This is a genomic window from Aquipseudomonas alcaligenes NBRC 14159, assembly GCF_000467105.1.
In the GTDB taxonomy this organism is placed as follows: Bacteria; Pseudomonadota; Gammaproteobacteria; order Pseudomonadales; family Pseudomonadaceae; genus Aquipseudomonas; species Aquipseudomonas alcaligenes.
In genome coordinates this window covers 113,555-159,413 of the sequence record NZ_BATI01000017.1, presented here as the reverse complement: position 1 = coordinate 159,413, position 45,859 = coordinate 113,555, and the positions used below count along the sequence as shown (strand labels likewise).

The following is a 45,859-nucleotide window of genomic DNA, read 5'->3' as shown; positions in this document are numbered from 1 at the left end:
CCGCACTTCAGCGCCAGCGCCAGCAGCGCCAGGGACAGACCGAAGTAGATGGGCGCCAGCAACCAGCGCGAGGCGTACATAGCATTTTCGATAAAGCGTTCCATGTGATCTCGCCGAGTGGATAGAAAACTGGTCGCGAGTATACCCAGCCGCGCCCGGCGGGCAAGGCGACAAGCGCCGGTGGATTTTTATCCCCGCTTACTGTGGATAACCTTGTGGGCAGGCCCGGGAAGGATGGCTGTACGCCCCTGGCGGCGGGAAGGCCCCACAGGTTGGGCAAAAAGCGTTCAGCTCTCCGGCCGGGACTGGCAATCGCCACGCGGACGGCAGCGCACACCGTTGAGGCGGCGCAGTTCGGCCTGCAGGTGCAGGCGCCAGATTGGCGGCTCCGCACAGGGCGCGTAGCCCTGGTCGGCCAGGCAGCGGGCGATCGAGTCGAGAATCTCCTCGGCCACCAAAGGCCCGTGGAATGGGCCTTGCGCTTTGATCGCCGAGGGCTGGGCGGCGGACATGCCGGCGGCGCAGAGCAGCGTCCACAAGCCTTGCTGACCGGCCAGCGGACGGATCTCGCACTCGATGCGGGTAGTCAGGCCCAGGCACTGACGGGTAAGACAGAGGCTGCGCGGCATGACGGCGGTCCTCGCAAGGTCTGGCTTTCAGCCTACACCCGGGCACCGCACGGCGGAAGGTAAAAGTTATCCCCGCCAACTGTGGATAACTCTGTGGAAGGAACGGGGGAAACCACCCTGCGGCGACGCCCGCCGCGGGCGCCACCGGAATGCGCAGTGACTGACCAGTTGCCGCCGTCACTCCTTGGCGGCTTTCGGTGCCGGCTTGGCGCGCGGCTTGCTCTCCTTGGGCTTGTCCTTGGCGGCCTCCTTGTCCTTCTCCTCTTCCTCCATGCCCAGCTCGGCGATGCTGCGCAGGCGCTCGACCACCCGCGCGTTGACGCTGCCCTTGGGGAACTGGCCCTTGGCATCCGGCGCGCCGGCCGGCTCGCCGAGCAGCAGGCCGAGGGCCTCGTCGACATGGCGCACGGCGTACACGTGGAACTGCCCGGCACGCACCGCCTGCAGTACCCGCTCATCGAGCATCAGGTTGCTGACGTTGGAGTGCGGAATGATCACGCCCTGCTCGCCGGTCAGGCCGCGCGCCTGGCACAGGCGGAAGAAGCCCTCGATCTTCTCGTTGACGCCCCCCACCGCCTGCACCTCGCCGAACTGGTTGATCGAGCCGGTGATGGCGAAGCACTGCTTGAGCGGCGTGCGCGATAGCGCGGAAATCAGCGTGCAAACCTCGCCGAGCGAGGCGCTGTCGCCATCCACATAGCCGTAGGACTGCTCCAGGGCGATGCTGGCGGAGATTTCCAGGGGGAACTCCTGGGCGTAGCGGCTGCCGAGGAAGCCGGTGAGGATCATCACCCCCTTGGAGTGGATCGGCTGGCCCAGGCTGACCTCGCGCTCGATGTCGACGATGCCGCTGCCGCCCGGATAGACGGTGGCGGAGATGCGCGCCGGCACGCCAAAGGCCGAGTCGCCGACTTCCAGCACGGTCAGGCCGTTGCACTTGCCGATGGCCTCGCCAGCCGTGTCGATGAGGATGATGCCGGCCAGCATGTCGTCGATGATCCGCGCCGAGACCCGCCCGGTGCGGTCGGCCTTGGCCTTGAGCGCCCGCTCGATATGGCCGACGTCGGTGATCGCATCACCGGCCAGCTGGCGCACGAAGTCGGCCTCGCTGACCAGCTGGAACAGATCGCCGATGCGCGCCGACAGGCGCCCCTGGTGCTCGGCCAGGCGCGCGCTGTAGGTGGCCAGGCGTGCCACGGCGGCCGCCGTGAGCGGCGCCATGCCCTCCTCCGAGGTACGTGTCTTGAGCAGTTGAGCGAACTGTTCGAGGCTGTCGTCGCCGACGGCAATCTCCTCGTCGAAGTCCACCAGCACGCGGAACATCTCCTGGAAGTCGGAATCCAGGTCCTGCAGCGTGTAGTACAGCTGGCGCGAGCCGATGATGATGACCTTGAGCTGCAGCGGGATGACCTGCGGGTTGAGGGTCACGGTGGCGATGCGGCCGAGATCGCCGAGCGGCGATTCCATCTTCAACTGGCGCGAATGCAGGGCGCGCTTGAGCGCATCCCAGACGAAAGGCTCGCTGAGCAGCTTCTCCGCCTCGACGATCAGGTAGCCGCCGTTGGCCCGGTGCAGGGCGCCGGGGCGCAGCTGGCGATAACTGGTGTAGAGCGCGCCCTGATCGGTGCTGTACTCGATGCGGCCGAACAGGTTGTCGTAGGTCGGGTGCGGTTCGAACACCACCGGCGCACCGCCATCGCCGTGGTGGCCGACCACCAGACTGGGGCTGTACTGCTCCTCGAGCATCTCGCGGCGCTGCAGGTCCGGCTTGTCGTCGAGCAGCTGGTCGACCACGGTGCGCAGCAGGTTGACCTGCACCGCCTGCAGGTAGGCGCACACGCCGGCGTTCTCCGCGTATTTTTCCGACAGCGGCGACAGCAGCGGCTGCAGCGCCAGGCTGATGGTCTCCTCGTTGAGCTGGCGCAGCTGGTTGCTGCTCTCGCGCTTCCACTGCGGCAGGCTGGCCAGCTCCTCGTTGAGGCGCTCCTCCAGCGCCGCGATGTCGTCATGGAAACGCTCGCGCTCGGCCTCCGGCAGCTGGGCGAAGTCGGCTTCATCCAGCGCCTTGCCGTCCTTCATCGGGGTGAAGGCGATGTTGGCGCTGTCGCGGTACAGGGCCACGTCCTTCTCCAGCGCCAGCTTCTCGATCAGGTCCAGGGCCTTGTCGTAACGCTGGTTGAACACGCGGTCGATGGCGCCCTTCTTCTGCTGGTAGGTCGGCGTCTCGAACACCGCCGGGAAGGTCGCCAGCAGGTTGTCGATCAGGTGGCCGATATCGGCGATGAAGGCGGCCGCCGTACCAGGCGGCAGCTCCAGCGCACGCGGCTCGCGCGGCTCATCGAAATGATTGACGTAGACCCGGTCCACCGGGGTGGCCTGGCGCTTGGCCTCGGCCTTGAGGTAGCGCTGCACGAAGGAGAAGCGGCCGGTACCCGGCTCGCCCATCACATATACGTTGTAGCCGGGGCGCGGCATCGCCACGCCGAATTGCAGCGCCTCCACCGCGCGCTCCTGGCCGAGCACGCCGCGAAACGGCTCGAGGTCGTCAGTGGTGGCAAAGTTGAACTGGTCGGGAGCGCAGGGACGGGTCAGGGCATCGGGCGCCAGGCGCAGGCTGGCAGCGAAGGATTCGGGCATCGGAAGTCCTTGTCAGAGCGGGCAAGCCGCAAGATGGGACCATAATGGCGCCGCCCCGCCGCCGCTGGCAAGGCGCCAATCAGACGCCCGCGCGGTCGGCACAGCTCAGGCAGAACTCGGCCGCTGGCAGAGCCTGCAAGCGCGCCGGCTCGATCACCTCGCCGCAGCGCTGGCACACGCCATAGCAGCCATCGGCCAGGCGCAGGCGCGCCATGCCGACCTGTCGCATGCCCGCTTCCGCCTCGGCCAGCAGAGCTTCCAGCACCTCATCGTTCTGCCGCTCGACGGCCTGATCGGCGAAGTCGGCATTGCGCTGCAGACCGAGGTCGCGGCGGATGGCAGTGGCACGCCGGCTGTATTCGTCGTACAGCGCATCCAGGGCGGCGCGCGGATCGCGTGAAGTCATGGCAAGAGCTCCTTGGGTCTGATGGTTTCAGTGTGGACCTTTCCAGGCGCCCTGCACTGACCCGCATCAACACCCACGGCCGCTCGCCGCGCAGAGACTCTCGGGGCGTTGCGCCCCGACAGACCGCCAGGGGTCAGACCACGCCCTGGGCCAGCATGGCGTCGGCGACCTTGACGAAGCCGGCGATGTTGGCGCCCTTGACGTAGTTCACCCGGCCGTTCTCCTCACCATAGCTGACGCAGGCGTGGTGGATGTTCTGCATGATGCCGTGCAGGCGCTGGTCCACCTCGCCCGCGCTCCAGTGCAGGCGCATGGCGTTCTGGCTCATCTCCAGGCCGCTGGTGGCCACACCACCGGCGTTGGCCGCCTTGCCCGGCGCGAAGAGGATGCCGGCTTCGAGGAACAGGTCCACGGCCTCCAGGGTCGAGGGCATGTTGGCTCCCTCGGCCACGCAGATGCAGCCGTTGCCGAGCAGGGCCCGCGCATCCACCGCATCCAGCTCGTTCTGGGTGGCGCAGGGCAAGGCGATATCGCAGGCCAGCGACCAGGGACGCTGGCCCGGCAGGAAGCGCAGGCCGGGACCGCTCAGCTCGTCGAGACGTCCGCGGCGGACGTTCTTCAGCTCCATCATCGCCTGCCACTGCTCCTGGCTCAGGCCGGCCTCGGCGAACAGCGTGCCGCTGGAGTCGGACAGGGAAATCACTTTGCCACCCAGCTCCATCACCTTCTGTGCGGCGTACTGGGCGACGTTGCCGGAGCCGGAGATGGCCACCCGCTGACCATCAAAATCGCGCCCGATGCCCTTGAGCATTTCCTGGGCGAAGTAAACGCAGCCGTAGCCGGTGGCCTCGGGGCGGATCAGGCTGCCGCCATAGGCTAGCCCCTTGCCGGTGAACACCGAGGTGAACTCGTTGGACAGCCGCTTGTACTGGCCGAACAGGAAGCCGATCTCACGGGCGCCGACACCGATGTCACCGGCCGGTACGTCGAGGTCGGCACCGATGTGGCGGTACAGTTCGGCCATGAAGGACTGGCAGAAGCGCATCACCTCGGCATCGCTCTTGCCCTTCGGGTCGAAGTCGGAACCACCCTTGCCGCCGCCCATGGGCAGCGAGGTCAGCGAGTTCTTGAACACCTGCTCGAAGGCGAGGAACTTGAGCACCCCCAGGTTCACCGAGGGATGGAAACGCAGGCCGCCCTTGTAGGGGCCGATGGCGCTGCTCATCTGCACACGGAAGCCCCGGTTGACCTGCACCCGGCCGGCATCGTCGACCCAAGGCACGCGGAACAGGATGGCGCGCTCCGGCTCGACGATGCGCTCGATGATGCCGGCTTCCAGATAGCGCGGATTGGCTTCAAGGAAGGGCCACAGGCTGCGCAGCACCTCTTCCACGGCCTGGTGGAACTCGGGCTGATCGGGGTCGCGCTGCTTGAGGCGCTGCAGGAAAACGTCGACGGATGGCGTCATGGGGCTCACCAGAACTGCTTTTTATGAAGGTTTCGGGGCCGAGACTCTACCAAGGCAGATTGCACCGAGATAGGTCAAAATGACGCTTTTATGTATTTTTTTGGTGCATAAATTGTAAATGGCGGCCTGATTCGGCGGCAATCCCTGCCACAGAGCCACACCGATCACCGCATGGGCGCCCCGCGATGGCGCACACCAGGCTCCGTAATCGAACATGCACAAAACAAAACGGGGCCCGCAGGCCCCGTTCCGTGTTTCCACCCGCGCTTACTGCGCCAGCTTCTTGTAGCGCACGCGGTGCGGCTGGCTGGCCGCATCGCCGAGGCGCTTCTTGCGGTCGGCTTCGTACTCGGTGTAGTTGCCCTCGAAGAACACCACGCTGCCGTCGTCCTCGTAGGAGAGGATGTGGGTGGCCACGCGGTCGAGGAACCAGCGATCGTGGGAGATCACGATGGCGGCACCGGGGAAGTCCAGCATCGCCTCTTCGAGGGAGCGCAGGGTTTCCACGTCGAGATCGTTGGACGGTTCGTCGAGCAGCAGCACGTTGGCGCCCTGCTTCAGGGTCAGGGCCAGGTGCAGACGGCCACGCTCACCACCAGAGAGGTCCTTGACGAACTTCTGCTGGTCGCCGCCCTTGAAGTTGAAGCGACCAACGTAGCCGCGCGACGGCACCTCGTAGTTGCCGGTCTTGATCATGTCGAGGCCGTCGGACACCGCTTCCCACACGGTCTTGCTGCCGTCCAGGTCGTCGCGGCTCTGGTCCACGCAGGCCAGTTGCACGGTATCGCCGATCTCGATGCTGCCGGAGTCCGGAGTCTCCTTGCCCATGATCATGCGGAACAGGGTCGACTTACCGGCGCCGTTGCCGCCGATCACGCCGACGATGGCGCCCTTGGGCATGCTGAAGGACAGGTTGTCGATCAGCACGCGATCGCCATAGCCCTTGGTGACGCTCTTGAACTCGATGACCTTGTCGCCCAGGCGCGGACCGGCCGGGATGTAGATCTCGTTGGTCTCGGCGCGCTTCTGGAATTCCTGCGACTGCATCTCCTCGAAGCGCTGCAGGCGGGCCTTGGACTTGGCCTGGCGGGCCTTGGCGCCCTTGCGCACCCACTCCAGCTCTTCCTTCATGGCCTTCTCGTGGGCCGACTGCTGCTTGGATTCCTGCGCCAGGCGCTCGGACTTGGCTTCCAGCCAGCCGGAGTAGTTGCCCTCGTAGGGAATGCCGGCGCCGCGGTCGAGTTCGAGAATCCAGCCGGCGACGTTGTCGAGGAAGTAGCGGTCGTGGGTGATGGCCACCACGGTGCCGGGGAAGTCGTGGAGGAAACGCTCCAGCCAGGCCACCGAGTCGGCGTCCAGGTGGTTGGTCGGTTCGTCCAGCAGCAGCATGTCGGGGGCCGACAGCAGCAGGCGGCACAGTGCCACGCGGCGCTTTTCGCCACCGGACAGGTGCTCGACCTTGGCGTCCCACGGCGGCAGACGCAGGGCGTCGGCGGCGACTTCCAGCTGGCGCTCCAGGTTATGGCCGTCAGAGGCCTGCAGGATGGCCTCCAGCTTGGCCTGCTCGGCGGCCAGGGCATCGAAGTCGGCATCCGGCTCGGCATAGGCGGCGTAGACCTGGTCCAGGCGCGCCTGGGCATCCTTGATCTGGCTGACGGCCTCTTCCACTACTTCGCGCACGGTCTTGCTCGGGTCGAGCTGCGGCTCCTGCGGCAGGTAGCCGACATTGATGCCCGGCATCGGGCGGGCTTCGCCGTCGAACTCGGTGTCGACGCCGGCCATGATGCGCAGCAGGGTCGACTTACCGGCGCCGTTGAGGCCGAGCACGCCGATCTTGGCGCCCGGGAAGAACGACAGGGAGATGTTCTTGAGGATTTCCCGCTTCGGCGGCACGACCTTGCTGAGCCGATGCATGGTATAGACGTATTGAGCCATGAAATGACCTTGGTTCCGCTTGGAGATGTAGATTTGCAGAGAGGCGGCGCACGACAGGGTGGATCGCCGGTCGAATGGGCATGATAGCCCTTGCGCCCGCGCGCGTGCGGCAAAGCTACCGGAATGGTGGGCCAGGGGCAAACCAGGCGATGAGCAGTAATTGCACTTGGCCGCATTTCCGGGCATTCTAGTCGGCTTTGCAGCCCGCTCATTGCCATCCTGTCTCGGCAGCCTTATCAGCAGGGTATATCCGCTTGGCACTCTCCCGACCTCCCGCCTCCAGCTCCGCCCGCGACCCGTTGGCCCGCCCCGCGCGCGGCTCGCTGAAGGGCGCACTGGCACTGCTGGTGGCGCTGATGCTCGGCTTGCTGCTGTGGCAGCTGCATCAGGAGACGCGCCAGCTGGAGGATGCGCAGCGCATGCGCAGCCAGGAGCACGCCAGCCAGCTGGCCAACTACCTGAGCCTGGTGCTGCGCCTCAAGGCCGAGGCCGGGCGCGCCTTTCTCGCCACCCACGCCGAATCGCCGCCGACCGAGGCACAGCTGCCCGACCTGTCGCGCCGCCTGCACGGCATCTATCCGGCCCTGCACAGCCTGGCCTGGTATGACGCACAGGGCCGCCAACTGCTCGACACCGCTCCGGGCGCCCCCCAGGCCAGGCAGCTGCCGGCCGGTGAAAGCTTCCACTTCAGCTATGTAAGCGTCGATGGCGGGCTGATCCTGCTGCTTATCGAACATCCGCAGACGCGTGGCCGTTGGCTGGTGCGCCTGCGTCCCGCGGCGCTGAACAACTGGCTGCCCCAGCAGGGCTCCAACCTGCCCTGGCTGCTGCAGGACAGCGGCGGCCACACCATGCTGCGCCCGCCACTGGCGGCGACGCCGGCAGGCCAGGCCAGCCAGCTGCAGAGCATTGCTACGCTGCCGCTGAACTACAGCGACTGGCAGATCCAGGCCCTGTTCGACGCCGCGCGCCTGCGCAGCGAGATGCTGCCGCTGCAGGCCGGCAAGCTGTTGCTGTTCATTCTCTGCGCGGCCCTGGCCCTGCTCGCCCTGTTCGGCCTGCTGCGCGAACAGCGCAGCCTGCGTGCCTACCACGCACTGTCGCGGCAGGCGATGGAGGACGCCCTCGGCGCCCTCGGCGCGATCGACGAGTGCGTGCTGGTGACCCAGCCGGACGGCCGCATCAGCTACCTCAACCCGCGCGCCGAGCGCATGTTCGGCCTCGACCTGGCCGGCGCCAGCCAGATGCATGTGCTGGAGCTGTTGCCCGCACTGCGCCCCTGGCTGGACAACAGCCTGCACGAACAGAATGAGCCGATCGAGCTGCTGCAGGACGGCCGGCCAAGGCTGTTCGACACCGCCTGTCATGCCCTCTATACCGACAGCGACGAGCCGAGCCGAGCCTGGGTACTGCGCGACGTCACCGAACACCGCCAGAACCTGCGCGTGCTGCAGGACACCCGCCGGCGCTACCAGGACATCTTCGAAGGCAGCGGCGTGGCGCTCTGCGTGCTCGACCTGTTCGAACTGCGCCAGTATCTGGATGCCCGCGGCCTGCGCCACAGCTCGCAACTGGGCCCCTGGCTGGCGCAGGACAGCAGCCGACATGCCGAACTGCTGCGGCAGATTCGCGTCAGCGAAGTCAACCGGGTCGCCCTGCAGCTGCTCGGCCTGGACACCCCGCAGGAGGTCTGGCAACACCTGATCGGCGGCTCGCCGCTGCGCTCCGGCGGCGCCCGCCTGACCCTGATCACTGCCCTGCTCGATGGCGAGCGCGACATGATGGTCGAGAGCCGCATGAAGACGCCGCAGGGCCACGAGCGTTACCTCTGGCTGACCCTGCAGCTGCCGCGCCGCGCCGAGGAACTGCGCGCGGTGACCCTCAGCGTGCACGACATCACCAGCCGCAAACGCGTCGAGCTATCGCTGGTCGAGCGCGAGCGCTTCTGGTCCGACGTGCTGCGCTCGGTGCCGGATACCCTGTACGTGCACGACATGAGCAGCATGCGGGTGATGTTCAGCAACAACCGCCTGGGCCCCGACCTCGGCTACAGCAAGGACGAGCTGCGCCAATTCGGCGAGCGCCTGTGGGAGAAGATCCTCCACCCCGACGACGTCGAGCTGTACCAACGCGTGCGCAACCTGCAGAAGGTGGTGGGCGACGGCCAGCTGCTGCATTGCCAGCTGCGCTGGCGCCATCGCAATGGCAGCTGGCACTGGTTCGACATCCGCGAGCACGCCCTGAGCCGCGACCGTCATGGCCGGGTCAGCCGCCTGATCGGCGTGGCCAAGGACATCACCGGCGAGATCGCCGCCCAGGCCAGCCTGCGCGACAGCGAGCGGCGCTATCGCCTGCTGGCCGAGAGCATCAGCGACGTCATCCTCTCCAGCAACAGCGACCTGCAGCTGAACTATGTCAGCCCCTCGGTCACGGCCTTCTTCGGCTATAGCCCGGACTGGCTGCTGGAGCACGGCCTGCTCGGCACCGTGACCAATCCGCGCCAGCTGGCCAGCCTGCTTCAGCTGATCGAGCGGGTCCGCGACGCACGCAACCAGGTCGAGAAACTGTCGCTGCTGCAGGACGCACTGACCAGCCGCACCTTCGTCTTCGACTGCCTGCGTGCCGACGGCCGCAAGATCACCGTAGAAATGCGCCTGACCCTGATGTGGGACGAGCAGGGACATTTCGAGGGCGTGCTCGGCATTGGCCGCGACATCACCCAGCAGCGCCGCGCCGAGCGCGACCTGCGCATGGCCGCCACGGTGTTCGAGCACTCCACGGCGGCGATCCTGGTCACCGACCCGGCCGGCTATATCGTGCGCATCAACGAAACCTTCCAGCATCACCGGTTATGCCGGCAAAGAAGTGCTGGACCAGCTGCCCGGCATGCTCACCGCCGACCGCCAGCAGGCCGCCCAGCTCAGCTACATCCTCAACCAGCTCAACCAGCAGGGCAGTTGGGAGGGCGAGCTGTGGCTCAAGCGCCGCGACGGCGAGCAGTTCCCGGCCTGGGTCGGCATCACCGCGGTGCACGACGACGACGGCGACCTGGCCAGCTACGTGTGCTTCTTCAATGACATCAGCGAGCGCAAGGCCAGCGAACAGCGCATCCACCGCCTGGCCTACTACGATGCCCTGACCCTGCTGCCCAACCGCACGCTGTTCCAGGACCGCCTGCACACCGCCCTGCAGCACGCCGAGCGGCACGAGGAATGGGTGGTGCTGATGTTCCTCGACCTCGACCGTTTCAAGCCGATCAACGACTCCCTCGGCCACGCCGCCGGCGACCGCATGCTCAAGGACGTGGCCGTACGTCTGGCCGCCTGCGTCGGCGAGGACGACACGGTGGCGCGCATGGGCGGCGACGAGTTCACCCTGTTGCTGCAGGCGCGCAACACCCGCGCCGGCGCGCTCAACCGCGCCATTCACGTGGCCGAGCAGATCCTCGCCAGCCTGGCGCAGCCGTTCATCCTGCAGGGGCGCGAGTTCTTCGTCACCGCCTCCATCGGCATCGCCCTGGCGCCGCAGGATGGCGAGGAGCTGAGCCAGCTGATGAAGAACGCCGACACCGCCATGTACCACGCCAAGGAGCGCGGCAAGAACAACTTCCAGTTCTACCAGGCGGAGATGAACGCCACCGCGCTGCAGCGCCTGGAGCTGGAAAGCGACCTGCGCCACGCCCTGGAGCAGGGCCAGTTCCTGCTGTATTACCAGCCGCAGTTCAGCGGTGACGGCAAGCGCCTGACCGGCGCCGAGGCGCTGCTGCGCTGGAAGCATCCGCGCCGCGGCCTGGTGGCACCAAACGAGTTCATTCCGGTACTGGAGGAACTGGGCCTGATCGTCCAGGTCGGCGACTGGGTGATCGCCGAGGCCTGCCGCCAGCTCAGGGCCTGGCACGAGGCCGATGTGCGCGTGCCCAAGGTCTCGGTCAACCTGTCCGCCCGCCAGTTCGGTGACGGCCAGCTGGGCATGCGCATCTCGCGCATCCTCAACGACAGCGGCGTGCCGCCGGCCAGCCTGGAGCTGGAGCTGACCGAATCGATCCTGATGCGCGATGTCGGCGAGACCCTGCAGATGCTCAATAGCCTGAAGAAGCTCGGCCTGTGCATCGCGGTAGACGACTTCGGCACCGGCTATTCCTCGCTCAACTACCTCAAGCAGTTCCCCATCGACGTGCTGAAGATCGACCGCAGCTTCGTCGACGGCGTGCCCGGCGGCGAGCAGGATGCGCAGATCGCCCGCGCCATCATCGCCATGGCCCACAGCCTGAGCCTGGCGGTGATCGCAGAGGGCGTGGAGACCCAGGCGCAGCTCGACTTCCTGCGCGAGCACGACTGCGACCAGGTGCAGGGCTACCTGTTCGGCAAGCCGATGGCGGCCAGCCAGTTCGCCACCCAGTTCGGCGGCAACAGCCTGTTCGTGCTCACCTGACAGGACACCCGGGCCGCTTGAGGCCAGCTTGTCCGGCACTTGACCGCCTTTCATGTGCCAGGGCGCGGGACATCGGTTAGAATGCGCGCCTTCCTTAGAACCTGTTGACGATCTGCCGCGCGTCGGTCCTGTGTCGTTAGACAGACTCTTACTACCGCCCGCTGATAGATCAGGTGACCACCATGTTCAGCCGTGAATTGACCATTGCCCGCTACGACGCCGAACTCTTTGCCGCCATGGAGCAGGAAGCTCAGCGCCAGGAGCACCACATCGAGCTGATCGCCTCCGAGAACTACACCAGCCCGGCGGTGATGGAAGCCCAGGGCAGCGTGCTGACCAACAAGTACGCCGAAGGCTATCCGGGCAAGCGTTACTACGGTGGCTGCGAGTACGTCGACATCGTCGAGCAGCTGGCCATCGACCGCGCCAAGCAGCTGTTCGGCGCCGACTACGCCAACGTCCAGCCGCACGCCGGTTCCCAGGCCAACGCCGCCGTGTTCCAGGCGCTGGTCAAGCCGGGCGACACCGTACTGGGCATGAGCCTGGCCCACGGCGGCCACCTGACCCACGGCGCCACCGTCAACTTCTCCGGCAAGATCTACAACGCGGTGCAGTACGGCATCACCGACGCCGGCCTGATCGACTACGACGAAGTCGAGCGCCTGGCCGTCGAGCACAAGCCGAAGATGATCATCGCCGGCTTCAGTGCCTACTCGCAGATCCTCGACTTCCCGCGCTTCCGCGCCATCGCCGACAAGGTCGGTGCCTACCTGTTCGTCGACATGGCCCACGTGGCCGGTCTGGTCGCCGCCGGCGTGTACCCGAACCCGGTGCCGTTCGCCGACGTGGTCACCACCACCACCCACAAGACCCTGCGCGGTCCGCGCGGCGGCCTGATCCTGGCCCGCGCCAACGAGGAGATCGAGAAGAAGCTCAACTCCGCCGTCTTCCCGGGCGGCCAGGGTGGCCCGCTGGAGCACGTGATCGCCGCCAAGGCCATCTGCTTCAAGGAAGCTCTGCAGCCTGAGTTCAAGGCTTACCAGCAGCAGGTGGTGAAGAACGCCCAGGCCATGGCCGCGGTGTTCATCGAGCGCGGTTTCGACGTGGTTTCCGGTGGCACTCAGAACCACCTGTTCCTGCTGTCGCTGATCAAGCAGGACATCACCGGCAAGGATGCCGATGCCGCCCTGGGTCGCGCCTACATCACCGTGAACAAGAACAGCGTGCCGAACGACCCGCGTTCGCCGTTCGTCACCTCCGGTCTGCGCATCGGCACCCCGGCTGTCACCACCCGTGGCTTCGGCGAAACCGAGTGCCGCGAGCTGGCTGGCTGGATCTGCGACATCCTGCAGAACATGGGCGACGAGTCCGTGGTCGACGCCGTGCGCGAGAAGGTCAAGGCCATCTGCGCCAAGCTGCCGGTCTACGGCAAGTAAGCCTCAGCACTGCATGAAAAAGCCCGGCACTTGCCGGGCTTTTTTGTTTTTCTCCCTCTCCCTCCGGGAGAGGGCTGGGGCGGCCCGCGTAGGGTGAGGGTGTCATAGGCAACTCGCAGTCGCCTGGAAGCCCCTCACCCCCGCCCCCTCTCCCGGAGGGAGAGGGGAGCAAGCGCAGCGAATCCGGCACGAATCTCGTCCTCCGGCAGGTTGTCGCCGATGATTACCAGCACGCTCTGTCGCACTTCGCCCTCACCCCAGGGCTCGTCCCAGTCGAAGCCGTACAGACGCAGCACGCCCTGGAACACCAGGCGGCGCTCGTCGCCGGCCACATTGAGTACGCCCTTGTAGCGCAGCAGCGCGTTGCCGTGGCGCTCCAGCAGGTCTTCCATGAAGGCGCTCAGGCGCGCCATGTCCAGCGGCTGGTCGCTGCTCAGCACCAGGGTGCCGATGCGATCCGCCGACTGGCCGACCGGCGCCAGCGGGCGCAGCAGCGGTGCCGGGGCGATATCGGCATTGAGGTTGAAGCCGCGGATGTCCAGCAACTCGGCCAGGTCGATACGGCCATGCTCGACCACGCGCAGCGGCGCACGGCGGTTGATCCGCACCAGGCGCTGGCGCAGCGCCTCGACCTGCTCGGGTTCGGCCAGGTCGGTCTTGCTCAGCAGGATGCGATCGGCGAAACCGACCTGGGCCTGGGCGATGGCCTCCTGCAGGTGGCGCTCGGCGTTCACCGCGTCGACCAGGGTGACGATGCCGTCGAGCACATAGCGCTGCGCCAGCTCCTCGTCGGCAAAGAAGGTCTGCGCCACCGGCGCCGGGTCGGCCAGGCCGGTGCACTCGATCACCAGACGGTCGAAGGCCAGCTCGCCGGCGTCCAGCTTGTCCAGCAGCAGGAACAGCGCCTTCTCCAGCTCCACATGGATCGAGCAGCAGACGCAGCCGTTGGCCAGGGTCAGCAGTTCGACCGGCTTGTCGCCGAGCAGCTGGCCGTCGATCGGCGTCTCGCTGAATTCGTTCTCGATCACCGCCAGCTTGAGGCCGTGCTCGGCCTGCAGCATATGGCGCAGCAGGGTGGTCTTGCCGGCCCCGAGGAAGCCAGTAAGCACGGTGACGGGAATGGGTTCGGGATGCATCGCTCTCTCCAGAATGACACGCGCCACGACAAAGCGTGGCGCGTGGGTAACCTCAACCTACTTCGATAAGCGCAGTAGCTTACCGGGATAGGTTTAACAGCAGCGAATGGGACGCCCTTTACCGCCCCCGTAACGAGCCTCCTGGCGCTCGCGGAAGAACGCCTCGTAGCTCATCACCGGCTGGTCCGGGTGCTTCTTCTGCATGTGTTCCACATAGGTGTCGTAATCGGGCATGCCGACCAGCATGCGGGCGGCCTGCCCGAGGTACTTACCCATGCGACTCAGGTCGTTGAACATGTCAGGCGTCCGGGATCGGCTGGAAGGGGGTTTCCTTGTCGCTGCGTTCCGGCTTGACCCAGGCGGCGCGGCCGACCTTGAGCGCGTAGAACAGCACGCTGAGCACCACGCAGAGGAACAGCACGGTCAGCGTCGCGTTGGTGTACGCGTTGAAGATCACGTGGCTCATCTGCGTGGCGTCCTTGGCCGGGGCGAGGATCTGCCCGGCGGCCTGGGCATCACTGTACTTCTTGGCCAGGGCCAGGAAGCCGACCGCCGGGTTGGGGTCGAGCAGCTTGATCAGGCCGGCGGTGGTGGTGCAGATCAGCAGCCAGGTGGCCGGCAGCAGCGTCACCCAGACATAGCGCTGACGCTTCATCTTGATCAGTACCACGCTGCCGAGCATCAGGGCGATACCGGCGAGCATCTGGTTGGAGATGCCGAACAGCGGCCAAAGGGTGTTGATGCCGCCCAGCGGATCGATCACCCCCTGGTACAGCAGCCAGCCCCACAGCGCCACGCAGCCAGCGGTGGCGATCACGTTGGCGCCCCAGGACTCGGTCTTCTTCAGGGCCGGGACGAAGTTGCCGAGCAGGTCCTGCAGCATGAAACGTCCGGCACGGGTGCCGGCGTCCACCGCAGTCAGGATAAACAGCGCCTCGAACAGGATGGCGAAGTGGTACCAGAACGCCATGGTGTTCTCGCCCGGCAGCACCTGGTGGAGGATCTGCGCGATGCCCACGGCCAGGGTCGGCGCACCGCCGGCGCGAGCCAGGATGCTGTGCTCGCCGATATCGCGGGCCACTGCCTCCAGCTGCTCGGGGGTGATCAGGAAGCCCCAGCTGCTGACGGTGGCGGCCACGGTCTGCACGTCGGCACCGGCCACTGCAGCCGGGCTGTTCATGGCGAAGTACACGCCCGGCTCGATCACCGAGGCGGCGACCATGGCCATGATGGCGACGAACGACTCCATCAGCATGCCGCCGTAGCCGATGTAGCGCGCGTGCGACTCGTTGGCCAGCAGCTTGGGCGTGGTACCCGAGCTGATCAGCGCATGGAAGCCGGATACGGCGCCACAGGCGATGGTGATGAACAGGAAGGGGAACAGGGTGCCCTTCCACACCGGGCCGGTGCCGTCGGTGAACTGGGTCAGCGCCGGCATCTTCAGTTCCGGCATGGTGATCAGGATGCCGATGGCCAGGCCGACGATGGTGCCGATCTTGAGGAAGGTCGACAGGTAGTCACGCGGGGCGAGGATTAGCCACACCGGCAGCACGGCGGCGACGAATCCATAGCCGATCAGCATCCAGGTGATCTGCACGCCGGTGAAGGTGAACGCCGGTCCCCACACCGGATCGGCCGCTACTTGGCCACCCAGCCAGATCGACGCCAGCAGCAGAACCACGCCGATCACCGAGATCTCGCCGATGCGGCCGGGGCGGATGTAGCGCATGTACACGCCCATGAACACCGCGATGGGAATGGTCGCCATCACCGTGAACATGCCCCAGGGGCTCTCGGCCAGGGCCTTGACCACGATCAGCGAGAGCACCGCGAGGATGATGATCATGATCAGGAAGGCACCGAACAGGGCGATGGTGCCCGGCACCTGGCCCATCTCCTCGCGCACCAGCTCGCCGAGGGAGCGGCCATTGCGGCGGGTGGAGATGAACAGCACCATGAAGTCCTGCACCGCGCCGGCCAGTACCACGCCGGCGATCAGCCAGAGCGTGCCGGGCAGGTAACCCATCTGCGCGGCGAGCACCGGACCGACCAGCGGGCCGGCGCCGGCGATGGCGGCGAAGTGGTGACCGAAGAGGATGTGCTTGTTGGTCGGCACATAGTCCAGACCGTCGTTGTTGAGCAGCGCCGGGGTGGCGCGATTGGGGTCCAGCTGCATCACCTTGGTGGCGATGAACAGGCTGTAGTAGCGGTAGGCGACCAGATAGAGGGCGACGGCTGCCACCACTATCCACAACGCGTTGATGGCTTCGCCGCGACGCAGGGCCACGACACCCAAGGCACAGGCGCCCACCACTGCCAGCACTGCCCAGGGCAGGTGACGCAGCGGACTGTTGTTATTGTTCATGCTTACTCCTAACCGATGGACATATAAGCTGCCGCCCAAGCCTAGACCACGGATTGCCCCGGCATTATTCGACCTTGGTCTAGTACGCAGTCCAGAGCCGTTTCCGGGGTTACACTGACGACCTTTTCGGCGACCGCCAGGATGCTACGCCGCATGGTGCAACGTGCTTATCGCCCCCTGATTCCCCTGCTCCTGGCCAGCCTGCTCGGCTGTGCCGAGGAGGCCGCGCCGCTGGACCAGCAGCTGTACGTCTGGCAGCGCCAGTGGCGCCCGGCCCACGCCGAGGCGCTGGCGCAGAGCCGCGCCGACTTCTCCACCCTGCGCGTACTGGCCCTGCAGGCCCAGCCACAGGCCGGCTGGAGCCGCGCGCGGATCGATGCCGAACTGCTGCGCCGCGACGCTCGCCCGCTGATCGCCGTGGTACGCCTGGATGGCCAGTTGCCGCAGCTGGACCCGGCCGAAATCGGCCAGCAGCTGACGGCGCTGGTGCGCGACTGGCAAGCCGCCGGCCTGCGCCTGAGCGGCCTGGAAATCGACCACGACTGCGCCACCTCCCGCCTGCCGGCCTATGCCGAACTGCTGCGCGAGGTACGCCGACAACTGCCAGCCGAGCTGCGCCTGAGCATCACCGCCCTGCCCGCCTGGCTGGACAGCCCGGCGCTGGATGAGCTGCTGGCCAGCGTCGACAGCTCGGTGTTGCAGGTGCATGCGGTGAGCGATCCACAGCAGGGCCTGTTCGATCCCGAGCAGGCGCTGGACTGGGCGCAGCGCTATGGCGAGCTCAGCCGCAAACCCTTCCACCTGGCCCTGCCGGCCTACGGCGTGGCGCTCACCGCCAGCGGCCAGGTGGAGAGCGAAGTGACCTTGCGCCAGGCTGGCCCGCGCCGCGAACTGCGCGCCGAGCCGCAGCAGGTCGCCGCGCTGCTGGAAGAACTGCAGGGCGCGCTGCCCGCACACCTTGCCGGCATCATCTGGTTCCGCCTGCCCCTGGCTGGCGACCGCCGCGCCTGGCCGATGAACACCCTGCTGGCGGTAGTCCGCGGCCAGGCGCTGACACCGGCGCTGGGCCTGCAGCGCCAGCAGCGCGATGGCTTCAGCCAGTTGCAGCTGTTCAATGAAGGCACCCTGGCCAGCCCGCTGCCCCAGCGCATCGAGCTGCCGGCGCAAGCCTGCGAGGCGGCCGATGCCGTCGGCGACTATCGCCTCGAACGCCAGGCCGATCGCCTGCTGTTCATTCGCCGCAGTGAAGGCCGGCTTGATGCCGGCGAACGCCGCGCCCTGGGCTGGGCGCGCTGTGCACAGATCGACCAAGGAGGCATGCATGTGCAGTTCTAGAACCCTGCTGGCCCTGGCCATCGCCGGCCTGCTACCGCTGGCTACGGCCCAGGCCTGCGGCCCGGAATTCCCCTACCGCCTGCTCAGCGACCGCGCCGGCGCACTCGGCGAACTACCGGAGGGCAACTTCAGTTTCGAGGTCACCCGCATCGGTCAGCCCATCGCGGGCCTCGCCCAGGCCGGCAAGGCGACCCTGGAGCCTTATTGGGACGAAGACAACCAGCGCTACCTGGATGCCCGCGTCGGCGTTGAAAAGGAACAGCTGAGCGCCGAGGAACATGCCCTGGTCAGCCAGCTGCGCAGCCTCGTCGATGCCCGCCAGGCCGAGGCAGAGGGCGCGGCCCTGCCGGCAGAGCTACGCCTGTACACCGCCGGCGCCGTGGCCTTCGCCCAGTCCGACATGGCTCTCGCCGCCGAGTATTTCCGCCGCGTGCTGGCCCTGCCGGCCGCCGAGCGGGCGCGGCGCAGCACCTGGGCCGCCTATTCACTCGGGCGCGCCCTGGCCGTGCTGGCGGTCAGCGCGCCGGAGCAGTCACTCAGCGACAATGCCGCCGTGCAGCGCCAGCGCGAGCTGCGCCAGCAGGCGCGCGCTGCATTCCAGCAGGCCCGCGAACTCAGCATCGCCGGCCTCGACGATCCACTGGACCTGGGCGTGGCCAGCCTCGGCGAAGAGGCACGGCTGGCCCTCGAAGAGGGCGACTGGAACAGTGCCATCACGCTCTATGCCAGCCAGGCCAACCAGGCCTCCCCCACCGGCTACAGCTCGTTGCGCCAGCTGACCTGGACACTGGCGCGCATGGACGACGAACAGCTGCGCCCCTTGCTGGAGGGCCCGGCCGTCCAGCAACTGCTGGTGGCCCAGCTGTTCAGCCGCCTGGACGTTCACGACCAGGAAAGCCCGCGCCTGCTCGACATGCTGCGCCAGGCGCCGGTGCAAGCCGAGATCGCCGATCGCCTGGCTGCGCTGAGCTACCAGCGCGGCGACTACGCCAGTACCCGCACGTTTCTTGAGCGCGCCGGCGACAGCGGCCTGGCCTGGTGGCTGCGCGCCAAGCTGGCCCTACAGGCCGGCGACCAGGCGGCCGCCACCAGTGCCTACGCCAGGGCGGCCAAGGCGTTCCCCGCCGAGGAAGACTGGGGCATGCGCCGCACCGAGAACTGGGACTACGAGACCCTCAAGCCGCGCTGCCGCATCGAAGGCGAGATGGCCATCCTCGCGCTGGAGCGCGGCGATTATCGGGAGGCCTTCGACCAGCTCTACCGCAGCGGCGACATCTACTGGCAGGACGCCGCCGAAGTCGCCGAGCGGGTGCTGAGCCTGGACGAGCTGAAACGCTACGTGGATGCCGAGGTCCCGGCCCCACCACCTCTCAAGCCCGGCGAGACCCAGTACCTGTGGGAGCGCCCGCCCGCCACGCGCCTGCGCGAGCTGCTCGGCCGGCGCCTGCTGCGCGAAGGCCGCTACGCCGAGGCCGTGCCCTACTTCGTCAGCGCGGAGCTGCAACAGGCGGCGCGCGAGTACGGCGCGGCCCGCGAAGAGGCCGAGGATGCCTGGACCGCCATCGGCCGTGCCGAGGGCTATTACCAGGCGGCCCGCCTGGCGCGCAGCCAGGGCATGGAACTGCTCGGCTACGAGCTGGGCCCGGACCAGGCCTGGAACGGTGGCAACTACGGCGGCGAGTTCGACAAACCGGTGCAGGCCGGTGGCCTGCTCACCGCCGAAGAAGCCCGGCTGCAGCATGCCAGCGCCGCCCAGCCAAACCGCCGCTATCACTATCGCTGGGTCGCCGCCGACCTGGCCAACCGCGCCGCCGACCTGCTGCCACCGCGCAGCCAGGCCTTCGCCGCCGTCCTGTGCAGGGCCAGTGGCTGGATCAACTACCGCGACCTCGACGGCGCCCGACGCTATTACCAGCGCTATGTGAAACAGGGCCCCTACGTGGAATGGGCCGGCAACTTCGGCTTCGACTGCCAGGAGCCGGACTTCGCGCGCGCCCGCGAGCTGGCCTGGGAACAACGCGAACAGGCCGTGCGCCAGGCGCTGCGTCCGTTCAAGTACGCCTTGCCGCTGGTCCTGCTGGCGCTGATCGCTTCAGCCATCTACTGGCAGCGCCGGCGGCGTACCTTGGCTATAGTGGACAAAACCGCAGAGGAAACCCGTCATGAGTGATACGACCACCGAGCGTCGGCGCTTCCAGCGCATCGCCTTCGACGCCGCCACCGAGCTTGCCCAGGGCGAGCGAAGCTGGACGGTTGCGCTGCACGATGTGTCGCTCAAAGGCCTGCTGGTCAAGCGCCCGCGCGACTGGAACGGCGATCCCGACCAGCCCTTCACCGCCACCATCAGCCTGGATGACAGCACCCGCCTGCAGATGGAAGTGGTGCTGACCCGCACGCGCAACGAACTGCTTGGCTTCGTCTGCCGGCATATCGACCTGGACTCCATCAGCCACCTGCGCCGCCTGGTCGAACTCAACCTCGGCGACGAAAGCCTGCTGGAACGCGAACTGGCCGCCCTCGGCGAAGAGGACGACTGATCGCGCAGGGCGCCTACGGCGCCCTCTCTCGGTGCGGGAGCGCGCTGCGCCCCCGCCTGGTCACTCAGCGCTTGCGCGCATTCTCGGCCTGACGCTGGCGCGCCTGTACCCGCCGCATGCCCATGCTGGCCTCGCGGCGCTCCTCGGCGAGATCGCGCGGGCGACCCGGTTCGTAGTTGAGGGTTCTGGCGAAGAAATCGAAGAACAGGAACATGAGGTCATCTCCATTAAGGAACTGGCCTCAATGCTCCTCCCGCCGGGTTACAAAAAGATTGATCTGCGACAAGCCGTGCATGCCCAGCCCAGCGGCAGAGCGCCGCAGGGGCTCACTCGAACAGCGCATCCAGGGCCTGCTCCAGGCGTGTCACGGCAATCACCTGCAGGCCCTTCGGCGACTCCTTGGGCGCGTTGCCCTTGGGTACGATGGCACGTTTGAAGCCATGCTTGGCCGCCTCCTTGAGGCGCTCCTGACCACTCGGCACCGGGCGGATCTCGCCGCTCAGGCCGATCTCGCCGAACACCAGCAGGTCATGCGGCAGCGGCTTGTTGCGCAGGCTGGAAATCACCGCCGCCATCAGCGCCAGGTCGGAGGCGGTCTCCAGCACCTTCACCCCGCCGACCACGTTGAGGAACACGTCCTGGTCGTAGGTGGGGATGCCGCCATGGCGGTGCAGCACGGCCAGCAGCATGGCCAGGCGGTTCTGGTCCAGACCGAGGGTCACCCGCTTGGGATTGGCCATATGGCTGGTGTCGACCAGCGCCTGCACTTCCACCAGCATCGGCCGAGTGCCTTCCCAGGTGGCCATCACCACGCTGCCGGGCACCGCCTCCTGGGCACGGGTGAGGAAGATCGCCGAGGGGTTGGTGACTTCCTTGAGGCCCTTGTCGGTCATGCCGAACACGCCCAGCTCGTTGACCGCGCCGAAGCGGTTCTTCACCGCGCGCAGCAGGCGCAGGCGGCCATCGGACTCGCCCTCGAAATACAGCACAGTGTCGACCATATGCTCCAGCACGCGCGGGCCGGCCAGGGCGCCTTCCTTGGTCACGTGGCCGACCAGGAAGATCGCCGTGCCGCTCTGCTTGGCGAAGCGCACCAGCAGCGCCGCGCTCTCGCGCACCTGGGCCACGCCGCCGGGGGCGGATTGCAGCTGCTCGGTGAAGATGGTCTGGATCGAGTCGATCACCATCACCTTGGGCTGCTCGCGGCGCGCCACCTCGATGATCGATTCGATGCAGGTCTCGGTCATCACTTTGAGCTTGTCCTGCGGCAACTCCAAGCGCCGCGCACGCATGGCCACCTGCTGCTGCGATTCCTCACCGGTGACGTACAGCGCGGGGAGCCTCTGGGCGATATTGCACAGGGTCTGCAGCAGGATGGTCGACTTGCCGATGCCAGGGTCGCCGCCGATCAGCACCACCGAGCCATCCACCAGGCCGCCACCGAGCACCCGGTCCAGCTCGCCGGATACGGTGGAGAAGCGCGGCACTTCCTCGACGCTGACCTCGGCCAGGGTCTTGATCTGCGCCTGCTGCCCGGCCCAGCCGCCGCGCCCGGACGGCGCAGCGGCGCCACCGCTCTCGATCATGGTCTCGGTCAGGGTGTTCCAGGCCCCGCATTCACCACACTGCCCGGCCCACTTGGGGAAGGTGGCGCCGCACTCGGTGCAGCCATACATGCGCTTGGCCTTGGCCATGGAACTCTCCGCCCGCTGGAAAAGCGCCGATCATAGCGCGCGGCGCTCAGCCGCGCTCGGCCGGAGCGGCGGCCTTGCGCTCGCGCAGCTTCTGCGCGGCCAGCTTGTACACCACGTAGTACTTGTAGATGTTGCCCACGTAATCCACCGTCTCGCGCCCGACGATGCGCGCGGCAGCCTGCTCGACATTGCCGAACCAGACATTCGGGTCCAGCCCGGACTTCTCCGCCAGACGGCGGAACTTCATCAGGTTGCCGGGGCCGGCGTTGTAGGCGGCGAAACTGAGGAGCAGACGGTTGACCGGGGTGATCTCCGCATCATCCAGGTAGGTATCGGAGATCAGCCGCAGGTACTTGCTGCCGGCCTCGATATTGCGGTCGGCACTGCCTTCGACGCCCTGGATGCCCAGCTCCTTGGCCGTGCTCGGCAGCAGCTGCATCACCCCGACCGCCCCGGCGCGGCTGCGCGCCGCCTGGTCCAGCTGCGACTCCTGGAAGCCCTGGGCCATCAGCAGCAGGTGGTCGAATTCATAGGTACCGGCGTGCTTCTCGAACAGCCCCACCAGCGCATTGAACTTGCGCATCTCCCCTTCGGAGGTGGCGTTGAGCACGCGCTTGCTGTTCTTGAAGTAGCGCCGCAGCATGATGTTGCCGAACTCGCTGCCGATCTTGTGCTTCTGGTTGAAGGCATTCAGCGCCTGCCGCAACTGCGGGCTGTTCTTGCGCAGCGCCCAGCTCAGCTTGCCACCGGTATGCAGGTAGAACCCCTGGTGAATCTTCAGGTCGCTATACAGCGGCTGCCACAGCTGGGCGATGTAGCTATCCGCCACGGTAATGCCGAACAACCCGGCATTGACCATCTGCAGCAGGTCCTCGGTTTCCAGGTTCTCGTTGGCCGGCATCACCTTGATCGGTTCGAGACCCTGCTCGCGAAAACGCCGGTTGAGCTCGAGCAGATGCTCGAAATAGCTGCTCGACGGCCGGGCGTAGACCTCCTGGCCGGCCAGATTCTCGATACGTTCGAGTTTGGGCGCGCCCGGACCGCTGACGAATACCTCGTGCACGTCGCCATAGGCCGGATCGCTGAAGTCCACCGTCTGCAGGCGCACCTCGGTCTGCGTCAGCCCGCCGGCGGCGATGTCGCCGTGCCCGGACAGCAGCCTGGGCAGCAACTCATGGCGCGCCGTGGGGATGAACATCACCTGCCAGCGCTGCGCCTTCTGGCCCAGCGGATGGTGCTGATTGAGCCACTTCTCGAAAGCCTTGCCGTACTCGTAGACCACGCCCTCCTGGCGGCCGCGATCGACCTGATAGAAGGTCTTGCTGAACGGCACCAGGATGCGCACCGTGCGGCTGGCACGCATGCCATCCAGGTCGCCGATCCAGGCTCCCGGCACCGGCAGCACCATGGCGTCCACCTCGGACTCCTCGGCGGCACTCAGCTGTGCCGGCGGCAGGCTGCCGACGGCATTCTGCGCCAGCACCGGCCAGGCCAGCAGACACAACAGCGCACACGCAAACCTCTTCATCACAGGCCTCCCTCGGGCTGCCGCAGCGGGCGATAATGACCCTACCTGAGCGAGGGCCGCGCATTGCACATCGAACTCCTGCCTACCAGCATCGACCAGCTATCGCTGATCGCCAACCTCTACCAGTATTACGCCTACGAGAGTTCCGACTGGGAGCAGGAGGATGTCGAAGCGGATGGCCGCTTCTATATCCACCAGCCGCACCTGGAGCGCTACTGGAGCGAGCCGGACTGGAGCGCCCAGCTGATCCTGGCGGACGGTTTCATCGCCGGCTTCCTGCTGATCGAGCGCAGCGAACTGCCCGGCATCAACGCGCTGGAGCTGGCCGACCTGTTCATCCTGAAGAAATACCGCCGTCACGGCATCGGCCGGGCCCTGGTCCAGCAGGTGCTGGGCAGCGGCGGCAGCTGGCTGGTGCGCTTCTACGACCAGGACGAGCTGGCCGCCGCCTTCTGGCGCACGCTACTGCCCGAGCTGCCACGGGGTTGCCGGCAGATCTGGCCGGACGACGATGCCGACCTGCTGAGCTACCTGATCAACCCGCCGCTGCACTAGCGCCGGCGCTAGCCGCCGCAGCCGTTGCCGCAGCCGCAGCATTGCCCGGCAGCACGCTTGAGCTGGCGCGCCAAGTCATCCTTGAGCGTCACCCGCTCCTGCTTGAGCAGGCTCAGCGCGTCGCCGTCGAGCGTCTCGATACCATCCTCGATCCGGCAGATGCGCTTATCCAGCGCTTCGTACGCCTCGGCCTGGCGGGCAAAGTGGCTGTCTTCCTTGCGCAGGCGCTGCAGCTCGGCACGCAGTTCGGGAAAGTCCTGGATCAGCGGGTGGTGATCGACATGCATGGCATTCTTCCTAGTGTTGTTGATGTCTCCACACTAGCCGTCCGCGCGCCAGCGCCCATTGACCCCGATCAACCCCGACGACCTGCCGCCACTGCGCCAGCCACTGGGCTAGGCTGAACGAAACCAGTTGCTTCGGGAGTGACCTGCCATGCCCCTCGAACACCATCCCCTGTCCCGCGAATTCCCCGAATACCTGCAGCAACTGCGGGCCCTGCACGCCAGCGATGCGCATTTCGCCCGCCAGGCCGAGGCGTACGAAGCGCTGGACAAGCGCATCTATGAAGTCGAGGACGGCCGCCAGGCCATGGATGACCTGGCCCTGCAGGCCCTGAAGAACGAGCGGGTCGCCCTCAAGGACCAGATCGCCGAGCGCCTGCGCAAGGCCGGCGGCTGAGCCTCACTTCAGGATCGCACGAGACAGGCCGGGCATTTTTTGCTTAGCTTGGGACAAATCCTGTGAGAACCGATCCATGAGCGCAAACCCAGGTTGTTCCGCTTGCCGTGATGGCAAGGGACTGGACTTCCCCATCAGCATGGCCTTCCAGCCAATCGTCGACCTGCAGCGCGGCCAGGTATTCGCCCACGAGGCCCTGGTGCGTGGCAGCGCCGGCGAATCGGCGGGCAGCCTGCTGGCGCGTATCGACAGCGACAACCGCTATGCCTTCGACCAGAGCTGCCGGATCAAGGCAGTGGAATGGGCCGCGCGCCTGCAGGTGCCGGCCATGGTCTCGATCAACTTCATGCCCAATGCCGTGTACCGCGCGGAAACCTGCATCCGTGCCACCCTGGAGGCGGCGGCGCGCTGCAACTTCCCGCTCGAGCGCATCATCTTCGAGGTTACCGAGCAGGAGCAGGTGCTGGATATCCCGCACCTCACCGACATCCTGCGCGCCTACCGCAAGCAGGGCTTCATGACTGCCATCGACGATTTCGGCGCCGGTTACGCCGGGCTCAACCTGCTGGCCGATTTCCAGCCCGACCTGATCAAGCTGGACATGGAGCTGATCCGCGGCGTGGATGGCGACCGGGTACGCCAGGTGCTGGTCGAAACCACCCTGGAGATGTGTCGCAAACTCGGCATCCGCGTCATCGCCGAAGGCATCGAGACCCGTGCCGAACTGGATTGCCTGCGCCAGATGGGGGTGGAGCTGTTCCAGGGCTACCTGCTGGCCAAGCCCGGTTTCGAGAGCCTGCCCGAGGTGAATTACCCCGCTTAGCCCTTATACTAGGCCGCATAACCAGAAAACCAGGGAGTGAAACATGAGCATCCTCAGTGAATTCAAGGCCTTCGCGGTCAAGGGCAATGTGGTCGACATGGCCGTCGGCATCATCATCGGCGCCGCCTTCGGCAAGATCGTCAGCTCCTTCGTCGGAGACGTGGTGATGCCGCCGATCGGCCTGCTGATCGGCGGGGTCGACTTCAGCGACCTGGCCATCACCCTCAAGGCCGCCGAAGGCGATATCCCGGCCGTGGTACTGAGCTACGGCAAGTTCATCCAGACCGTGCTGGACTTCGTCATCGTCGCCTTCGCCATCTTCATGGGGGTCAAGGTGATCAACCGCCTCAAGCGCGAGGAAGCCGCCGCCCCGGCCGAGCCGCCAGCGCCGACCAAGGACCAGGAGCTGCTCACGGAAATCCGCGACCTGCTGAAGAACCAGCAGAAGCAGTAAAGAAAAACGGCGCCCGAGGGCGCCGTTTTACATGGCCGGGGTCGACCTAGGCCTGAACCTGCACCAGCAGCAGGCGGTTGACCCGCCGCTCGTGCACCTCCTCGACGCGCATGCGCCAGCCGGCGAACTCCACCTCGTCACCCACCACCGGCAGGCGGTCGAGCAGGCTCATCACCAGCCCGGCGAGGGTCTGGTAGTCCTCGGTGGCCTGGGCCTGCAGGCCGATGCGCGAACGCAGCAGTGCCAGGTTGAGCGCGCCGCTGACCCGGAAACCGGCGCCATCCGGCTCGATGTCCGGGCCATCCACTTCGCTGGCGTCCGGCAGCTCGCCGGCGATGGCTTCGAGGATGTCGGTCAGGGTCAGCAGGCCCTCGAAACCGCCGAACTCGTTGACCACGAAGGCCACGTGGGTCGAAGCCTGGCGCATCTGCTCCAGGGCGCCGAGCACCGAGCAGCTGTCCGGCAGGTTGAGCGGCCGGCGCAGCAGGCCTTCGATATCCGGCTCACGCTGTTCCAGCAGCTCCTTGAGCAGCTCCTTCTTGTGCACGAAGCCCAGCGGCTCGTCGACCTGGCCATCCTTGATCACCAGCAGGCGCGAGTGCGGCGAGGCCAGCAGGGCCTGGCGGATCTGCTCAGGCTCGTGGGCCAGGTCGATATGGTCGACCTGCACGCGGTCGGTCATCACCGTCTTGATCGACTGCTCGGCCAGGCCCAGCACGCCGCGGATCATCACCCGCTCGCGGCGGTCGAACAGCGCAGCCTCGCCGGCGCCCCCTTCGAGCATGTCGGCGATTTCCTCGCCCACCTCATCGGCCTCGACCTTGCCACCGAGCAGGCGCAGCACCGCGTGGGCGGTGCGCTCGCGCATGCCACGGCCGTTCTGCAGCTGGCGCTTGCGCTTGTGCCGCACCAGCTGGTTGGCCAGCTCGATAAGGATGGAGAAGCCAATCGCCGCGTACAGGTAGCCCTTGGGAATATGGAAGCCCAGACCCTCGGCGGTGAGGCTGAAGCCGATCATCATCAGGAAGCCCAGGCACAGCATGATCACTGTCGGGTGGGCGTTGACGAAGGCAGTCAGCGGCTTGCTGGCGACGATCATCAGACCGATGGAGATGATCACGGCGATCATCATCACTTCCAGATGCTCGACCATGCCTACCGCGGTGATTACCGCGTCCAGCGAGAACACCGCATCGAGCACGACGATCTGCGCCACCACCGGCCAGAACAGCGCGTAGGTGCGACGGCCGCCACTCGGCTGGTGGGTACGCCCCTCGAGGCGCTCGTGCAGCTCCATGGTGGCCTTGAACAGCAGGAACACGCCGCCGAACAGCATGATCAGGTCACGGCCGGAGAAGCTCTTGCCGAACACCTCGATCAGCGGCTCGGTCAGGGTCACCAGCCAGGAGATGCTGGCCAGCAGGCCCAGGCGCATCAGCAGGGCCAGACTCAGGCCGATCAGCCGCGCGCGGTCGCGCAGGTGCGGCGGCAGCTTGTCGGCGAGGATGGCGATGAACACCAGGTTGTCGATGCCCAGGACGATTTCCAGGACGATCAGCGTCAGCAGACCGAGCCACGCGGTGGGGTCGGCCATCCATTCGAAGATCATGCATTCCTCCAGGCAGCCGAGTACTCGGCGCAGACGCGGAGATCGCGGCGCAGGGCGTGGCTATCGACGGAGTTCGGGGCAAGGTGCGCGGGGGCACCGGAGAAGAGGTGGCCGCTCGGGGGCGGCTGGCAACAATCGCTGTCCATGGGGTCCGTGGATGACAAAAAGGAGCACCATGCTAACGGCTCACCGGCAAATGCCTAAGCCGGAAAAAGTTACCAATTCTTAACGGGCCGGCCCGCCGCGCTCTACCAGTAGTTTTCCACGGCCACCTGACCGGGCCTGCGGGTCAGCGCCAGGTTGAGGTTGCGCGCCTTGAGCGCGGCACGGGTGTCCTCGATCATCTGCGGGTTGCCACAAAGCATGATGCGCGAGTGCTCGGGCTCCAGCGCCAGGCCGGCGGCACGCTCCAGCTCGCCGTTCTCGATCAGGGTAGTGACGCGCGCATGCAGTGCGCCGGGCACCTGCTCGCGGGTCACCAGCGGGATGTACTGCAACTTGTGCCCGGCCCCCTCCAGCCACTCGCGCTGCGGCAGCTCGGCAATCAGCTCCTGGTAGGCCAGCTCGCCACGGTCGCGGGCGCTGTAGACCAGCACGATGCGCTCGAAACGCTGCCAGGCTTCCAGGTCCTGGAGGATCGACAGGAAGGGCGCCAGGCCCGTGCCGGTACCGATCAGCCAGAGATCGCGGCCATCGGGGAAGCGGTCGAGGGTGAGAAACCCGGTGGCCTGCTTCTCCACCAGCAGCTCGTCGCCGCTACGCAGGCGGCTCAGCTCGCTGGTGAACTCGCCGCCGGGGACCACGATGGAGAAGAACTCCAGGTAGTCGTCATGCGGCGCCGACACCACCGAGTAGGCACGCCAGACGATGCAGCCGCTGGCCTTGCGCACGCCGAGGCGGACGAACTGCCCGGCGCGGAAGCGAAAGCCGGCGTCGCGGGTGCAACGCAGGCTGAACAGGCTGGGCGACCAGCTGCGCACCTCGGTGAGGGTCTGGCGGGTGAACTTCTCTTCGCTGACGGTCATGCGGCCCCCTTCTGGCTGACCTGCAGTTTCGCGCAAAGCGCCGCGAACAAACACCGTCAGTTAGCAGGGATTAGCGCCGATTGACGGTCTGCGCGGCACGCAGCACGTCGGCACCGATCTCCGCTTCGTACTGTTTCCACAGCGGCTGCATGACGCTGCGCCAGGCCTCGCGCTCGGCCGGGCTGAGGCTGAGCAGGCGCGCCTGACCGGCGGCCAGCAGCTGCTCGCGACCACGACGATTGAGTTCCTCGGCGTCCTCGTTGACCTGGGCGGTGACCTCTTCGACGATCGCCTCCAGCTCGCTGCGGGTGGCGTAGGGAATGCTCTGCCAGAACGACGAGCTGCTGATCAGCATGTAGTTGAGCGAGCCGTGGTTGGTCTCGGTGATGAACGGCTGAGCGCGGTCGAAGCCGGCCGCCGCCATGTTCGACCATGCATTCTCGGTACCCTGCACGGTACCGGCCTGCAGCGCCTTGAGCGACTCGCCGAAGGGAATGCGCTTGGCCTGCGCGCCGAGCGCGGCGAACTGGGCTTCCAGCACGCTGGACGACTGGATGCGGAAGGCCAGGCCCTTGGCGTCGGCCGGGGCGCGCAGCTCGCGGGTGGCGGAGAGCTGCTTCATGCCGTTGTTCCAGAACGCCAGGCCGTAGATGTTCTGCCCGGCCATGGAGCGCAGCAGCTCACGGCTCTTCTCGCGGCGCTGGAAGCGCTTGACCGCCTCCAGGTCATCAAACAGGAACGGCAGGTCGAACACCTGCAGCTGCTTGGTGTAGGCCTCGAACTTGGACACCGACGGCGCCAGCATCTGCACCTCGCCGCGCTGCAGGGCAGCCATCTCGTCGGCGTCGCCGAACAGGCTGGAGTTGGCGTAGACCTCGACCTTAACCGCGCCCCCCAGGCGCTCGGCCACCAGCCGCTGGAACAGCAGGGCACCACGCCCCTTGGGAGTGTCCTCGGCGACCACATGGGAGAACTTGATGACGATCGGCTCGGCATGCGCCGTAGCGCCGAACAGCAGAGAAAGGGCAAGGCAGGCGGAAAACAGGTACTTCATGGACATCCTTGAGGCAATGCAATAGCGACGCCCCACAGGAGTGCGGGGCGCAGGGCGGTTTTCGATGTGTTCGGCCGCAGCGGCCGTGGGGTTCGGGAGGTACCGGAGGCGGCCACCCGATTTGTTGTTGGACATGCCGCCCATTGCGGAACTTCGGCGGCGGCAAGTGACTGCATATTCTCCGGGTTGCACCCGGTGGTCACAAGCCGCCTGCTTCTCACTTCGAGACATTTCCCTATGCATCTAGGACAATGCAGCCGCTCTGCCCACCTGATCCTGCCGCCATGCCGACTCTCGCCACGCCCTTCGCCCAGCTCGACCTGATCCGCCAGCCCGAGATGGCCAACGAGCCGCTACAGGCCTTCGACGCCGCCGACGAGTACCTGCTGGCCCACCTGCACGAGCAGGGCCTCGGGCCTGACAGCCGGGTCCTGCTGCTCAACGACGGCTTCGGCGCCCTGGCCTGCTCGCTGGCGGCGCACTGCCGGGTGACCAGCAGCGGCGATTCGCACCTGGGCCATCTGGCCCTGCAGAAGAACCTGGCGCGCAACGGCCTGGCCGCCGAGCGCGTGAACTTCGTACCGGCCAGCGCGACCGCGGAGGGCCCGTTCGACTGGGTACTGGTGCGCGTGCCCAAGACCCTGGCCCTGCTGGAGGAGCAGCTGATCCGCCTGCACGGCCAGCTCGCCCCCGGCGCCCGGGTGATCGCCGGCGCCATGATCAAGTACCTGCCGCGTGCCGCCGGCGACCTGCTGGAGCAGTACATCGGCCCGGTGCAGGCCTCGCTGGCGGTGAAGAAGGCGCGTCTGCTGACGGCCACGCCCGAGGCCCGGCCGGCGCCGGTATCGCCCTATCCCACGCGCTATCAGCTGGATCAACCGGCCATCGAGCTGCTCAACCACGCCAATGTGTTCTGCCGCGAAGGCCTGGATATCGGTACCCGCGCCTTCCTGCCGCATCTGCCGAAATCACTGGTGCCGCAGCGGGTGGCCGACCTCGGCTGCGGCAATGGCGTGCTGGCCATCGCCTTCGCCCTGGGCAACCCGCAGGCCGAGCTGACCCTGGTGGATGAGTCCTACATGGCCGTGCAGTCGGCCGAGGCAAACTGGCGCGCGGCACTCGGTGAGCGCCCGGCGACCTTCCGCGCCGCCGACGGCCTGGCCGACCAGCCCAGGGACTCGCTGGACCTGGTGCTGTGCAACCCACCCTTCCACCAACAACAGGTGGTCGGCGACTTCCTCGCCTGGCGCATGTTCCAGCAGGCCCGCGCGGCGCTGGTCACCGGCGGCGAGCTGTGGATCGTCGGTAACCGCCACCTCGGCTACCACGCCAAGCTGGCCCGGCTGTTCCGCGGCGTGCAGCAGGTGGCGGCCAACCCCAAGTTCGTGGTGCTGAAAGCAACCAAATGAGCTGAGCCGCCCTCACCCCTTCCCTCTCCCGACGGGAGAGGGAGAAGCCACGCCGTAGCCCGGATGAAATCCGGATGACGCAGCCCCCAGACACTTGCCCCGGATTGCATCCGGGCTACGAATTTCGCCGGGGAAGGCGGCTGCGACAAATTGCCCAGTGCGACAATCCGCCGACTACGCCCCGGGTCCTGCTTGACAGAATATTGATCCAGATCAATTTCCGGAGTGGCCCATCATGTTTGGCCTCGATGCACTGGAGCTGGGGCGCCTGCAGTTTGCCTTCACCATCTCCTTCCACATCATCTTCCCCGCCATCAGTATCGGCCTGGCCAGTTACCTGGCCGTGCTCGAAGGTCTGTGGCTGAAAACCAGGCGCGAGGTCTACTACGACCTGTACCGCTTCTGGCTGCAGATCTTCGCCGTGACCTTCGGCATGGGCGTGGTCTCCGGCGTGGTGATGAGCTACCAGTTCGGCACCAACTGGGCCGGGCTGTCCACCGCCGCCGGCAGCATCATGGGCCCGCTGCTGACCTACGAGGTGCTCACCGCCTTCTTCCTCGAGGCGGGCTTCCTCGGAATCATGCTGTTCGGCCTGAACAAGGTCGGCCGCGGCCTGCACTTCTTCGCCACCCTGATGGTGGCGATCGGCACGCTGATCTCGACCTTCTGGATCCTCTCTTCGAACAGCTGGATGCAGACCCCGCAGGGCCACAGCCTGGTCGACGGGGTGTTCTACCCGGAAAGCTGGTGGGACATCGTGTTCAACCCGTCCTTCCCCTATCGCCTGGCGCACATGGCGGTGGCGGCCTTCCTCAGCACCGCCTTCGTGGTCGGCGCCACGGCGGCCTGGCACCTGCTCAAGGGCAAGCGCGACGAGGCCACCCGCATGATGTTCTCCATGGCGCTGTGGATGGCGCTGCTGGTGGCGCCGGTGCAGGCCTTCATCGGTGACCTGCACGGCCTCAACACCCTGAAATACCAGCCGGCCAAGGTGGCGGCGATGGAAGGCCACTGGGAAACCTCCCGCGGCGTGCCGCTGCTGCTGTTCGGCATCCCCGACATGCAGGCGGAAACCACCCACTACGCCATCGGCATCCCGCGCCTGGCCAGCCTGATCCTCACCCATGACCTCGACGGCGAGATCAAGGGCCTCAAGGAATGGGCGCCGCAGGACCGGCCCAATGTACCGATCGTGTTCTGGAGCTTCCGCGTGATGGTCGGCCTGGGCCTGGTGATGATCCTCTGCGGCGTCATCGGCCTGTGGCTCCGCCGTGGCGGCCGGCTCTACGAGGCGCGCGGCTTCCAGCGCCTGATGCTGCTGATGGGCCCGTCCGGGCTGATCGCCATCCTCGCCGGCTGGGTGACCACCGAGGTCGGCCGCCAGCCCTGGGTGATCTACGGCCTGCTGCGCACCTCGGACGCGGTGTCCAACCACAGCGCCACGCAGATGGGCGTGTCGCTGAGCATCTTCGTGGTGGTGTACTTCGCCGTGTTCGGCGTGGGCATCACCTACCTGCTGCGCATGATGCGCAAAGGCCCGGTGCTGGGCCTGCTGCATGCCCATGCACCCGCCGAGGCCGGTGGCCCGGGCCATTCGCGTACGCCGTCGCGCCCGCTGTCGGCCGCCGAAGACAGTGTCGAAGACGAACAGGAGCAACGCCCATGAGCATCGACCTGCCGCTGATCTGGGCCGGGGTGATCGCCTTCGGCATCTTCATGTACGTGGTGATGGATGGCTTCGATCTGGGCATCGGCATCCTCTACCCCTTCTTCCGCGACAAGGACGAGCGCGACGCCATGATGAACACCGTGGCGCCGATCTGGGACGGCAACGAGACCTGGCTGGTGCTGGGCGGCGCCGGGCTGTTCGCCGCCTTCCCGCTGGCCTACTCGGTGGTGCTCACGGCGCTCTACCTGCCGCTGCTGATCATGCTGATCGCGCTGATCTTCCGCGGCGTGGCCTTCGAGTTCCGCTTCAAGGCCAAGCGCACCCGCCACGTGTGGGACGCCGCCTTCATCTGGGGCTCGATCGTCGCGACTTTCGCCCAGGGCGTGGTGCTCGGCGCCTTTATCGAAGGGATCAAGGTGGAGAATCGGCAGTTCGCCGGGGGTGCCTTCGACTGGCTGGCGCCCTTCCCGCTGTTCTGCGGCGCCGGCCTGGTGGCCGGCTACGCCATGCTCGGCTGCGCCTGGCTGTTGATGAAGACCGAGGGCAAGCTGCGCCACAAGATGTACAAGCTGATGCTGCCGCTGACCAGCCTGCTGCTGCTGTTCATCGCCGTGGTCAGCATCTGGACGCCGCTGGCCCACGAGAGCATCGCCCAGCGCTGGTTCACCCTGCCCAACCTGTTCTACTTCATCCCGGTGCCGACCCTGGTGGCGGTGACCATCCTCGGCATCGTCCGTGCCGTGCACCTGAAGATCGATTGGCAACCCTTCGTGCTGACCCTGGTGCTGATCGCCCTGGCCTACACGGGCCTGGCCATCAGCCTGTGGCCGAACATCATCCCGCCGGCGGTGAGCATCTGGGAGGCCTCGGCGCCGGCCAGCAGCCAGGCCTTCGCTCTGGTCGGCGTGGTGTTCATGGTGCCGATCATCCTGATCTACACCGCTTACAGCTACTGGGTGTTCCGCGGCAAGGTCAAGGTCGGCGAGGGGTATCACTGATGCACGAGGTCAAACAACCGCTGGCCAAGCGCCTGGCCTGGTTCGTCCTGCTCTGGCTGGGCGGTGTGGCGGCCGTCGGCCTGCTCGCCTACGCCATCAAGTGGGGCATGGGGCTGACCTGAGCCGGCAACGGGTGGATGGCTGCGGCCACCCACCCTACAAAAGCGGGTCTGTGCGTAGGGTGGAAAGCCGCGCAGCGTTTTCCACCGTGGATACCTATTCCAGCAACCGCTTCAGCTCGTCGCTCAGCGGCATCGGCTGGAATGCACTGACCCGCGCCCGCCCCGTGTTGCCCAGCGGCACCCAGATTCGAGAGAAGAGCAGCGCCGCCAGTATGCGCGGCAGCTGCCCGGCCACTTCGCGCCAGTCGCGCGCCTGCCAGCCTGCGCGCAGCATCAGCCAGTGCGACTCGGCGTGGCGCAGCGGCATGCGCTGACTGAGGATATGGGCGCGCTCCAGCCAGGCGTAGGCGGCGCCCAAGTCGTTGCACTCCAGCGCCTGGCGCCCCTCGGCGAACGCCTGGGCCAGCGCCTGCTGCAGTTCAGTGCGCATGCTCGTGCCCGCCATTGAGTTCGCCATCGGCATGACGCAGCACCGCGATGGCCGAATGCACGGCCAGGCTGGCCATGATGCCGGCCACGATCAGGTCCGGCCAGGCACTGCCGGTGCCGAACACACCCAGCGCCGCAGCCAGCACGGCGAGGTTGCCGAGCGCATCGTTGCGGGTGCACAGCCACACGCTGCGCATGTTGCTGTCGCCGTCGCGGTAGGCATACAGCAGCACCGCCACGCCGACATTGGCCAGCAACGCCAGGCTACCCACCAGGCCCATGGTCGGCGCGCTGGGCACCTCGCCCTGCCACCAGTGCCAAAGCGCAGCCCCCAGCACACCGAGGCCGAACACCAGCATGCTGACGGCCTTGAGCTGGGCAGCACGAGCGCGCCAGGCCAGGGCCATGCCCAGCACCCAGAGGCTGATGCCGTAGTTGGCGGCATCGCCGAGGAAGTCCAGCGAGTCGGCCAGCAGCGACACCGAGCCAGCCTTGAGGCCAGCGCCGATCTCGACCAGGAACATCGCCAGGTTGACCAGCAGCGCAATCCACAGGATGCGCCGGTAGCGGCCATCGTCGTGGCGCGGAGCGGAGTCGTGGTTGCAGCAGTTAGCGCCCATTTGGCATCTCCATATCGAAGTCTGTTCACGAGCTTCTGGATTAGAGCCAGACAAGGCAAAAACGGCCGAGGAAGCGCAGTTTACGAACGGTAAATGAGCATTCCGAGGCTGTTTTTAACGCCGTATGGCCGACAGCCAGAAGATCGTGGACAGATTTCAGTGCAGACTAGGCTAAACCCTGTAGTTGCTACGGAGTCAACATGAGCAAGCCACTCACCATCGGCGTGCTGGCGCGCGACAGCGGCGTGAACCTGGAAACCATCCGTTTCTACGAGCGCAGCGGTCTGCTGCCGGCGCCACAGCGCAGTCCTTCCGGCTATCGCCACTACCAGGAGCAGGACGTGCGGCGCCTGCGTTTTATTCGCCGCGGTCGCGAACTGGGCTTCAGTCTGGAGGAAATCCGCAGCCTGCTCGATCTCGCCGCTCACCCCGAGAGCCCCTGCGCCAGCGCCGACCAGATGGTGCGCGAGCACCTGGACGCTATCGAAACACGCATCCGCGACCTGCAGAACATGCGTGCCGAACTGAGCAAACTGGCCGGCTGTCACAGCGGCCATGCCGAGCACTGCCGGCTGCTGGAAGCACTGGACGATCGCGACTGCTGCCACTGAGTCCAGCCCGTGGCCCGAATGCCATCCGGGCAACAGGCCACAGCTGTCCCTGCGACCGGGCTCAGTGGCTCCAGTCGCGCACCAGCGCCTGCGCTTCCTGCAACGAATCGAAACCGGTCAGGGCGACGCGGCCGTCGAGCACGGGCTCCTCGACGATGGGCGCCAGGCGCAGCTCACCATCGACCACGAAGGCCAGCGGCTGCCCCAGATGGCGGCGGGTCAGTTCGGCCAGGGTGGCGCGCCCGGCATCGTTCAGGGTCAGCACCACCGCCGGCTCGCCGGCCGGGGTAAAGGCCATTTCCGCCTGCTGCACGTCCACCTCGGTCAGCGCCGCCTGCGGCGCCACCCACAGACGCACGCCGCTGTGGCGATCGCGCATGACCTGCAGCCCCTCGGCGCTGGCCGTACGCGCGGGATGGATGCCGAGCTGGTGCACGGCACTGGGCAGGTGCGCCTCGCGGGCGCAGCCGGCCAGCAGGGTCAGCGCGAGCGCCGCCAGCAGCGCTCTCATGCCGGCACCAGCATGGCCTCGGCCACAGACTTGCGCACCGCCTTGCCGACCAGCTGTTCGACCAGGGTCAGAGCGAACAACAACGCGGTGGCCGGCCCCTGGCTGGTGATGCAGTTGCCGTCGACCACCACCGGCTGATCGACGAAGGTGCAGCCGGACAGGCGCTCGCTGAATGCCGGGTAGCAGGTCATGCGCCGCTGCTTGAGCACGCCGTAGCCCTGCAAGGCCAGGGCCGGCGCCGCGCAGATGGCGGCGAACAGCCGGCCAGCTGCAGCCTGCTCGCGTACCTTGGCGGCCAGCGGCGCGTGGTCCGCCAGTGCCTGGGCGCCGGGCATGCCGCCGGGCAGCACGATCAGGTCGAAGTCCTGCGCCAGCACGTCGACCAGCATGGTGTCGGCGGTGACACGGGTGCCGCGCGCGCAGGTGAACATGCGCCGATTCTCGATGCAGGCCACCACCACCTCAACTTCGGCGCGGCGCAACACGTCGATCAGGGTCACGGTTTCGATGTCTTCGACACCGTCGGCGACGGCGATCAGGGCGCGGGTTGTCATGCTCGTTCTCCTTGCCAGACGGAAACTGATGCTGTCCGTCCGGTCATAAATTCACCGCTCGGGGGTGAGCTGGTATAGTGCGCGGCTTTTCCGGATCTGCCACGAATTCGCCCTCGTTTTCCATCGAGTTGGCAGCCTTTGTGCTTTGCTTTCGCGCAGTCCACAACCCATGCCGCACCAGCCTAACGGGAGCCCCACCATGCTGGAAAAGCTTTTCCAACTCAAGGCGCACAACACCAACGTGCGTACCGAGATTCTCGCCGGTGTCACCACCTTCCTGACCATGGCCTACATCCTCTTCGTCAACCCGGCGATCCTCGGTGAAACGGGCATGGACAAGGGCGCGATCTTCGTCGCCACCTGCCTGGCCGCGGCCATCGGCTCGGCGCTGATGGGCCTGATCGCCAACTACCCGATCGCCCTGGCGCCCGGCATGGGCCTCAACGCCTTCTTCACCTACACCGTGGTGCTGCACATGGGCCACACCTGGCAGGTGGCACTGGGCGCGGTGTTCATCTCCGCCACGCTTTTCTTCCTGCTGTCGATCTTCCGCATCCGCGAGTGGATCGTGAACAGCATCCCGCTGCCGCTGCGTTCGGCGATTGCCGCCGGTATCGGCCTGTTCCTCGCGCTGATCGCGCTGAAGGAAGCCGGCCTGGTGGTGGACAACCCGGCCACCCTGGTCGGCCTCGGTGATCTGCACAGCCCGGGCCCGCTGCTGGCGGTACTCGGCTTCTTCCTGATCGTGGCCCTGGAAGCGCGTCGCGTTACCGGCGCGGTAATGATCGGCATCCTGGTGGTCACCGCCATCGCCATCGGCCTGGGCGTCACCCCGTTCGGCGGCATCGTCTCCATGCCGCCGTCGCTGGCCCCGACCTTCCTCGAACTGGACATCATGGGCGCGCTGGACGTGGGCATGATCAGCGTGATCTTCGCCTTCCTGTTCGTCGACCTGTTCGACAACACCGGCACCCTGATCGGCGTGGCCAAGCGCGCCGGCCTGATGAGCAAGGACGGCCACCTGCCGAAGATGGGCCGCGCCCTGATCGCCGACAGCGCCGCCGCCATGGGCGGTTCGCTGCTGGGTACCAGCACCACTACCAGCTATATCGAATCCGCCTCGGGCGTGGCCGCTGGCGGCCGCACCGGCCTGACCGCCATCGTGGTCGCCGGGCTGTTCCTCCTGGCGCTGTTCTTCGCCCCGCTGGCCGGCACCGTTCCGGCGTTTGCCACCGCGCCGGCACTGCTGTTCGTCGCCGTGCTGATGACCTCCGGCCTGGCCGAAATCGACTGGGACGACATCACAGTCGCCGCGCCGGTGGTGATCACCGCCCTGGCCATGCCGCTGACCTTCTCCATCGCCAACGGCATCGCCTTCGGCTTCATCGCCTGGGTGGTGATCAAGGCCCTGGCCGGCCGCTTCAAGGAGCTGAACCCGGCGCTGGTGGTACTGGCCGCGATCTTCATCGCCAAGTTCGCCTTCGGCGTCAACGCATGACACCGGTACGCGACGCGGCGGCCTATGCCGCCCAGCTGGACGAGAAGGTCGCCCGCCTGCGCGAGCTGCTGGCGCCCTTCGCCGCACCGGAGCCTGAGGTATTCACCTCGCCGGCCGAGCACTATCGCCTGCGCGCCGAGTTCCGCCTGTGGCGCGAGCAGGAAGAGCGTCACTACGCGATGTTCGAGGCCGGCGACAAGCACACGCCGATCCTGATCGACGAGTTCCCCATCGCCAGCCAGCGCATCAACCAGCTGATGCCTCAGCTCAAGGCCGCCTGGCAGGCTAGCCGGGTGCTGTCGTTCAAGCTGTTCCAGGTCGAGTTCCTCACCACCCTGGTCGGCGATGCGCTGATCACCCTGTGCTACCACCGCCCGCTGGATGCCGAGTGGCAGGCCGAGGCCGAGCAACTGGCGCAGCGGCTGGGCGTCAGCCTGGTCGGCCGCTCGCGTGGCCAGCGCCTGGTGATCGGCCGCGACTACGTGCAGGAAGAAATGCAGGTGGCCGGGCGCACCTTCCGCTACCGCCAGCCGGAGGGCGCCTTCACCCAGCCCAACGGCACGGTCTGCCAGCAGATGCTGCAGTGGGCCTATGACGCCCTCGGCCAGCGCGACGACGACCTGCTGGAACTCTACTGCGGCAACGGCAACTTCACCCTGCCGCTGTCCACCCGGGTCAGGAAGGTGCTGGCCACCGAGATCAGCAAGACCTCGGTGAATGCCGCCCTGGCCAATCTGGCCGACAACGGCATCGACACCATCGAGCTGGTGCGCCTGTCCGCCGAGGAGCTGACCCAGGCCCTCAACGAGGTGCGCCCGTTCCGCCGCCTGGCCGGCATCGACCTGAAGGCCTACGACTTCGGCAGTGTATTCGTCGACCCGCCGCGCGCCGGCATGGACCCGGACACCTGCGAGCTGACCCGGCGCTTCGACAACATCCTGTACATCTCCTGCAACCCGGAGACCCTGGCCGTCAACATCGCCCAGCTCAACGATACCCACCGTATCGAGCGCTGCGCGCTGTTCGACCAGTTCCCCTGGACGCACCATATGGAGAGCGGCGTTCTGCTGGTCAGACGCTGAGTCACGGACGTAGGGCGGGTGAGCTCCGCGTAGCGATCTTCGCGGGTTGCACCCGCCCTACACATGAAAAAGCCCCGGCATGCCGGGGCTTTTTCGTTTCAGGCTGAGGTTCAGTCCTGCGCCGGCGCGCTCGCCAGCTGAGACTGTTCGCGCCAGCCGCCACCCAGGGCCTTGTACAGCTCGACCTCACTGGTCAGCTGCGCCAGGCGGTCGCTGATCAGCTGCTGGCGCACGCTGAACAGCTGGCGCTGGGCGTCGAGCAGGGTCAGGTAGCTGTCCACCCCGGTGCGGTAGCGCCGTTCGGCCAGGCGGTAGTACTCCTCGTTGGTCTTCACCAGGGCGCGCTGGGCCTCCAGCTGCTGCTGGTAGGTGGCGCGTGCGGCGAGGCCGTCGGCGACTTCCTGGAAGGCGGTCTGGATGGCCTTCTCGTAGCTGGCGACCTGGATGTCCTTCTGCAGCTCGGCGTAGTCCAGACTGGCCCTGAGCTTGCCGGCGTTGAAGATCGGCAGGCTGATGCTGGGCTGGAACAGCCAGCTACCGGAGCCGGCGTCGAACAGGCCGGACAGATCCGGGCTGAGGCTGCCGGCGTTGGCGGTCAGGCTGACGCTGGGGAAGAACGCCGCGCGCGCCGCACCGATGTTGGCGTTGGCGGCCTGCAGCTGGTGCTCGGCCTGGCGCAGGTCCGGCCGCCGCTGCAGCAGGTCGGATGGCAGGCCGGCCGGCACCTCCAGCAGCAGGTCGTCGTCCAGCGGCCGACCGGACGGCAGGCCACCGGCCTTGCCGCTGCCCAGCAGCACGACCAGGGCGTTGCGGTCCTGGGCCACCTGGCGGCTGTACTGCGCCAGGCTGACCTGGGCGCTCTCCACCGCGCTGCGCGCCTGGGCCAGGGCCAGCGCGTCGGCCACGCCGACGTCGTAGCTGCGCTGGGTCAGGGCGAAGCTTTGCTGATAGGTCTTGAGGGTGTCCTGGGTCAGCTGCAGCAGCTCCTGGTCGGCCTGCAGGGTCAGCCAGGCATTGGCCACGCTGGCCACCAGGGCGATCTGCGTGGCGCGGCGCGCTTCTTCGGTGGCGAAGTACTGCTGCAGCGCCTGCTCGTCGAGGCTGCGCAGGCGACCGAACAGATCCAGCTCCCAGCTGGCGCCGACGGTGGCGCTGTACTGGCTGCTGATGCTCGGCTCACCGCTGCTGGACAGACTGCCCGGCAAGCGCTGGCGGGTGGCGCCGCCGTCGGCGGTGACGCTGGGGAACAGCGCGCTGCGCTGGATCTGCCGTTGCGCGGCATAGGCCTCGACATTCAGCGCGGCCACCCGCAGGTCGCGGTTGTTGGCCAGCGCGGTGTCGATCAGGCCCTGCAGCGCCGGGTCCTTGAAGAACGCGCGCCAGTCCAGGTCGGCGGCAGCGGTGGCGGTCTGCGCACCGCTGGCCTCGCTGGGCCAGACGCTGTCGACCGGCGACGCGAGGCGCTGGTGGTCGGGGATCAGGGAGCAGCCGCCGAGCAGGATGCTGGCGACGGCGAGGGACAACAGGGAACGCCTCACTGGACGGCCTCCTCTCTGATGACATCTTTGCTGCGCTTGCCCTTGAACAGGGAGCAGACCAGCACGTAGAACAGCGGCACCCAGAAGATCGCCAGCACGGTGGCGGTGAGCATGCCGCCGATCACCCCGGTGCCGATCGCATGCTGGCTGCCGGAACCGGCGCCGTTGGAGATGGCCAGGGGCACCACGCCGAGGATGAACGCCAGCGAGGTCATGATGATCGGCCGCAGGCGCATGCGGCAGGCTTCCAGCGCCGCGTCGAACAGGCTCTTGCCCTGCTCGTGCAGCTCCTTGGCGAACTCGACGATAAGAATCGCGTTCTTCGCCGACAGGCCGATGGTGGTGAGCAGGCCGACCTGGAAGAACACGTCGTTGCTCAGCCCACGCAGGCTGGTGAACAGCAGCGCGCCGATCACCCCGAGCGGCACCACCAGCATCACCGAGAACGGAATCGACCAGCTCTCGTACAGCGCCGCCAGGCAGAGGAACACCACCAGCAGCGACAGGGCATACAGCGCCGGGGCCTGGGCGCCGGACAGACGCTCCTCGTAGGACAGCCCGGTCCAGGAGTAGCCGACGCCGGCCGGCAGCTGGCGGGCGATCTCTTCCACCGCCGCCATGGCCTCGCCGGAACTGTGGCCGGGGGCCGCCTCGCCGAGAATTTCCACCGCCGACACGCCGTTGTAACGCGACAGCTTGGGCGGCCCGTAGGTCCACTCGCCGCTGGCGAAGGCGCTGAACGGCACCATCTGCCCGGCATCGTTGCGCACGTACCACTTGTTCAGGTCCTCGGGCCCCATGCGCGCCTCGGACTCGCCCTGCAGGTAGACCTTCTTCACCCGGCCGCGGTCGATGAAGTCGTTGACGTAGCTGGCGCCCCAGGCGATCGACAGGGTGTCGTTGATGTCGGACAGGGCCAGGCCATGGGCACGGGCCTTCTCGTCATCGATCAGCAGCTGGTACTGCGGCTCGTCACGCAGGCCGTTGGCACGCACGCGGTTGAGCACCGGGTTCTGCGCGGCCAGCTGGAGGAACTGGTCGCGGGCGGCGTTGAGCGCCTCGTGGCCGACGCCAGCGCGGTCCTGCAGGAACAGGTTGAAGCCGGTGGCGTTGCCCAGCTCCATCACCGCCGGCGGGGCGAAGGCGAACACCATGGCATCGCGGAAGCCGAAGAAGTGCATCTGCGCGCGCTGCGCCAGCTCGGCCACGCTCTGCCCGGCAGCGGTGCGCTCTTCCCAGGGCTTGAGCATGATGAAGGCCATGCCCGAACTCTGCCCGCGGCCAGCGAAGTTGAAGCCGGTGACGGTGAACACCGACTTCACCGTGTCCTTTTCGTCTTCCAGCAGGTATTCGCGCATCTGGTCGACCACCGCCTGGGTACGCTCGGCGCTGGCGCCGGACGGCGTCTGCACCTGGGCGAACAGCACGCCCTGGTCTTCCTCGGGGAGGAAGGCAGTGGGGATGCGGGTGAACATCCAGGCCATCACGCCGAGGATCACCACGTACAGCAGCAGGTACGGCGCCTTGCGCGTGAGGATGGCGCGCACGCCGCGCTCGTAGCCCTGCACGCCGCGTTCGAAACTGCGGTTGAACCAGCCGAAGAAGCCGCGCTTCTCGTGATGGCCGGGGGCGACGGGCTTGAGCAGGGTGGCGCACAGCGCCGGGGTGAAGATCAGCGCCACCAGCACCGACAGGGCCATGGCCGAGACGATGGTGATGGAGAACTGCTTGTAGATTACCCCGGTGGAGCCGCCGAAGAAGGCCATCGGCAGGAACACCGCCGACAGCACCAGGGCGATGCCGACCAGCGCGCCCTGGATCTGCCCCATCGACTTGCGCGTGGCCTCCAGCGGCGACAGGCCTTCCTCGGCCATCACCCGCTCGACGTTCTCCACCACCACGATGGCGTCGTCCACCAGCAGGCCGATGGCCAGGACCATGGCGAACATGGTCAGGGTGTTGATGGTGAAGCCGAACATTGCCAGCACGCCGAAGGTGCCGAGCAGCACCACCGGCACTGCCAGGGTGGGAATCAGGGTGGCGCGGAAGTTCTGCAGGAACAGGAACATCACCAGGAACACCAGGACGATGGCCTCGCCCAGGGTGTGGATCACGCCCTCGATGGAGGCCGAGACCACCGGCGTGGTGTCGTAGGGGAACACCACCTTCATGCCGGCGGGCATGAAGGGCTCCAGCTCGCTGATGGTGTCGCGCACCGCCTGGGCGGTATCCAGGGCGTTGGCCCCGGTGGCCAGCTTGATCGCCATGCCGGACGCCGGCATGCCGTTGTACTGGGCACTGATGCTGTAGTTCTCGCCGCCCAGCTCGACCTTGGCCACATCGCGCAGGCGCACCTGCGAACCGTCGCGATTGACCTTGAGCAGGATGGCGCCGAACTGCTCCGGCGTCTGCAGGCGGGTCTTGCCGATGATGGTGGCGTTCAGCTGGTTGCCGGGCGAGGCCGGCAGGCCGCCGAACTGGCCGGAAGACACCTGGACGTTCTGCGCCTGGATGGCGCTCTTCACGTCCACCGGGGTCAGCTGGAAGTTATTCAGCTTGGCCGGATCGAGCCAGATGCGCATGGCGTACTGCGCGCCGAACACCTGGAAGTCACCCACGCCCTTGGCCCGCGAGATCGGGTCCTGGATGTTGGAGACGATGTAGTTGGCCAGGTCGTTCTTGTCCATGCTGCCGTCTTCGGAGACGACGCCGAGCACCAGCAGGAAGTTCTTCACCGCCTTGGTCACGCGGATGCCCTGCTGTTGGACTTCCTGCGGCAACAGCGGAGTGGCCAGCTGCAGCTTGTTCTGCACCTGCACCTGGGCGATGTCGGGGTTGGTGCCCTGCTCGAAGGTGGCGGTGATGGTCATGCTGCCGTCGGAGTTGCTCTCCGAGCTGATGTAGCGCAGGCCGTCGATGCCGTTGAGCTGCTGCTCGATCACCTGCACCACGGTGTCCTGCACCGTCTGCGCCGAGGCGCCGGGGTAGCTGACCTGGATGCCGACGGCGGGCGCGGCGATGCTCGGGTACTGGTTGATCGGCAACTTGAGGATGGCCAGGCCGCCGGCCAGCATGATCACCAGGGCGATCACCCAGGCGAAGATCGGCCTGTCGATGAAGAATCGGGACATCTACTGCTCTCCTCAGTGGCTCTTGGCCAGGCCGCTCTGCTCGGCCGGCTCGGCGGCCACGTTGCTCGCCGGCGCGACCTTGACCTGGTCACCCGGGCGCACGTACTGCAGGCCCTCGGTGATCAGCCGGTCACCGGCCTGCAGGCCGCTGCTGACCAGCCAGCGGTTGCCACTGGTGCGTTCGGCCTGCAGCTGGCGCAGCTCGACCTTGTCGTCGGCGCCGACCACCAGCGCGGTGGCCTGGCCCTTGAGGTCGCGGGTCACGCCCTGCTGCGGGGCGAGAATGGCCTGCTGCTTGACCGCCGAAGTGAGCCGGGCATGCACGAACATGCCAGGCAGCAGGTTGTGCTCGGGGTTGGGGAATACCGCGCGCAGGGTTACCGAACCGGTGCCCTCGTCCACCGACACCTCGGAGAACTCCAGGGTGCCGCTGTGCGGATAGGTACTGCCGTCTTCCAGGGTCAGCGACACCTTGGCCGCCTTGCCGGCCTGCTCCAGCTGCCCGGCGGCCAGCTCGCGGCGCAGGCGCAGCAGCTCGGCGCTGGACTGGGTGACGTCGACGTAGATCGGGTCGAGCTGCTGGATGGTGGCCATCGCCGTGCTCTGGCCGTTGCTGACCAGTGCGCCCTCGGTGACCACCGAACGCCCGACGCGCCCGCCGATGGGCGCCAGCACGCGGGTGTAGCGCAGGTCGATGCGCGCTTTCTCCAGCGCGGCTTCGGCCTGCAGACGGGCGGCTTCGGCCTCGTCATAGGCCTGCTGGCTGACCGCCTTGTCCACCACCAGCTCCTTGTAGCGCGAGGCCAGCGAACGCGCCGAGGCCACGCTGGCCTCGGCGCTCTTCAGGCTGGCGGCATAGGTGGCGGCGTCGATCTGGTACAGCTGCTGGCCGGCCTTCACTTCGGAGCCTTCGGTAAACAGGCGCTTCTGGATGATGCCGTCGACCTGCGGGCGCACTTCGGCGATGCGGAAGGCAGCGGTACGCCCGGGCAGCTCGGTGGTCAATGTGTAGGGCTGGGCGGCGAGCGTGACCACGCCGACCTGCGGCGCCTGGGCGGCCGGTGGCGTTGCCTCGTCCTGGCAGCCGACCAGGGTCAGCGCGGCCAGCGCGAGCAGGGAAAAAGAAGCGGTCTTGAACATCCGATTCGACCTCAATATCTGGATGACCCGGAGGAGAGCCGGGCGGGAAGGGGAAAATCTGTTTAGCTGGCTAACGAATATACTTACATACTAGAATGTTTGTAAATCGCCAAAGCTGGCTCCAGCGCCAACTTTTCCCAACCTTTACATAAAGCGAGCCATGGCCAGACGGACCAAAGAGGAAGCCGAAGAAACCCGCCAGTCGATCCTCGACGCGGCCGAGCGGCTGTTCCACGACCAGGGGGTTTCACGCACCTCGCTGGCCGATATCGCCAGCGCCGCCGGGGTGACGCGCGGCGCCATCTACTGGCACTTCGAGAACAAGGTCGACCTGTTCCAGGCCATGCTCGAACGGCTGCACCTGCCGCTGGAGGAGCTGGCCCAGGCCAGCGAGAGCGAGGACGAGCCCAACCCGCTGGGGCAGACCCGCGAGCTGCTGGTACGTCTGTTGCGCAATGTCGAACTGGACGCCCAGACCCGGCGCATCCAGGAGATCCTGCAGCACAAGTGCGAGTACACCGACGATCTCGGCGACCTGCGGCAGAAGATGCAGGCGCTGCACCTGGAGTGCGACGAGCGCATCGAGAAGTCGTTGCGCAACGCGGTCAGCAAGGCCCAGCTACCGGCCGACCTCGACTGCCGCCGCGCCACTCTCTGCCTGCATGGCTACGTCCATGGCCTGCAGGCCAACTGGCTGCTGGCCCCGGGCGGCGACTCGCTGGCCGAGCAGGCCGAGTCGTTCGTCGATGCCCTGCTCGACATGCTGCGCTGCAGCCACGCCCTACGCCGCCGCTGAGCGGCCGCGCAAC

39 protein-coding genes and 2 pseudogenes (1 of these 41 only partly in view) are annotated in these 45,859 nt (G+C 66.9%); 17 read left to right on the top strand and 24 right to left on the bottom strand.

Features of this window, described 5'->3' with window-relative positions; genetic code table 11:
- From PA6_RS23405 to ettA, 6 genes and pseudogenes are all read right to left on the bottom strand, one after another.
- Nucleotides 1–104, bottom strand: a pseudogene (locus PA6_RS23405) (TIGR00645 family protein); the annotation flags it as partial.
- Between the two features lie 183 nt (nt 105–287).
- The gene (locus PA6_RS11585) at nt 288–629 is read right to left on the bottom strand and encodes a PA4575 family protein (protein WP_021701109.1); all 342 of its coding nucleotides are present in this window, start codon (nt 627–629) and stop codon (nt 288–290) included.
- Nucleotides 630–806: 177 nt separating this feature from the next.
- A complete protein-coding gene (locus PA6_RS11580) occupies nt 807–3,266 on the bottom strand; it encodes a Lon protease family protein (protein ID WP_021701108.1) in 2,460 nt (819 codons plus the stop codon).
- A gap of 79 nt (nt 3,267–3,345) precedes the next feature.
- Nucleotides 3,346–3,672: a TraR/DksA family transcriptional regulator gene (locus PA6_RS11575; RefSeq protein ID WP_021701107.1), complete on the bottom strand. Its 327-nt coding sequence runs from the start codon at nt 3,670–3,672 to the stop codon at nt 3,346–3,348.
- Nucleotides 3,673–3,805: 133 nt separating this feature from the next.
- The gene (gene gdhA / locus PA6_RS11570) at nt 3,806–5,140 is read right to left on the bottom strand and encodes an NADP-specific glutamate dehydrogenase (protein ID WP_021701106.1); all 1,335 of its coding nucleotides are present in this window, start codon (nt 5,138–5,140) and stop codon (nt 3,806–3,808) included.
- 267 nt (nt 5,141–5,407) lie between these two features.
- Nucleotides 5,408–7,075, bottom strand: a complete 1,668-nt coding sequence (gene ettA, locus PA6_RS11565) for an energy-dependent translational throttle protein EttA (RefSeq protein ID WP_043216584.1) — start codon at nt 7,073–7,075, stop codon at nt 5,408–5,410.
- Between the two features lie 419 nt (nt 7,076–7,494).
- Here ettA and PA6_RS11560 point away from each other — a divergent pair.
- A pseudogene (locus PA6_RS11560) lies at nt 7,495–11,506 on the top strand (sensor domain-containing protein).
- A 182-nt stretch (nt 11,507–11,688) separates the two neighbouring features.
- Nucleotides 11,689–12,942, top strand: a complete 1,254-nt coding sequence (gene glyA, locus PA6_RS11555; protein ID WP_021701102.1) for a serine hydroxymethyltransferase — start codon at nt 11,689–11,691, stop codon at nt 12,940–12,942.
- Between the two features lie 134 nt (nt 12,943–13,076).
- Here glyA and yjiA read toward each other — a convergent pair whose 3' ends face one another.
- The 3 genes from yjiA to PA6_RS11540 all read right to left on the bottom strand — a co-directional run bounded on the left by yjiA (nt 13,077) and on the right by PA6_RS11540 (nt 16,443).
- Nucleotides 13,077–14,078, bottom strand: a complete 1,002-nt coding sequence (gene yjiA, locus PA6_RS11550) for a GTPase (protein WP_021701101.1) — start codon at nt 14,076–14,078, stop codon at nt 13,077–13,079.
- A 93-nt stretch (nt 14,079–14,171) separates the two neighbouring features.
- The gene (locus tag PA6_RS11545; RefSeq protein WP_021701100.1) at nt 14,172–14,375 is read right to left on the bottom strand and encodes a YbdD/YjiX family protein; all 204 of its coding nucleotides are present in this window, start codon (nt 14,373–14,375) and stop codon (nt 14,172–14,174) included.
- A gap of 1 nt (nt 14,376) precedes the next feature.
- Nucleotides 14,377–16,443, bottom strand: coding sequence for a carbon starvation CstA family protein (locus tag PA6_RS11540; protein WP_021701099.1), 2,067 nt, complete (start codon nt 16,441–16,443; stop codon nt 14,377–14,379).
- Nucleotides 16,444–16,596: 153 nt separating this feature from the next.
- Between PA6_RS11540 and PA6_RS11535 the strand changes: the two genes are divergently transcribed.
- The 3 genes from PA6_RS11535 to PA6_RS11525 are packed head-to-tail and all read left to right on the top strand — an operon-like array spanning nt 16,597 to nt 20,315.
- Nucleotides 16,597–17,778, top strand: coding sequence for a DUF3142 domain-containing protein (locus PA6_RS11535; protein ID WP_021701098.1), 1,182 nt, complete (start codon nt 16,597–16,599; stop codon nt 17,776–17,778).
- Nucleotides 17,765–19,948, top strand: coding sequence for a hypothetical protein (locus PA6_RS11530; protein ID WP_021701097.1), 2,184 nt, complete (start codon nt 17,765–17,767; stop codon nt 19,946–19,948). The genes PA6_RS11535 and PA6_RS11530 overlap by 14 nt, the downstream gene beginning before the upstream one ends.
- A complete protein-coding gene (locus tag PA6_RS11525) occupies nt 19,941–20,315 on the top strand; it encodes a PilZ domain-containing protein (RefSeq protein WP_021701096.1) in 375 nt (124 codons plus the stop codon). Before PA6_RS11530 ends, PA6_RS11525 begins: the two co-directional genes overlap by 8 nt.
- A 64-nt stretch (nt 20,316–20,379) precedes the next feature.
- Here PA6_RS11525 and PA6_RS23400 read toward each other — a convergent pair whose 3' ends face one another.
- The 3 genes from PA6_RS23400 to PA6_RS11515 all read right to left on the bottom strand — a co-directional run bounded on the left by PA6_RS23400 (nt 20,380) and on the right by PA6_RS11515 (nt 23,537).
- On the bottom strand, nt 20,380–20,529 hold the full coding sequence (locus tag PA6_RS23400; RefSeq protein WP_155948009.1) for a hypothetical protein: 150 nt from the start codon (nt 20,527–20,529) through the stop codon (nt 20,380–20,382).
- A 112-nt stretch (nt 20,530–20,641) separates the two neighbouring features.
- Nucleotides 20,642–22,009 (bottom strand): DNA repair protein RadA, encoded by a 1,368-nt coding sequence (gene radA / locus PA6_RS11520; protein WP_021701095.1) that lies wholly within the window; start codon nt 22,007–22,009, stop codon nt 20,642–20,644.
- A gap of 46 nt (nt 22,010–22,055) precedes the next feature.
- Nucleotides 22,056–23,537: an MltF family protein gene (locus PA6_RS11515; RefSeq protein ID WP_021701094.1), complete on the bottom strand. Its 1,482-nt coding sequence runs from the start codon at nt 23,535–23,537 to the stop codon at nt 22,056–22,058.
- A 63-nt stretch (nt 23,538–23,600) separates the two neighbouring features.
- Between PA6_RS11515 and PA6_RS11510 the strand changes: the two genes are divergently transcribed.
- On the top strand, nt 23,601–24,092 hold the full coding sequence (locus PA6_RS11510) for a GNAT family N-acetyltransferase (protein ID WP_021701093.1): 492 nt from the start codon (nt 23,601–23,603) through the stop codon (nt 24,090–24,092).
- An 8-nt stretch (nt 24,093–24,100) separates the two neighbouring features.
- Here the strand turns inward: PA6_RS11510 and PA6_RS11505 are convergent, their stop codons facing one another.
- Entirely contained in the window at nt 24,101–24,379 is a 279-nt protein-coding gene (locus PA6_RS11505) for a YdcH family protein (RefSeq protein ID WP_021701092.1), read from the bottom strand.
- A 148-nt stretch (nt 24,380–24,527) separates the two neighbouring features.
- Here PA6_RS11505 and PA6_RS11500 point away from each other — a divergent pair, with 148 nt between their 5' ends.
- The 3 genes from PA6_RS11500 to mscL all read left to right on the top strand — a co-directional run bounded on the left by PA6_RS11500 (nt 24,528) and on the right by mscL (nt 26,050).
- A complete protein-coding gene (locus PA6_RS11500; protein ID WP_021701091.1) occupies nt 24,528–24,773 on the top strand; it encodes a YdcH family protein in 246 nt (81 codons plus the stop codon).
- A gap of 76 nt (nt 24,774–24,849) precedes the next feature.
- On the top strand, nt 24,850–25,596 hold the full coding sequence (locus PA6_RS11495) for an EAL domain-containing protein (protein ID WP_043216582.1): 747 nt from the start codon (nt 24,850–24,852) through the stop codon (nt 25,594–25,596).
- A gap of 43 nt (nt 25,597–25,639) precedes the next feature.
- Nucleotides 25,640–26,050, top strand: coding sequence for a large-conductance mechanosensitive channel protein MscL (gene mscL, locus PA6_RS11490; protein ID WP_021701089.1), 411 nt, complete (start codon nt 25,640–25,642; stop codon nt 26,048–26,050).
- Between the two features lie 46 nt (nt 26,051–26,096).
- Here the strand turns inward: mscL and PA6_RS11485 are convergent, their stop codons facing one another.
- From PA6_RS11485 to PA6_RS11475, 3 genes are all read right to left on the bottom strand, one after another.
- The gene (locus tag PA6_RS11485) at nt 26,097–27,659 is read right to left on the bottom strand and encodes a TerC family protein (RefSeq protein WP_021701088.1); all 1,563 of its coding nucleotides are present in this window, start codon (nt 27,657–27,659) and stop codon (nt 26,097–26,099) included.
- Between the two features lie 248 nt (nt 27,660–27,907).
- The gene (locus PA6_RS11480; RefSeq protein ID WP_021701087.1) at nt 27,908–28,684 is read right to left on the bottom strand and encodes a ferredoxin--NADP reductase; all 777 of its coding nucleotides are present in this window, start codon (nt 28,682–28,684) and stop codon (nt 27,908–27,910) included.
- Nucleotides 28,685–28,754: 70 nt separating this feature from the next.
- Nucleotides 28,755–29,738, bottom strand: coding sequence for a DctP family TRAP transporter solute-binding subunit (locus tag PA6_RS11475; RefSeq protein WP_021701086.1), 984 nt, complete (start codon nt 29,736–29,738; stop codon nt 28,755–28,757).
- A gap of 284 nt (nt 29,739–30,022) precedes the next feature.
- Here PA6_RS11475 and PA6_RS11470 point away from each other — a divergent pair, with 284 nt between their 5' ends.
- From PA6_RS11470 to PA6_RS24015, 4 genes are all read left to right on the top strand, one after another.
- Nucleotides 30,023–31,147, top strand: coding sequence for a methyltransferase (locus tag PA6_RS11470; protein ID WP_043216581.1), 1,125 nt, complete (start codon nt 30,023–30,025; stop codon nt 31,145–31,147).
- A gap of 235 nt (nt 31,148–31,382) precedes the next feature.
- Nucleotides 31,383–32,813 (top strand): cytochrome ubiquinol oxidase subunit I, encoded by a 1,431-nt coding sequence (locus PA6_RS11465; protein WP_021701084.1) that lies wholly within the window; start codon nt 31,383–31,385, stop codon nt 32,811–32,813.
- On the top strand, nt 32,810–33,814 hold the full coding sequence (gene cydB / locus PA6_RS11460; protein ID WP_021701083.1) for a cytochrome d ubiquinol oxidase subunit II: 1,005 nt from the start codon (nt 32,810–32,812) through the stop codon (nt 33,812–33,814). Before PA6_RS11465 ends, cydB begins: the two co-directional genes overlap by 4 nt.
- Nucleotides 33,814–33,936: a membrane protein gene (locus PA6_RS24015; protein WP_043216580.1), complete on the top strand. Its 123-nt coding sequence runs from the start codon at nt 33,814–33,816 to the stop codon at nt 33,934–33,936. Before cydB ends, PA6_RS24015 begins: the two co-directional genes overlap by 1 nt.
- Nucleotides 33,937–34,030: 94 nt before the next feature.
- Here the strand turns inward: PA6_RS24015 and PA6_RS11450 are convergent, their stop codons facing one another.
- Complete coding sequence (locus tag PA6_RS11450) at nt 34,031–34,366, bottom strand: DUF3703 domain-containing protein (RefSeq protein ID WP_021701082.1); 336 nt, start codon at nt 34,364–34,366, stop codon at nt 34,031–34,033.
- Nucleotides 34,356–34,985, bottom strand: a complete 630-nt coding sequence (locus PA6_RS11445) for a cation transporter (RefSeq protein WP_021701081.1) — start codon at nt 34,983–34,985, stop codon at nt 34,356–34,358. Before PA6_RS11445 ends, PA6_RS11450 begins: the two co-directional genes overlap by 11 nt.
- Before the next feature lie 200 nt (nt 34,986–35,185).
- Here PA6_RS11445 and PA6_RS11440 point away from each other — a divergent pair, with 200 nt between their 5' ends.
- On the top strand, nt 35,186–35,596 hold the full coding sequence (locus PA6_RS11440; RefSeq protein WP_021701080.1) for a MerR family DNA-binding protein: 411 nt from the start codon (nt 35,186–35,188) through the stop codon (nt 35,594–35,596).
- A gap of 61 nt (nt 35,597–35,657) precedes the next feature.
- Here PA6_RS11440 and PA6_RS22490 read toward each other — a convergent pair whose 3' ends face one another.
- Together PA6_RS22490 and PA6_RS11430 are read right to left on the bottom strand one after the other, a co-directional pair.
- A complete protein-coding gene (locus PA6_RS22490) occupies nt 35,658–36,107 on the bottom strand; it encodes a SecDF P1 head subdomain-containing protein (RefSeq protein WP_021701079.1) in 450 nt (149 codons plus the stop codon).
- Nucleotides 36,104–36,661, bottom strand: coding sequence for a DJ-1 family glyoxalase III (locus PA6_RS11430; RefSeq protein WP_021701078.1), 558 nt, complete (start codon nt 36,659–36,661; stop codon nt 36,104–36,106). The genes PA6_RS22490 and PA6_RS11430 overlap by 4 nt, the downstream gene beginning before the upstream one ends.
- Nucleotides 36,662–36,860: 199 nt before the next feature.
- On the opposite strand from PA6_RS11430, the gene PA6_RS11425 reads away from it, so the two are divergent.
- Together PA6_RS11425 and trmA are read left to right on the top strand one after the other, a co-directional pair.
- Nucleotides 36,861–38,159 carry an NCS2 family permease gene (locus tag PA6_RS11425; RefSeq protein WP_021701077.1) on the top strand — a complete coding sequence of 433 codons (1,299 nt, stop codon included), beginning with the start codon at nt 36,861–36,863 and terminating at the stop codon, nt 38,157–38,159.
- Nucleotides 38,156–39,241 (top strand): tRNA (uridine(54)-C5)-methyltransferase TrmA, encoded by a 1,086-nt coding sequence (gene trmA, locus PA6_RS11420; RefSeq protein WP_021701076.1) that lies wholly within the window; start codon nt 38,156–38,158, stop codon nt 39,239–39,241. The genes PA6_RS11425 and trmA overlap by 4 nt, the downstream gene beginning before the upstream one ends.
- A 110-nt stretch (nt 39,242–39,351) precedes the next feature.
- On the opposite strand, the gene adeC is transcribed toward trmA, so the two are convergent.
- Genes adeC through PA6_RS11405 form a run of 3 tightly spaced genes read right to left on the bottom strand, consistent with a single transcriptional unit; the run spans nt 39,352 to nt 45,050 of the window.
- Nucleotides 39,352–40,779: an AdeC/AdeK/OprM family multidrug efflux complex outer membrane factor gene (gene adeC / locus PA6_RS11415; RefSeq protein WP_021701075.1), complete on the bottom strand. Its 1,428-nt coding sequence runs from the start codon at nt 40,777–40,779 to the stop codon at nt 39,352–39,354.
- A complete protein-coding gene (locus PA6_RS11410; RefSeq protein ID WP_021701074.1) occupies nt 40,776–43,910 on the bottom strand; it encodes an efflux RND transporter permease subunit in 3,135 nt (1,044 codons plus the stop codon). Before PA6_RS11410 ends, adeC begins: the two co-directional genes overlap by 4 nt.
- Before the next feature lie 12 nt (nt 43,911–43,922).
- Nucleotides 43,923–45,050: an efflux RND transporter periplasmic adaptor subunit gene (locus PA6_RS11405; RefSeq protein ID WP_021701073.1), complete on the bottom strand. Its 1,128-nt coding sequence runs from the start codon at nt 45,048–45,050 to the stop codon at nt 43,923–43,925.
- A gap of 160 nt (nt 45,051–45,210) precedes the next feature.
- Here PA6_RS11405 and PA6_RS11400 point away from each other — a divergent pair, with 160 nt between their 5' ends.
- Complete coding sequence (locus PA6_RS11400; protein ID WP_021701072.1) at nt 45,211–45,846, top strand: TetR family transcriptional regulator; 636 nt, start codon at nt 45,211–45,213, stop codon at nt 45,844–45,846.
- Here PA6_RS11400 and PA6_RS11395 read toward each other — a convergent pair.
- On the bottom strand, nt 45,832–45,859 hold the 3' end of the coding sequence (locus PA6_RS11395) for a DUF4345 family protein (protein WP_021701071.1). 362 nt of this gene lie beyond the right edge of the window; the window shows 28 of its 390 coding nt (coding positions 363–390); the start codon falls outside the window, past its right edge — the gene reads right to left on this strand; it ends in the stop codon at nt 45,832–45,834. The genes PA6_RS11400 and PA6_RS11395 overlap by 15 nt on opposite strands.

Excerpts from the sequence above, each read along its gene's own strand:
- PA6_RS11540 (WP_021701099.1), bottom strand. The coding sequence starts at position 16,443 with ATGAACAATAACAACAGTCCGCTGCGTCACCTGCCCTGGGCAGTGCTG.
- gdhA (WP_021701106.1), bottom strand. The coding sequence starts at position 5,140 with ATGACGCCATCCGTCGACGTTTTCCTGCAGCGCCTCAAGCAGCGCGAC.
- yjiA (WP_021701101.1), bottom strand. The coding sequence starts at position 14,078 with ATGCATCCCGAACCCATTCCCGTCACCGTGCTTACTGGCTTCCTCGGG.
- PA6_RS11515 (WP_021701094.1), bottom strand. The coding sequence starts at position 23,537 with ATGAAGAGGTTTGCGTGTGCGCTGTTGTGTCTGCTGGCCTGGCCGGTG.
- PA6_RS11530 (WP_021701097.1), top strand. The coding sequence starts at position 17,765 with ATGTGCAGTTCTAGAACCCTGCTGGCCCTGGCCATCGCCGGCCTGCTA.
- PA6_RS11580 (WP_021701108.1), bottom strand. The coding sequence starts at position 3,266 with ATGCCCGAATCCTTCGCTGCCAGCCTGCGCCTGGCGCCCGATGCCCTG.
- PA6_RS11545 (WP_021701100.1), bottom strand. The coding sequence starts at position 14,375 with ATGTTCAACGACCTGAGTCGCATGGGTAAGTACCTCGGGCAGGCCGCC.
- glyA (WP_021701102.1), top strand. The coding sequence starts at position 11,689 with ATGTTCAGCCGTGAATTGACCATTGCCCGCTACGACGCCGAACTCTTT.
- cydB (WP_021701083.1), top strand. The coding sequence starts at position 32,810 with ATGAGCATCGACCTGCCGCTGATCTGGGCCGGGGTGATCGCCTTCGGC.
- PA6_RS11500 (WP_021701091.1), top strand. The coding sequence starts at position 24,528 with ATGCCCCTCGAACACCATCCCCTGTCCCGCGAATTCCCCGAATACCTG.
- mscL (WP_021701089.1), top strand. The coding sequence starts at position 25,640 with ATGAGCATCCTCAGTGAATTCAAGGCCTTCGCGGTCAAGGGCAATGTG.
- PA6_RS11475 (WP_021701086.1), bottom strand. The coding sequence starts at position 29,738 with ATGAAGTACCTGTTTTCCGCCTGCCTTGCCCTTTCTCTGCTGTTCGGC.
- PA6_RS11505 (WP_021701092.1), bottom strand. The coding sequence starts at position 24,379 with ATGCATGTCGATCACCACCCGCTGATCCAGGACTTTCCCGAACTGCGT.
- PA6_RS11400 (WP_021701072.1), top strand. The coding sequence starts at position 45,211 with ATGGCCAGACGGACCAAAGAGGAAGCCGAAGAAACCCGCCAGTCGATC.
- PA6_RS11575 (WP_021701107.1), bottom strand. The coding sequence starts at position 3,672 with ATGACTTCACGCGATCCGCGCGCCGCCCTGGATGCGCTGTACGACGAA.
- PA6_RS11535 (WP_021701098.1), top strand. The coding sequence starts at position 16,597 with ATGGTGCAACGTGCTTATCGCCCCCTGATTCCCCTGCTCCTGGCCAGC.
- radA (WP_021701095.1), bottom strand. The coding sequence starts at position 22,009 with ATGGCCAAGGCCAAGCGCATGTATGGCTGCACCGAGTGCGGCGCCACC.
- PA6_RS11425 (WP_021701077.1), top strand. The coding sequence starts at position 36,861 with ATGCTGGAAAAGCTTTTCCAACTCAAGGCGCACAACACCAACGTGCGT.
- PA6_RS11410 (WP_021701074.1), bottom strand. The coding sequence starts at position 43,910 with ATGTCCCGATTCTTCATCGACAGGCCGATCTTCGCCTGGGTGATCGCC.
- PA6_RS11485 (WP_021701088.1), bottom strand. The coding sequence starts at position 27,659 with ATGATCTTCGAATGGATGGCCGACCCCACCGCGTGGCTCGGTCTGCTG.
- PA6_RS11480 (WP_021701087.1), bottom strand. The coding sequence starts at position 28,684 with ATGACCGTCAGCGAAGAGAAGTTCACCCGCCAGACCCTCACCGAGGTG.
- PA6_RS11440 (WP_021701080.1), top strand. The coding sequence starts at position 35,186 with ATGAGCAAGCCACTCACCATCGGCGTGCTGGCGCGCGACAGCGGCGTG.
- PA6_RS11585 (WP_021701109.1), bottom strand. The coding sequence starts at position 629 with ATGCCGCGCAGCCTCTGTCTTACCCGTCAGTGCCTGGGCCTGACTACC.
- PA6_RS11450 (WP_021701082.1), bottom strand. The coding sequence starts at position 34,366 with ATGCGCACTGAACTGCAGCAGGCGCTGGCCCAGGCGTTCGCCGAGGGG.
- ettA (WP_043216584.1), bottom strand. The coding sequence starts at position 7,075 with ATGGCTCAATACGTCTATACCATGCATCGGCTCAGCAAGGTCGTGCCG.
- PA6_RS11495 (WP_043216582.1), top strand. The coding sequence starts at position 24,850 with ATGAGCGCAAACCCAGGTTGTTCCGCTTGCCGTGATGGCAAGGGACTG.
- PA6_RS11445 (WP_021701081.1), bottom strand. The coding sequence starts at position 34,985 with ATGGGCGCTAACTGCTGCAACCACGACTCCGCTCCGCGCCACGACGAT.
- PA6_RS11465 (WP_021701084.1), top strand. The coding sequence starts at position 31,383 with ATGTTTGGCCTCGATGCACTGGAGCTGGGGCGCCTGCAGTTTGCCTTC.
- PA6_RS24015 (WP_043216580.1), top strand. The coding sequence starts at position 33,814 with ATGCACGAGGTCAAACAACCGCTGGCCAAGCGCCTGGCCTGGTTCGTC.
- PA6_RS23400 (WP_155948009.1), bottom strand. The coding sequence starts at position 20,529 with ATGTTCCTGTTCTTCGATTTCTTCGCCAGAACCCTCAACTACGAACCG.
- PA6_RS11430 (WP_021701078.1), bottom strand. The coding sequence starts at position 36,661 with ATGACAACCCGCGCCCTGATCGCCGTCGCCGACGGTGTCGAAGACATC.
- PA6_RS11525 (WP_021701096.1), top strand. The coding sequence starts at position 19,941 with ATGAGTGATACGACCACCGAGCGTCGGCGCTTCCAGCGCATCGCCTTC.
- PA6_RS11405 (WP_021701073.1), bottom strand. The coding sequence starts at position 45,050 with ATGTTCAAGACCGCTTCTTTTTCCCTGCTCGCGCTGGCCGCGCTGACC.
- PA6_RS11470 (WP_043216581.1), top strand. The coding sequence starts at position 30,023 with ATGCCGACTCTCGCCACGCCCTTCGCCCAGCTCGACCTGATCCGCCAG.
- trmA (WP_021701076.1), top strand. The coding sequence starts at position 38,156 with ATGACACCGGTACGCGACGCGGCGGCCTATGCCGCCCAGCTGGACGAG.
- PA6_RS22490 (WP_021701079.1), bottom strand. The coding sequence starts at position 36,107 with ATGAGAGCGCTGCTGGCGGCGCTCGCGCTGACCCTGCTGGCCGGCTGC.